51 protein-coding genes and 5 pseudogenes (1 of these 56 only partly in view) are annotated in these 55,665 nt (G+C 70.6%); 18 read left to right on the top strand and 38 right to left on the bottom strand.

Translation table 11 applies throughout. The features are described from left to right. A protein-coding gene (locus tag AC07DS_RS00280; protein ID WP_479141220.1) for a phosphotransferase crosses the window boundary here: on the bottom strand, positions 1–589 show its 5' portion. 413 nt of this gene lie to the left of the window's left edge; 589 of the gene's 1,002 nt are visible here — the first part of the coding sequence; the start codon lies at positions 587–589; its stop codon lies beyond the left edge, outside the window. Between the two features lie 174 nt (positions 590–763). On the opposite strand from AC07DS_RS00280, the gene AC07DS_RS00275 reads away from it, so the two are divergent. After that, on the top strand, positions 764–2,011 hold the full coding sequence (locus AC07DS_RS00275; RefSeq protein WP_479141219.1) for a cation:proton antiporter: 1,248 nt from the start codon (positions 764–766) through the stop codon (positions 2,009–2,011). 55 nt (positions 2,012–2,066) lie between these two features. On the opposite strand, the gene AC07DS_RS00270 is transcribed toward AC07DS_RS00275, so the two are convergent. The 4 genes from AC07DS_RS00270 to AC07DS_RS00255 form a co-directional block, all read right to left on the bottom strand. Next, entirely contained in the window at positions 2,067–3,884 is a 1,818-nt protein-coding gene (locus AC07DS_RS00270) for a phospholipase C (RefSeq protein WP_479141217.1), read from the bottom strand. Positions 3,885–4,060: 176 nt separating this feature from the next. After that, positions 4,061–5,266: an iron uptake transporter deferrochelatase/peroxidase subunit gene (efeB, locus tag AC07DS_RS00265; protein ID WP_479141215.1), complete on the bottom strand. Its 1,206-nt coding sequence runs from the start codon at positions 5,264–5,266 to the stop codon at positions 4,061–4,063. Continuing rightward, on the bottom strand, positions 5,263–6,459 hold the full coding sequence (locus tag AC07DS_RS00260) for an EfeM/EfeO family lipoprotein (RefSeq protein WP_479141213.1): 1,197 nt from the start codon (positions 6,457–6,459) through the stop codon (positions 5,263–5,265). The genes efeB and AC07DS_RS00260 overlap by 4 nt, the downstream gene beginning before the upstream one ends. A gap of 177 nt (positions 6,460–6,636) precedes the next feature. Beyond that, on the bottom strand, positions 6,637–7,932 hold the full coding sequence (locus AC07DS_RS00255) for a ThuA domain-containing protein (protein WP_479141211.1): 1,296 nt from the start codon (positions 7,930–7,932) through the stop codon (positions 6,637–6,639). A 249-nt stretch (positions 7,933–8,181) separates the two neighbouring features. Between AC07DS_RS00255 and AC07DS_RS00250 the strand changes: the two genes are divergently transcribed. Then, the gene (locus tag AC07DS_RS00250; RefSeq protein ID WP_479141209.1) at positions 8,182–8,982 is read left to right on the top strand and encodes an alpha/beta hydrolase; all 801 of its coding nucleotides are present in this window, start codon (positions 8,182–8,184) and stop codon (positions 8,980–8,982) included. A gap of 23 nt (positions 8,983–9,005) precedes the next feature. Here the strand turns inward: AC07DS_RS00250 and AC07DS_RS00245 are convergent, their stop codons facing one another. After that, entirely contained in the window at positions 9,006–9,764 is a 759-nt protein-coding gene (locus AC07DS_RS00245) for a polysaccharide deacetylase family protein (RefSeq protein ID WP_479141208.1), read from the bottom strand. A 282-nt stretch (positions 9,765–10,046) separates the two neighbouring features. Between AC07DS_RS00245 and AC07DS_RS00240 the strand changes: the two genes are divergently transcribed. Further along, positions 10,047–11,273 carry a glycoside hydrolase family protein gene (locus AC07DS_RS00240; protein ID WP_479141206.1) on the top strand — a complete coding sequence of 409 codons (1,227 nt, stop codon included), beginning with the start codon at positions 10,047–10,049 and terminating at the stop codon, positions 11,271–11,273. A 37-nt stretch (positions 11,274–11,310) separates the two neighbouring features. Then, positions 11,311–12,276 carry a prolyl aminopeptidase gene (gene pip / locus AC07DS_RS00235; RefSeq protein WP_479141204.1) on the top strand — a complete coding sequence of 322 codons (966 nt, stop codon included), beginning with the start codon at positions 11,311–11,313 and terminating at the stop codon, positions 12,274–12,276. Positions 12,277–12,329: 53 nt separating this feature from the next. Here the strand turns inward: pip and AC07DS_RS00230 are convergent, their stop codons facing one another. The 4 genes from AC07DS_RS00230 to AC07DS_RS00215 form a co-directional block, all read right to left on the bottom strand. Further along, positions 12,330–12,719: a RidA family protein gene (locus AC07DS_RS00230; protein WP_145884300.1), complete on the bottom strand. Its 390-nt coding sequence runs from the start codon at positions 12,717–12,719 to the stop codon at positions 12,330–12,332. A gap of 121 nt (positions 12,720–12,840) precedes the next feature. Beyond that, positions 12,841–14,127 (bottom strand): MFS transporter, encoded by a 1,287-nt coding sequence (locus tag AC07DS_RS00225; protein WP_479141202.1) that lies wholly within the window; start codon positions 14,125–14,127, stop codon positions 12,841–12,843. Next, the gene (locus AC07DS_RS00220) at positions 14,124–14,663 is read right to left on the bottom strand and encodes an ArsR/SmtB family transcription factor (protein ID WP_479141200.1); all 540 of its coding nucleotides are present in this window, start codon (positions 14,661–14,663) and stop codon (positions 14,124–14,126) included. The genes AC07DS_RS00225 and AC07DS_RS00220 overlap by 4 nt, the downstream gene beginning before the upstream one ends. Positions 14,664–14,816: 153 nt before the next feature. Then, entirely contained in the window at positions 14,817–15,587 is a 771-nt protein-coding gene (locus AC07DS_RS00215; protein ID WP_145884332.1) for an isoprenyl transferase, read from the bottom strand. A gap of 120 nt (positions 15,588–15,707) precedes the next feature. Here AC07DS_RS00215 and AC07DS_RS00210 point away from each other — a divergent pair, with 120 nt between their 5' ends. Further along, positions 15,708–16,676: a TAXI family TRAP transporter solute-binding subunit gene (locus AC07DS_RS00210; RefSeq protein WP_479141198.1), complete on the top strand. Its 969-nt coding sequence runs from the start codon at positions 15,708–15,710 to the stop codon at positions 16,674–16,676. On the opposite strand, the gene AC07DS_RS00205 is transcribed toward AC07DS_RS00210, so the two are convergent. From AC07DS_RS00205 to AC07DS_RS00170, 8 genes are all read right to left on the bottom strand, one after another. After that, positions 16,667–18,049: a sensor histidine kinase gene (locus AC07DS_RS00205; RefSeq protein ID WP_479141196.1), complete on the bottom strand. Its 1,383-nt coding sequence runs from the start codon at positions 18,047–18,049 to the stop codon at positions 16,667–16,669. The two genes, AC07DS_RS00210 and AC07DS_RS00205, sit on opposite strands and share 10 nt — an antisense overlap. After that, positions 18,046–18,741 (bottom strand): response regulator transcription factor, encoded by a 696-nt coding sequence (locus AC07DS_RS00200; protein ID WP_479141195.1) that lies wholly within the window; start codon positions 18,739–18,741, stop codon positions 18,046–18,048. The genes AC07DS_RS00205 and AC07DS_RS00200 overlap by 4 nt, the downstream gene beginning before the upstream one ends. Positions 18,742–18,811: 70 nt before the next feature. Then, complete coding sequence (locus AC07DS_RS00195; protein ID WP_479141194.1) at positions 18,812–20,182, bottom strand: MFS transporter; 1,371 nt, start codon at positions 20,180–20,182, stop codon at positions 18,812–18,814. 174 nt (positions 20,183–20,356) lie between these two features. Then, positions 20,357–20,611: an LmrA/YxaF family transcription factor gene (locus AC07DS_RS00190; protein WP_479141192.1), complete on the bottom strand. Its 255-nt coding sequence runs from the start codon at positions 20,609–20,611 to the stop codon at positions 20,357–20,359. A 193-nt stretch (positions 20,612–20,804) separates the two neighbouring features. Further along, the gene (locus tag AC07DS_RS00185; RefSeq protein ID WP_479142111.1) at positions 20,805–21,554 is read right to left on the bottom strand and encodes a GNAT family N-acetyltransferase; all 750 of its coding nucleotides are present in this window, start codon (positions 21,552–21,554) and stop codon (positions 20,805–20,807) included. Positions 21,555–21,850: 296 nt separating this feature from the next. Further along, positions 21,851–23,134: an FAD-dependent oxidoreductase gene (locus AC07DS_RS00180; protein WP_479141191.1), complete on the bottom strand. Its 1,284-nt coding sequence runs from the start codon at positions 23,132–23,134 to the stop codon at positions 21,851–21,853. A 218-nt stretch (positions 23,135–23,352) separates the two neighbouring features. Then, on the bottom strand, positions 23,353–24,279 hold the full coding sequence (locus AC07DS_RS00175; RefSeq protein WP_479141189.1) for a hypothetical protein: 927 nt from the start codon (positions 24,277–24,279) through the stop codon (positions 23,353–23,355). 105 nt (positions 24,280–24,384) lie between these two features. Next, positions 24,385–24,810 carry a hypothetical protein gene (locus AC07DS_RS00170; RefSeq protein WP_479141187.1) on the bottom strand — a complete coding sequence of 142 codons (426 nt, stop codon included), beginning with the start codon at positions 24,808–24,810 and terminating at the stop codon, positions 24,385–24,387. A 267-nt stretch (positions 24,811–25,077) separates the two neighbouring features. Here AC07DS_RS00170 and rox point away from each other — a divergent pair, with 267 nt between their 5' ends. After that, entirely contained in the window at positions 25,078–26,508 is a 1,431-nt protein-coding gene (rox, locus tag AC07DS_RS00165; protein ID WP_479141185.1) for a rifampin monooxygenase, read from the top strand. A 20-nt stretch (positions 26,509–26,528) separates the two neighbouring features. Here the strand turns inward: rox and AC07DS_RS00160 are convergent, their stop codons facing one another. The 5 genes from AC07DS_RS00160 to AC07DS_RS00140 form a co-directional block, all read right to left on the bottom strand. Further along, positions 26,529–27,677 carry a permease gene (locus AC07DS_RS00160; RefSeq protein ID WP_479141183.1) on the bottom strand — a complete coding sequence of 383 codons (1,149 nt, stop codon included), beginning with the start codon at positions 27,675–27,677 and terminating at the stop codon, positions 26,529–26,531. A gap of 57 nt (positions 27,678–27,734) precedes the next feature. Beyond that, positions 27,735–28,994, bottom strand: coding sequence for an MFS transporter (locus AC07DS_RS00155; protein WP_479141182.1), 1,260 nt, complete (start codon positions 28,992–28,994; stop codon positions 27,735–27,737). Continuing rightward, on the bottom strand, positions 28,991–30,073 hold the full coding sequence (locus AC07DS_RS00150; protein WP_479141181.1) for a PLP-dependent cysteine synthase family protein: 1,083 nt from the start codon (positions 30,071–30,073) through the stop codon (positions 28,991–28,993). The genes AC07DS_RS00155 and AC07DS_RS00150 overlap by 4 nt, the downstream gene beginning before the upstream one ends. Positions 30,074–30,189: 116 nt before the next feature. Beyond that, a complete protein-coding gene (locus AC07DS_RS00145; RefSeq protein WP_479141179.1) occupies positions 30,190–30,627 on the bottom strand; it encodes a hypothetical protein in 438 nt (145 codons plus the stop codon). 27 nt (positions 30,628–30,654) lie between these two features. After that, positions 30,655–31,908 carry a hypothetical protein gene (locus tag AC07DS_RS00140; RefSeq protein ID WP_479141178.1) on the bottom strand — a complete coding sequence of 418 codons (1,254 nt, stop codon included), beginning with the start codon at positions 31,906–31,908 and terminating at the stop codon, positions 30,655–30,657. Positions 31,909–32,364: 456 nt separating this feature from the next. On the opposite strand from AC07DS_RS00140, the gene AC07DS_RS00135 reads away from it, so the two are divergent. After that, entirely contained in the window at positions 32,365–33,645 is a 1,281-nt protein-coding gene (locus AC07DS_RS00135) for an MFS transporter (RefSeq protein ID WP_479142109.1), read from the top strand. Between the two features lie 156 nt (positions 33,646–33,801). On the opposite strand, the gene AC07DS_RS00130 is transcribed toward AC07DS_RS00135, so the two are convergent. The 3 genes from AC07DS_RS00130 to AC07DS_RS00120 form a co-directional block, all read right to left on the bottom strand. After that, positions 33,802–34,725, bottom strand: coding sequence for an RNA polymerase sigma-70 factor (locus tag AC07DS_RS00130; RefSeq protein ID WP_479141176.1), 924 nt, complete (start codon positions 34,723–34,725; stop codon positions 33,802–33,804). Further along, positions 34,722–35,660, bottom strand: a complete 939-nt coding sequence (locus tag AC07DS_RS00125; protein ID WP_479141175.1) for an NAD-dependent epimerase/dehydratase family protein — start codon at positions 35,658–35,660, stop codon at positions 34,722–34,724. Before AC07DS_RS00125 ends, AC07DS_RS00130 begins: the two co-directional genes overlap by 4 nt. Before the next feature lie 143 nt (positions 35,661–35,803). Continuing rightward, on the bottom strand, positions 35,804–36,382 hold the full coding sequence (locus AC07DS_RS00120; protein WP_479141174.1) for a TetR/AcrR family transcriptional regulator: 579 nt from the start codon (positions 36,380–36,382) through the stop codon (positions 35,804–35,806). 92 nt (positions 36,383–36,474) lie between these two features. Here AC07DS_RS00120 and AC07DS_RS00115 point away from each other — a divergent pair, with 92 nt between their 5' ends. From AC07DS_RS00115 to galE, 3 genes are all read left to right on the top strand, one after another. Then, on the top strand, positions 36,475–36,921 hold the full coding sequence (locus AC07DS_RS00115; protein WP_479141172.1) for an anthrone oxygenase family protein: 447 nt from the start codon (positions 36,475–36,477) through the stop codon (positions 36,919–36,921). Positions 36,922–36,992: 71 nt separating this feature from the next. Continuing rightward, the gene (locus tag AC07DS_RS00110) at positions 36,993–37,451 is read left to right on the top strand and encodes a DUF4267 domain-containing protein (RefSeq protein WP_479141171.1); all 459 of its coding nucleotides are present in this window, start codon (positions 36,993–36,995) and stop codon (positions 37,449–37,451) included. Positions 37,452–37,615: 164 nt separating this feature from the next. After that, positions 37,616–38,611: a UDP-glucose 4-epimerase GalE gene (gene galE / locus AC07DS_RS00105; protein ID WP_479141170.1), complete on the top strand. Its 996-nt coding sequence runs from the start codon at positions 37,616–37,618 to the stop codon at positions 38,609–38,611. A 136-nt stretch (positions 38,612–38,747) separates the two neighbouring features. Here galE and AC07DS_RS00100 read toward each other — a convergent pair whose 3' ends face one another. The 3 genes and pseudogenes from AC07DS_RS00100 to AC07DS_RS00090 all read right to left on the bottom strand — a co-directional run bounded on the left by AC07DS_RS00100 (position 38,748) and on the right by AC07DS_RS00090 (position 41,623). Continuing rightward, the gene (locus AC07DS_RS00100) at positions 38,748–39,542 is read right to left on the bottom strand and encodes a YqjF family protein (protein ID WP_479141169.1); all 795 of its coding nucleotides are present in this window, start codon (positions 39,540–39,542) and stop codon (positions 38,748–38,750) included. A 91-nt stretch (positions 39,543–39,633) separates the two neighbouring features. Continuing rightward, a pseudogene (locus AC07DS_RS00095) lies at positions 39,634–39,981 on the bottom strand (leucine zipper domain-containing protein); the annotation flags it as partial. A 190-nt stretch (positions 39,982–40,171) separates the two neighbouring features. Further along, positions 40,172–41,623: an amidase gene (locus AC07DS_RS00090; RefSeq protein WP_479141168.1), complete on the bottom strand. Its 1,452-nt coding sequence runs from the start codon at positions 41,621–41,623 to the stop codon at positions 40,172–40,174. 342 nt (positions 41,624–41,965) lie between these two features. Between AC07DS_RS00090 and AC07DS_RS00085 the strand changes: the two genes are divergently transcribed. Beyond that, positions 41,966–42,880, top strand: a complete 915-nt coding sequence (locus AC07DS_RS00085) for an NADP-dependent oxidoreductase (protein ID WP_479141167.1) — start codon at positions 41,966–41,968, stop codon at positions 42,878–42,880. Positions 42,881–43,012: 132 nt separating this feature from the next. Here the strand turns inward: AC07DS_RS00085 and AC07DS_RS00080 are convergent, their stop codons facing one another. Beyond that, on the bottom strand, positions 43,013–43,426 hold the full coding sequence (locus AC07DS_RS00080) for a hypothetical protein (protein WP_479141166.1): 414 nt from the start codon (positions 43,424–43,426) through the stop codon (positions 43,013–43,015). A gap of 337 nt (positions 43,427–43,763) precedes the next feature. On the opposite strand from AC07DS_RS00080, the gene AC07DS_RS00075 reads away from it, so the two are divergent. The 3 genes from AC07DS_RS00075 to AC07DS_RS00065 are packed head-to-tail and all read left to right on the top strand — an operon-like array spanning position 43,764 to position 45,803. Then, on the top strand, positions 43,764–44,639 hold the full coding sequence (locus AC07DS_RS00075; protein WP_479141165.1) for an acyl-CoA thioester hydrolase/BAAT C-terminal domain-containing protein: 876 nt from the start codon (positions 43,764–43,766) through the stop codon (positions 44,637–44,639). Positions 44,640–44,691: 52 nt separating this feature from the next. Next, complete coding sequence (locus AC07DS_RS00070) at positions 44,692–45,468, top strand: DUF6000 family protein (protein WP_479141164.1); 777 nt, start codon at positions 44,692–44,694, stop codon at positions 45,466–45,468. A gap of 59 nt (positions 45,469–45,527) precedes the next feature. Then, positions 45,528–45,803, top strand: coding sequence for a hypothetical protein (locus tag AC07DS_RS00065; protein WP_479141163.1), 276 nt, complete (start codon positions 45,528–45,530; stop codon positions 45,801–45,803). A 261-nt stretch (positions 45,804–46,064) separates the two neighbouring features. Here AC07DS_RS00065 and AC07DS_RS00060 read toward each other — a convergent pair whose 3' ends face one another. The 4 genes from AC07DS_RS00060 to AC07DS_RS00045 form a co-directional block, all read right to left on the bottom strand. Next, positions 46,065–46,493 (bottom strand): hypothetical protein, encoded by a 429-nt coding sequence (locus AC07DS_RS00060; RefSeq protein WP_479141162.1) that lies wholly within the window; start codon positions 46,491–46,493, stop codon positions 46,065–46,067. Positions 46,494–46,775: 282 nt separating this feature from the next. Next, positions 46,776–47,219, bottom strand: a complete 444-nt coding sequence (locus AC07DS_RS00055; RefSeq protein ID WP_479141161.1) for a PaaI family thioesterase — start codon at positions 47,217–47,219, stop codon at positions 46,776–46,778. A gap of 493 nt (positions 47,220–47,712) precedes the next feature. Further along, positions 47,713–48,384 (bottom strand): enoyl-CoA hydratase-related protein, encoded by a 672-nt coding sequence (locus AC07DS_RS00050; RefSeq protein ID WP_479141160.1) that lies wholly within the window; start codon positions 48,382–48,384, stop codon positions 47,713–47,715. A gap of 47 nt (positions 48,385–48,431) precedes the next feature. Continuing rightward, entirely contained in the window at positions 48,432–49,043 is a 612-nt protein-coding gene (locus AC07DS_RS00045) for a TetR/AcrR family transcriptional regulator (RefSeq protein WP_479141159.1), read from the bottom strand. A 548-nt stretch (positions 49,044–49,591) separates the two neighbouring features. On the opposite strand from AC07DS_RS00045, the gene AC07DS_RS00040 reads away from it, so the two are divergent. Together AC07DS_RS00040 and AC07DS_RS00035 are read left to right on the top strand one after the other, a co-directional pair. Then, the gene (locus AC07DS_RS00040; RefSeq protein WP_479141158.1) at positions 49,592–50,395 is read left to right on the top strand and encodes a DUF6461 domain-containing protein; all 804 of its coding nucleotides are present in this window, start codon (positions 49,592–49,594) and stop codon (positions 50,393–50,395) included. 695 nt (positions 50,396–51,090) lie between these two features. Next, a complete protein-coding gene (locus AC07DS_RS00035) occupies positions 51,091–51,525 on the top strand; it encodes a VOC family protein (RefSeq protein WP_331264562.1) in 435 nt (144 codons plus the stop codon). 103 nt (positions 51,526–51,628) lie between these two features. Here the strand turns inward: AC07DS_RS00035 and AC07DS_RS00030 are convergent. Both AC07DS_RS00030 and AC07DS_RS00025 read right to left on the bottom strand, forming a co-directional pair. Continuing rightward, positions 51,629–52,242, bottom strand: a pseudogene (locus tag AC07DS_RS00030) (transposase family protein); the annotation flags it as partial. Positions 52,243–52,352: 110 nt separating this feature from the next. Next, positions 52,353–52,439, bottom strand: a pseudogene (locus AC07DS_RS00025) (IS5/IS1182 family transposase); the annotation flags it as partial. Between the two features lie 261 nt (positions 52,440–52,700). On the opposite strand from AC07DS_RS00025, the gene AC07DS_RS00020 reads away from it, so the two are divergent. Both AC07DS_RS00020 and AC07DS_RS00015 read left to right on the top strand, forming a co-directional pair. After that, positions 52,701–53,441, top strand: a complete 741-nt coding sequence (locus AC07DS_RS00020; protein ID WP_479141157.1) for a class I SAM-dependent methyltransferase — start codon at positions 52,701–52,703, stop codon at positions 53,439–53,441. A gap of 103 nt (positions 53,442–53,544) precedes the next feature. Next, positions 53,545–53,886, top strand: a pseudogene (locus AC07DS_RS00015) (transposase); the annotation flags it as partial. A gap of 11 nt (positions 53,887–53,897) precedes the next feature. On the opposite strand, the pseudogene AC07DS_RS00010 reads toward AC07DS_RS00015, so the two are convergent. Both AC07DS_RS00010 and AC07DS_RS00005 read right to left on the bottom strand, forming a co-directional pair. Further along, positions 53,898–54,851 (bottom strand): annotated as a pseudogene (locus AC07DS_RS00010) (IS5 family transposase). Between the two features lie 63 nt (positions 54,852–54,914). Continuing rightward, complete coding sequence (locus AC07DS_RS00005) at positions 54,915–55,412, bottom strand: hypothetical protein (protein ID WP_479141156.1); 498 nt, start codon at positions 55,410–55,412, stop codon at positions 54,915–54,917. Positions 55,413–55,665: the final 253 nt, after the last annotated feature.

The following is a 55,665-nucleotide window of genomic DNA, read 5'->3' as shown; positions in this document are numbered from 1 at the left end:
CGAGCCGGGGCCGCAGCGTGTCGAGCCGTGCTCGTTCGTCCGGCCGCAGTGCCGTGTTCTCGGCGAGCAACCTGTCGAAGATCTCGGGCAGTTCCGACGTGCGGGCGCTCGGGACGCCCAGCCGTTCGATCTCGCGCGCGTGCGGGACCAGGGCATGCTGCATGCTCGCGTACTGGCGGAGAAGGTCCTCCCAGGCGCGCGGCTCCACGCTCTCCCGCTCGAGGACGTCCCGGAAGAGGGCGCCCCCGTCCGGCAACAGGGACCAGCCGCGGTCGGCGTCGACCGCGAGCGGCTCCAGGACGTGCTCCGGCACCCAGCGGGCCAGCGCGGCGGTCAGCGCGCCCTCGAAGCCGCTGGCCTGCGGATTCGCCTTGAACCACACGGCCGCACGCCCGGCCACCGGCACCCGCACCAGGACGGACCACGGCCGCAGCCGCACCTGCAGCCGGCCGGTCACCCGCAGCCCGTGTGCCACGAGCCCGGCCTCCACCCAGCCGAGGGCCGCGGTCCGCCAGGACTCCTGCTCCCAGGGAGTCACCGCGTCCGCGTACCGGCCCCGGTCCACGGTCGGCGACGCAAGATCGTACATCGGGCCATCTCAGCATCCCGTCCCGCGGTCGACCAGCGCTTTTCGCCCTGCGTACAGTGCGCCGGGCCGTGACTTCCAATAGCCCGACCGCACAACACGCCTGATTTACAGGCCATTTGTATGCTCGCGAACACATGTCTGGGGACTCCGGACTCCGGATGAGAGGCACGCCTGATGAGCCGTCTCGTAGCCACCGTTCTCGGGGACGTGGCCCTCGTCATCCTCGTGTCCTGGGCGTTCGGGGGCCTGACCCGGCGTCTCGGGCAGCCGGCGGTGATCGGCCAGATCCTCGCCGGGATCGCCCTCGGTCCGACCCTGATGGGCCGGTTGCCCGGGGACCCGTCCGCGCGGCTGTTCCCCGCCGACGCGCGGCCGTTCCTGTCGGTACTGGCCCAGATCGCCGTTGTCCTGTTCCTGTTCGTCGTCGGCTACGAGATCGACTTCCGCACCTTCCGGGCGGGACGCACCGCGGTGAGCGTCGCGGTGGCGGCACTGCTGACCCCGATGGCGCTCGCCCTGGGGGCCGTGGAACTGTGCGGCGGACTGTTCGCCGCCGTGGATCCCCGGCACGCGGACAACCACGCGTTCGCGCTGTTCATGGCGGTGGGGCTCTCGATCACCGCGCTGCCGGTGCTGGCGGCCGTCGTGCGGGAGCGCGGGGCCGCCGGCACTCCCGCCGGAACCGTGGCGATCGCGGCGGCCGGCTTCATGGACGTGGCGGCCTGGCTCGTGCTTGCGGCGGTGCTCAGCGACTCGGGGCAGGCCACCCGCTGGTCCTGGCCGGTCTCCCTGGCACTGCTTGCCGCCTTCGTCGCGTTCGTCCTCGGTGTGGTCCGGCCCGCGCTGCGCTGGTGGCTGAACCGGCCGGCCACGCTGCTGAGCAGTCCCGTTCCGGTGGCCCTGGTCTTCGCCCTGGGCAGCGCGTGGGCCACCGAGTCACTCGGCCTGCACGCCGTCTTCGGCGGGTTCCTCGCCGGGCTGGCCATGCCGCGCCGCGACGGTGCCCCGGGCGCCGACGTGCTGCGGCCGATGGAGCAGACCTCCGGAATGCTGCTGCCGCTGTTCTTCGTGTCCACCGGGCTGTCGGTCGACATCGGCACGCTGGGCGCGGACGGCTTCGGCCTGCTGGGGGTGCTCCTGGTGGTGGCGATCGCCGGCAAGGTCGTACCGGCCTACGGTGCGGCCCGGGTGCACGGCATGGACACCCGGCAGTCGGCCCTGGTCGCCGTCATGGTGAACACCCGAGGGCTCACCGAGCTGATCGTGCTGGACGTGGGCAGGACAGCGGGGCTCATCGGCCAGGACCTGTACGCGGTCCTCGTCCTCATGGCGCTGGTGACCACCCTCATGACCGGTCCGCTGCTGCAGCTGATCGGGAGAGCGGACAGAGTGCGCGCCCCCCGGCCGTCGGTCAGGGCCTGAACCGGGTGCGCCCCCGGCCGACGGCCGGGGGCGCACCCGTGGGGAGTGGTGGTGGTCAGGCCTGCTGCCTGCGGCGCAACGTGAGGTACGTGCCGGTGACGCCGGCGGCCAGCAGGGCGCCCACACCGAGGCCGACCGGGAGGGCCGGGATCCCCGAAGTGCTGGTGGTGGCGGCGGTGTTCTGCATCGCCGGGCCGGGCGTGATGCTCGTGGTCACCGGGGCGACGTGCTTGACGGGTCCGACGGACTTCACCGAGCCGTCCGAGTTCAGCAGCACCTGCTTGTTGTTCGGGTGCCGGAAGTCGAACATGCCCGCCAGGGAACCGGCCGTCGCGTCGAAGGAGTGGTCACCGACGCGGCCCGTGTGCCAGTTGTCCTCGATGAACCGGGTGACGGACGCCTGGTCCGTCAGCGTGTGGTCGACCTTGTCGACCTTGCTGTACGGCGAGATCACGAGCAGCGGCTGGCGGGTGCCCGGACCACAGCGGTCGGCATAACCGCCGGACGCCTTGGGGCCGTTCTGGCAGGCCGGGCCGTCGGTGGCCTTGCCGTTGGAGCCGAGCGAGGTGTCCTTCGAGCCGTTGCGCGGGGCGGCGTACGCGTGGTCGTACCAGCCGTCGGAGTCGTCGTAGGCGACGACGACCGCGGTCGACTTCCACTGCGGCGAGCTCTGGATCGCGTTGATCTGCTTGACGAGGAAGTGCTGCTCGTCGAGCGGGTCGGAGTAGCCGGCGTGGCCGTCCTGGTACTCACCGGCCTTCACGAAGCTGACGGCCGGGAGCTTGCCGGCCTTGACCGCGGCGGTGAAGTCGGTCAGGTCGTAGTTGTGGTTGGCCTGCCCGTTGTGGCCGATCTCCGAGACGCTCTTCGGCGGCAGGTGGTGCGGGTTTGCCGTCGACTTGTAGTACGCGAACGGGTTGTGGTGCGGGCTGTAGTCGGCGACGGCCGCACCGCCCGTGTTGGTGTGCGTGGTGTCGCACTTGGCGTACGACCCGGACGTCCCGTTCCACGCGGTCGAGGGCCGGAAGCCGCCCTGGAACCAGCCCCAGGACACCTTCTTCGCGTTGAGCCGGTCACCGATGTTGGCGCCCAGCATGGCCGCCAGCGCGTTGGTGCTGGTGTGGTCCTTGCCGGAGCAGTCGTCGAAGGCCGGGTCGGGGTCGTTGATCACCGTGCCCACGCCCTTCGCGTCGGGCGACTTGACGGTGTACGGGTCGGGCGTCGCCGTCCGCTTGCCGGTGGCCGGGTCGACGGAGACCACACCGTGCGTCTGACCGGAGACCAGGTTGAGCGCACCGGGCGTGGAGGGACCGTAGACCGAGCTGAAGGAGCGGTCGGACAGGGAGTAGTGCTGGGCGTAGTTCCACAGCGCGGTGACGGTGTTGCCGTCGTAGTAGTCCATGACGAGGCCGGGCTCGCCGAACAGGCCCCCGCTGCACTTGTCGACCTCGGTGTTCTGCACGTACTGGTCGGCCTTGCCGCCGTTCGCCGCGTACTGCTCGGCCCCGTAGGAGTGGTTCTGGTCGCAGGTCATCGCCTGGGCGGGGGAGAGCCGCTTAGGCGTGTACTGGTTGGGGTTCGTCTTCAGCAGTCCGGCGTGGGCCAGGGTGTCGATGTTCCTGGGCGTGTTCCTCGACGCCTTGAACTTCGTGCCGTCCGTGTTGGCGGCCTTCGGGTACGTGGCGAAGTAGTGGTCGAAGGAGATGTTCTCGTCGAAGATCACGACGACGTGCTTGATGGGCGTCGCGGTAGAGGAGTGCCCGGCGGGCGCCGCCGCCCAGCCGGGCGCGTTGCTGCCGAGCACCGTGAGCGCCGCCGCTCCGGCGAGCGCCGTGATGCTCCGCGTCGCCGCTCGTCTTCCTCTGCTGGCCATGGTGGTTCACCCTCCGGGCGAGAACGTCTGTGCGTCGTACGAGCACGGATGCTGCGCGAGCGGCGGGGCGCCTCGGCGGAGGGGCGGTGGCGCGGGAGTGAACACCGGGTCAGGGATGCTGGGGCAAACCTTGACGGTGAATTGACCAGCCTGTCCGCCGAGTTGTCCGGACAGGCTCAGCCCAGCAGGGCGCGCCCGTACCAGTCCGACGCGTCCCGCACGCCGGGCAGCGCGAAGAAGTAGCCGCCGCCGAACGGGGAGATGTAGTCGGTGAGCGGCTCGCCCGCCAGCCGGTGCTGCACGGTCTCGAACTGCCGTACCGGATCCTGCTGGTAGCAGGTGAACAGCAGGCCCATGTCGAGGTTGCCGTTGCCGTCCATGCCCCGGTCGTAGTTGTAGGCGCGGCGCAGGATGCGCTGGTGGGCGGTGGCGGCGGTGCGGGGGTTGGCGAGGCGTATGTGGGCGTCCAGCGGGATGACGTCGCCCTTGGGATCGTCGGCGTACTTCGGTGTGTCGTGCTCGTGGTCGCCGTCCAGCGGCGCGCCGGACGAGCGGGCCCGGCCGAACATCCGCTCCTGCTCGCTCAGCGAGACCCGGTCCCAGAACTCCACCAGCATCCGGATCAGCCGGACGACCTGATAGCTGCCGCCCACCGCCCAGTCCGGCTCGCCCATGCCCTCGCCCACCCACACCAGGCGGTCCATCTCACCGGTGCTGTGCGCGTCCGGGTTGGCGGTGCCGTCCTTGAACCCCAGCAGATTGCGCGGGGTGCCGGAGGGCCGGGGCGGACTGGAGAAGCCGTCCAGGCGCCAGCGGACCTGCATGCCGCCCCGGGTGTGCCGGGCGATGTCGCGCAGGGCGTGCACAGCGGTGTCGGGGTCGTCGGCGTGCAGCTGGAGGCTGAGGTCGCCGTGACACCACTCGGACCGCAGGTCGTCGTCCGGGAAGGCGGGCATGGCGGTCAGCCGCCGGGGCCGCAGCGCGGCCAGCCCGAACCGGTCGTCGAAGAGCGAGGCGCCCACGCCGATGGTCAGGCCCAGCGCGCCGGAGGGCAGCCGGTCGCCCAGGATGCCCGAGTCCGCGGGCGGCCCGGTGATGCCCACCGGGGACGGGGTCCCGCCCGAGGTCAGGAACCGGGCCCGGTCGGTGAGGGTGCGCAGCAGGTCGGTCAGGTCCGCGCGGTGTTCCGCGGTCACGTCGAGCGACACGAACACGCTGGTCCGGCGCGAGGGCGCGAGCACGGATGCCTGGTGGGCGCCGTGGAAGGGGACGACGGCCGCCGTGGGCGCGGCGGCACCGGTGGCGAGCCCGGCTCCCGCGAGGGCCGCACCGCGCAGGAAGCCGCGCCTGCCCACTCCGCCGTGCCGGTCTCTTCCGCTCACGCCGTCCTCCGGGGATCGCACAGGGTCGCCACCGACGCGAGCCGCTCGACCAGGTCACCGAAGACCGAGTCGACGCGCTCCCGCCCGGCGCGGGGCAGGGCCGCCGGCGCGGGCCGGCGGCCGCCGTGCCGGAATCCGTCGAGCAGGTGCTGCGCCAGGTCCAGGTCCCGGTCGAGGCCGGGCAGGTCGGCGTACCGGGTGGTGAGCAGGGGACGCAGCCGGGACAGCACCTCGCGGGTGCCGTCGAGGTTGGCACGGGCGGTGTCGAGGTTGCTGCCGCTGCCGTAGTCGGTCCGGCCGGTCAGCTCGAACTGCACGGTGTTCTCCAGGATCTCGTGCGCGCGCAGACCGAGCTGGGACGGATCCATGCGGGTCTGCGACCAGCTGTCGCGCAGCCGGTTCACCGCCTTGACCAGCGCCGCGGCCGGGGCGCGCAGGCGGCCCGCGGACTGTCCGTGCCACAGCCCGTACTCGACGCGGTGGAACCCGGTGAAGCCCCGGTCGGCCACCCCGGCGGGCAGCCCCGCGTCCGTGCCGTCGATCTGCCCGTCCGCGTCCCCGAAGGCGTCGTACGCCGCCCCCAGCCGCTCGTACTGCAGATGGGCCGGCAGCCAGGCCGACCGGGCGCCGGCGAGATCGCCGCGGTCGATGTCCCGGCCCAGCTTCGCCGTCAGCCGCACCAGCTCGTCCAGACCGCCGCCGACCCACTTCTGGTAGGCGAGTGCGGGCGGGATCAGATCGTGCTCGGTGACCGGGGCCGCCCCTGGGCCGCGCCGCCCCGACGTGACGCGGATGATGGGCCCGGTGACGGCGTCGGCGTCGTCGGGCACGCACTTGAAGGCGTACGTGCCCTTGCCCAGCCGGACGGTCAACTGCCGTGTCGTCCCCGGGCCGATGCCCTCCACCGCGCCGTACACCACCTGACTGCCGGGGTCCTCGAGATAGACCTCGGCGGCACCGTCGGAGGCGTTGTGCAGGTCGAAGGTCTGCACCCCGGACGCGGGCCGGGTCCAGCCGCGACCGCAGCGGCTCGGCGAGACCTCGATCGTGACGGACCGCGCGGCCCGTGCGGGGCGCCCGCCCACGAGGGAGAGCGCCAGCAGGGTTCCTCCCACGGCCAGGGCGAAGGCGAGGACCAGTACGCCAGCCGTTCGGAGAGCGACCGGCCGCGAGCCGAGGCGGGGCAACGGCATGGCGAGCCTTTCCGGAACGACGTACGCAGACGTCCACGCGGCCGAGCGCAATGGCTGTGCGAACACCGGCGGGACGGCCTCATGTTAGGCAGCCCTTCGCACCCGAACAGCCGTCCCGACGATTCATTGACCAGGAATTCCCTCCGGGTTCACCGGCGGTCGTCCGGCCCCGCAGGGTCAGGGCTGCTCCGTGAGCCGGAAGCTCTGGGCGGGGGAGCCGTCGCAGGTGCGCTGGGTCAGCTGGACACTGTCCGTGGCCGTGGACGTGGCGCTGAGACACCGGCCGCTGTGCCGGGCCACGAAGTGATAGCTGCCGTCGGCCTGTTGGACCGGGCTCCACTGCTGGTTGCGGCCGCCTCCGTAGGACCACAGCTGGAGCGGGGCGCCGTCGGCGGTGGACCGGTCGGTGACGTCGACGACCTGCTGGGGGTTGCCACGGCTGGTGATGCGCACATATCCGCTGTCGGTGGACCGGAACTGGTACTGCTGGGCGGCGGTCCCGTTGCAGGTGTACTGCTGGATCGCCGTGCCGTCGGCGGTGGCCGCGCCCCGGGCGTCCACGCAGGTGCCGTTGCCGGCGTTGCGCAGCGTGTACCAGGCGGTCTCGGAGATCGGGCCGGCCGGCGGCCGGCCGTCCGCAGCCCCGCCCAGCCACTTGAGGCCGTCGAGGACGAACCGGTTCTGCGTCTCGCTCGCGAAGGTCGAGGACAGCGGCGTGTCGGTGGCGTAGTCCATCGCGTTGTGGCCGAAGTTCGCGTACAGCATCCGGTACTTGGTGTTCGTCCACAGGATCGGGTAGTAGCCGCTGTACCAGGTCTGGTCGGGATCGGTGCCCAGCGGGAAGCTGCTGGGGTCTATGGAGGCCAGAATCCTGATGTCGGGGTTCTGGCGCAGGTCGTTGGACCAGCTGTACCACTCGCTCACCGACGAGGTGAACGTGGCCGGCAGGTTCTGCGTCGCGGGATGGGTACGGTCCTCCACGCGCAGCACGGCCGTGGTCGGGCCCCAGGTGTTGGACCTGAAGTTGCCCGATCCCAGGAACTGGTTGTGGTACCAGGACCAGCCCGAGGCGTTCGTCGTGAACGCCGAGACGTGGAAGCCCATCCAGGCACCGCCGGAGCGCATGTAGTGCTCGAACCCGGTCCGTTGGGCCGCCGTCTGCGGCAGGTCGTCGAGGAAGAGGACCACCTGGTAGGCGTTCACCCCGCCGTTGGCCAGCAGATCCCAGTTGCTGCTGGCGGTGTAGGTGAACCCGTTGGCCGCAGCCTGTTCGGGGAACCATTCGTTCGCTTCTTTGACGAAGCTGATGTGCGCCGCGTCCCAGGTGCCGTTGTACAGGGCCAGCACCTTGAAGGGCGCCGCCGCGGTCCGGTCCGCGGCCCGCGCGGGCGCACCGGCCATGCCGAGCAGCACGGCCAGCAGGAGAAGCAGTCGTAGGGGAAGAGAGCACGACGACGTTCTGACACCGAGCATGTGCCGCTCCTGTCGTGTGGGGGTTGCTGCAACGTAAAGGTCTGAACCAAGGTCGTCAAGAGGTGAAGTAACCGAGGAATCGGACGCGTTGGAGCATGCACTGCTTGAACCGTCCGACCGGGGGATGGTCGGGAAGTCGCATCCTCCGGCCCGGCAGGCGCCGCGTCGGCCTGCCGGGCCTGCGATCGGGGCTCAGTGGTGCTGTACGCTCATGCCTCGAATCGAGGTGTACCGAAAAGAGGTATGTGCGTGTCCCGAGTCCAGGCCTCCCCTGTCCCGCTGGTCTACGGCGAACACCCGGACCACGCCGCCGATCTGTTCCTGCCTGCCGAAGGGGTGGGACCGGGCGTGCCGTTGGTGCTGTTCTTCCACGGCGGCTTCTGGCGTGCCGAGCACGATCGGCAGCATGTCGCGGGATTCGCCCGGGCCCTGGTGGCGCAGAGCGGCTGTGCGGTGGTCAGTGTCGAGTACCGCCGGGTCGGTGGTGGAGGGGGCTGGCCGGTCACGTTGACCGACACGGCGCAGGCCGTCGACCGGCTGCCCCGCCTCGCCGCGCAGGCCGCGCCCGGTCGTGTCGACCCCGCGCGCGTGGTCTACGCCGGGCACTCGGCCGGCGGCCACCTCGCCCTGTGGGCCGCGCTCCGGCATCGGCTCCCCGACGGCGCACCCGGCCGGACCGAAACTCCGCCCGCGGTGCTCGGGGTGCTCGCCCTCGCCCCCACCGCGGACCTGGCGTGGGCCGATGAACTGGGCAGCGGCCGGGGCGCCGTCGCCGCCTTTCTCGGTGGTGCGAGGGAGAAGGTCCCGGACCGGTACGCCGCCGCCGACCCGGCAGCCCTGGGCGTCCCCGCAGGTCGTACGGTCGTGGTCCACGGCACCCGCGACGAGGCGCTGCCCGTCGCCATGGCCCGCAGGTACGCGGCACGGGTGGCCGCCACGCTCCACGAGCTGCCCGGGGCCGGTCACTTCGACGTGATCGACCCCGGCGCGGCGGCCTGGCCCGTCGTGACCGAGGGGCTGTGGACCGTCGTCGCCGGGGTCGAGGTCTGAAGCAGGGTGCGGCCGCGCCCTGTTCAGCGAACGGGGAATCCGAAGGAGTACCCCTGCTGCTTCAGCCAGGGCAGCAGGGTGCTGAGCGCGGCCACGGTCTGCGAGCGGTCGCCGCCGGCGTCGTGGAAGAGCAGGGTCGGGCCATTGTGCAACTCGCCCTTGACGGTGTTGATGATGGCGTCGGTGCCGGGCCGCTCGAAGTCCTTGGAGTCGACGTTCCAGCCCAGCGGCCGCATCCCGTGCGAGGCCGCGAGGTGCCGGCTGTACGGGGTGAACGCGCCGCCCGGGGCCCGGTAGTACATCGGCCGTACGCCCCCGGAGGCCTTCGTGATCTGGCTCTCGGCGTCCAGGATCTGCTGCGACTGGTAGGCCTGGGACTTCTTGTCCATGGTGGTGTCGTGCGACACCGTGTGGTCGCACAGCCGGTGCCCGGCCTCCACCACCTTCTTGACCATGTCGGGGTGCGCCTCGGCCTGGGTGCCGACCATGCAGAACGTCGCCTTCACGCCGTTGTCCTTGAGCACCTGCAGCACCTGCGGGGTCCACTGCGGGTCCGGGCCGTCGTCGATGGTGATGTTGACCGCGTGGTCGCCGCCGTCGGAGGCGTGGACGATGGTGGCGGACACGGGCACCGCCTTCTTGGCGGCGGGGTGCGCCGCCTGGTGCCCACTGGGCTGGCCGGCCTGCGCGGTCCATACCGACGTGGCGGCGGCGACCGCCGTCACTCCGAGCGCCGCCGCGACCACCCGGCCGTACCATCCCCGCCCGCCATGCCGTGCCATGTCCGCCCCGATCCTCGCCGTGTTGGTGGGTCCCCCCATGCACCTGTCAGGACGGCATAAGTGGGCCGCGGGATCCGTCTGTTACGGATCACGGACAATTCCGGGGTACTTCCGGGACAGGTGCCGGAGCGGCCTCGCCGAAACCCCCCTCCCGTGGGCCGAATTCCATCTCCCTCTGTTCATCCACCTGAACATCGCTCATGTGGGTGTACATGGCCGGGCGGGCTGTGCAAGGCTCGGTCAACTTCCCTTCCACTGTGCCGAGTTGGAGGACGCGAGTCGATGGAGATCTCCCGACGTTCCGTACTGACCACGGCCGCCGGCGCCGCTGCCCTGTACGCGGTGCCGACGACAGCGGCCCGGGCGGCCGAGCAGACCCCCGCGGCGGACGTCCGTACGCTCAGGGCCGCCGCCGACTACGCGATCGGGAAACTCCGCACCGTCGCCCCGGGGGTGACGGCCTTTCCGGTCGGCACGAAGGCGGAGAAGTGGGTGTACTCGCAGAACGGCGACTGGGTCGGCGGCTTCTGGCCCGGCACGCTCTGGATGGCCTGGCTGTACAGCGGCGACGACACCTTCCGTACCCTGGCACTCGACTCCGCGAAGAAGCTCGCTCCCCGTCAGACCGACACCACCACCCACGACCTCGGCTTCCTCTTCTACCCCTCCTGGGTCACCGCATGGCGCCTGACCGGCGACGACACCTGGCGGACCGGCGCCATGCGGGCGGCCGACTCGCTGATCCGGCGCTACAACCCGGCCGGCCGCTTCATCCGGGCCTGGGGCGCCTTGAACGATCCGAACAACGCGGGCCGCGTCATCATGGACACGATGATGAACCTCGACCTGCTGGCCTTCGCGAGCGAACAGACGGGCGACGGGAAGTACCTCGGCATCGCCACGGAACACGCGAAGACCGCCCAGCGGGTGTTCCCGCGCCCGGACGGCTCGACCCCCCACGTGTACGACTTCGACCCCGCCACCGGCGCGCCGATCGGCCCCGGCACCGTGCAGGGCTACAGCCCCGCGTCCTGCTGGGCGCGGGGGCAGGCCTGGGGCATCTACGGGTTCACCACGATCCACCGCCGCACCGGTGACCGGCAGTTCCTGACGACCGCACGCCGGCTCGCCGACTACGCGCTGGGCGCCCTCACCCCCGACCACGTCCCCGTGTGGGACTTCCGGGCACCCCAGCAGCCGTACGACGTCAAGGACGCCTCCGCCGGCGCGATCACGGCCTGCGGACTGCTGGACCTGTCCGCGGCGACGGGCAGGCCCGAGTACCGGGAAGCCGCACTACGGCTGCTGACCGCGCTGGCGAAGACCTGTCTGACCAGGAACTCGACGCGCGCCGAGGCCGTCGTCGCCCGCTGCACCCGCAACCGCCCGGCCGAGGACGGGATCGAGATCTCCCTCCCGTACGCCGACTACTACCTTCTCGAAGGCATCCTGCGCGTCCTGCAGCCCCAGGACGTCGACCGGGCGATCGACCTGTCCGGCTCGAAATGAGGGCGACCGGGAGCCGATGCGAGGTTACGGTGCCCTGATGCCCCTCTATCCGGAGATCGAGCCGTACGCACACGGCATGCTCGACGTCGGCGACCACAACCTCGTGTACTGGGAGACCTGCGGCAACCCCGAGGGCAAGCCGGCGGTCGTGCTGCACGGCGGTCCGGGATCCGGGTGCGGCCCCTACCCCCGGCGCCTGTTCGACCCGGCCGCCTACCGGATCGTCCTGCTCGACCAGCGCGGCAGCGGCCGCTCGACACCGCACGCGAGCGACCACGAGACCGACATGAGCGTCAACACGACCGCGCACGTCATGGCCGACCTGGAGCTGCTGCGGCGGCACCTCGGCATCGAGCGCTGGCTGGTGTGGGGCGTGTCGTGGGGCTCGGTGCTCGCCCTGCGGTACGCGCAGACGCATCCGGAATCCGTCTCCGAGCTGGTGCTGACCGCAGTCGCGACAGGCTCCGGCGCCGAGGTTGAGCTGCTCACCAGGGGACTCGGCAGGATCTTCCCGGAGGCCTACGACCGGTTCCTGGCCCAACTGCCGCCCGCCGAGCGCGACGGCAACCTCGCCGCGGCCTACAACCGGCTGCTGGAGTCCCCCGACCTCGCGGTACGCGAGCGGGCGGCGCGGGCCTGGACCGACTGGGAGACGGCGATCATCCCCGCACCACCGCGCTCCGTCGCCCGCTTCGAGGACCCCGCGTACCGCATGGGCTTCGCCCGCACCGTCACCCACTACTGGGGCAACGACCACTTCCTGAGCGAGGGGGAGGGCGACGGCGAGGGCGTGGTCCTGCGCGACGCCCAGCTCCTCGCGGGCATCCCCGGCACCCTCGTGCAGGGGTCGCTCGATTTCGGCAACCTGCTCGGCATCGTCTGGCGCCTCCACCGGTCCTGGCCCGGCAGCGAGTTGGTCACCGTGGGCGACGCCGGCCACACCACCGGGGCACCCGGTGTGGCGCAGGCACTGGTGGCGGCGACGGACAAGTACCGGAAGTGAGGGCGAGGCAGAGGCTGGCCACGCACTCGAACACGCCTCGATCCAAGGGCCCGTCAGGTGAGCGGCCGCCGCGCGTACACCTCGATCTCGATCTTCATGCGAGGGTCGGCGAGACCGCAGACGAGCATCGTCGCGGCCGGGCGGACCTCGCCGAAGCAGCGGCGCAGGACCGGCCAGCAGGGCTCGAAGTCCTCGCGGTCGGGCAGCAGGTAACGCACCCGTACGACGTCCGCGAAGCCGCAGCCCGCCTCGGCCAGCGCGGCACCGATGTTGCGGAGGCACTGCTCGGCCTGTTCCACCACGTCGTCGGAGATGGTCATGGTGGCGTAGTCGAACCCGGTCGTCCCGGACACATGGACCCAGTCGCCGTCCACCACGGCACGGGCATACCCGATCTGCTCCTCGAAGGCCGAACCGCTGAGGATCGCACGTCGCTCTGTCATGCGCCGAACGCTAGGTGACCTGCATCGATACGTCTAATGCCGGGCAGGGCATGACCTGTGTCTCGGCGTACGACGCGACCCGAACTTCCCCTCGCGGGCTGGTCGACGACCTCGCGGAGCCCTAGACGGCACCCTCCTGAACGGGATCCCGGGATGCCCGGCGATCTGGATCACCGGCCGGGGCTGCGGTACGCAACGCCGCCTCGACCCGGCGGTTGCTGGTCATGGTCGACGTGACGGCGGTCATGGCGAGGAGGAGGCCGGCGGCGGTGTAGAGCGGGGTGCGTACGTCGTAGGTGGTGGCCAGCCAGCCGCCGAGGAAGGCGCCGAACGGGGCGGCGCACATGGCGAGCATGCGGGAGGTGGAGGCGACCCGGCCCATCAGGTGGGCGGGGACGATCGCCTGCCGCAGGGAGGGGCCGAGCACCATCGTGGCGCCCATGCCCGCGCCGCAGACGGCGAGCGCGAGGCCGGCGACGTACGGGTTCGGGGCGCCGGCAAGGCCCAGGATGGCGAGTCCCTCGACCGCTGCCGTGCAGGTCAGTGCGGTGCCGGTGCCGAGCCGTCGGCCGAGGAAGGAGGCGATGCCCGCGCCGAGCAGACCGCCGGTGGCCTCCGCGGTGAGCAGCAGGCCGAAGCCGAAGGTGTCGATGCCGAGACGATCGTGCGCGAAGAGGGCGAGTACGGTCTCCACAGCGAGGAAGGCGATGTTCCCGACCGCCGGACGCAGCGCGAGCCCGAGCAGCAACTGATCCCGGAACACGTACGAGGCGCCGGCCCGCGCCTGCCTCAGTAGCGACTCACGGGCCTGCGGAACGGGCCGGGGTGCGGCAGGCAGCGACCGTACGAGCAGTGCGGAGAGCGCGAACGACACCGCGTCGGCGAGCAGTGGAAACGCCCGCCCGAGCGCGAGCAGGGCGCTGCCCGCAGGTGGCCCCGCGAAGCCGGACGCGGCGGTCTGGGTGCCGCGCAGGCGGGAGTTGGCGCGCTCCAGGAGCGCGGGGTCGCGGCCGAGCAGGTCCGGCAGATAGGCCGTGGCGGCCGTGTCGAAGAGGAGTCCGCCGAGGCCTAGCAGGAAGGCGACGGCCGCGAGCAGTGGAATGCTCAGCACGTCGAGTGCGGCCGCTGCCGCCGGTATCGCGAGCAGCACCGCACGCGCCGCGTCCGTGACCCACATCGTGCGCCGACGGTCCCAGCGGTCCACCAACGCACCGCCGAGCACCCCGAACAGCAGCCACGGCAGCGTTCCGGTCGCCGTCACGACGGCGAGCGCCATCGGATCCCGCGTCAGCGTCAACGCGAGCAGCGGCAGCGCGGCATGAGTCACCCCGTCACCGAGCGAGGAGATCGTCTGCGCAGTCCACAGCCGTCCGAACCCGGTCGTCAACTTCCGGACGTCCGAGGTCACTTGGCGTCCCCTTCGGCCTGCTCGTGCGAAGCCGGGTGGAACAGTGCGAAGACGAGTGACGCGTCCGGCAGCGACGGATCGGACAGCTCCCGGTACTCGTCCGCCAGCGCCTGCAGTCGCGCCCCCAGCTCCGCGAACTGCTCCTCGGTGAGCCGCAGATGCGCCATCCGCACGTGCCGCTCGCCATCTGCGGGCGCTGCCTCCAGGTCCGCCACCGCATGCCGCATCAGCACATCCGGCCCTCCCTCGCCCGGATCCGGCAGCACGATCGCCCGCGCGGCCATGGCGTAGTACCGCTCGGTGACCCCACGGACCTTCCTGGTGCGTACCACCTTCACCAGGCCGGCCCGTTCGAGCAGCCGTACGTGGTAGCTGGAACTCCCCTTCGCGAGGCCCAACCGTTCGGCGATCTGCGTGATCGTCGAGGGCTCGAAGCGGAGCACGGCCATGATCCGGTGACGCGTGAGATTGGAAACGGCGCGCAGCTGCTCGTCAGTGGTGACGTGGAACGTCTCGGGAAGATCATCGCTAGGCATGCCCCCAATGGTCAACGTTTCTTGACCATTGGGCAAGGGGTTATTCGTTCAGACTTCCGGAATCGGCTATTCAGCAGGTGAGGCCCAAGTTCCTGAACAAGGTCGCCGAACTGCGCGAGCGCGGCGTCGGCTTCACCTCGCGCAACGCGGCCGTCAGCGGCCGTAACGGCGCTCCCGGGCCGCGTACGACCGCAGGGCGCGCAGCAGGTCGATCTCGCGGAACGCCGGCCACAGGACGTCGACGAAGTGCACCTCGGCGTAGGCGGACTGCCACAGCAGGAAGCCGGAGAGCCGCTGTTCGCCGGAGGTGCGGATGATGAAGTCGGTGTCGTGCCCGGCCGGCGAGTACAGGTTGTCGGTGATGTGCTCCAGATCGAAGTCGGCGGCCAGCTCCGTGGGGTCGCCGCCCGCACTGATGTGCTTGTCGAAGGCCGCCTTCACGGCGTCGACGATCTCCCGGCGGCCGCCGTAGCCGACGGCGACGTCGACCTTCAGCCCGCCCCGGCCCTGGGTGAGGGCGGCGGCCTCCTTGAGGACCCGGGCGGTGTTCCCGGGCAGCAGGTCGAGCGCGCCGATGATCTCGATCTCCCAGGGCTCCCCGGGGGCGCAGATGCGCCGGACGGTCTCCTCGATTATGTCGAGCAGGGGACCGAGTTCGTCGGCCGGCCGGTGGAGGTTGTCGTCCGACAGCATCCACAGCGTGACGTGCTTGATGCCGGCGTCGGTGCACCAGTGCAGGAAGTCCGTGACCTTGGCACCGCCGACGCGGTAACCCTCCCGGACGTCCTGATGTCCCGCACCCCTGGCCCAGCGCCGGTTCCCGTCCAGCATGATCGCCACGTGCCGCGGCCGGGGCAGGCCTTCCAGCTTGCGGTTCAGGCGCCGTACATAGATCGCTTCCAACGCCGAACGCAAGGCCTTCATCGCCACGCCGATGTCCCTTCTCCTACCCGTGTTTGAGGGCGCAAGGATAGTGCCACCCTCCGTGCAGGGGCCACGCGGGAGTGGAGCCTTCCGCCCGCGCGAAGAGGCTACGCTGCGGGCGTGACCGGTCGACCGATGAGCCGCCGCGGCCTGTTGGAGGCCATGGCCCTCGGCGCCCCGGCCCTCGCCCTGGCCGCCTGTGCCGGGGACGGCGGACCCGACTGGCGGCTCAGACTCGCGACGGGAGCGCCCGGCGGGCCGTACAACGCCTTCGGCAAGGCGCTGGCCGCCGAGGCCGCCCGGACCGTCCCCCGGCTGCACATCAGCCCGCTCAGCACCTCGGCCAGCGTGGACAACCTGCGCAGGCTCGGCGCCGGATCGGCGGACCTGGGCCTGGCGATGGCGGACGCCGCCGAGGACGCCGTCCAGGGACGGGAGCCGTTCTCGGACCGGGCCGCCGTTACGGCTCTCGCCCGCGTCTACGTCAACTACACGCACCTGGTCGTACCGGCCGACGGACCCGTGCGGTCCGTGGGGGATCTCGCGGGCCGGTCGGTCGCCACCGGCGCGGCGGGCTCCGGCGGACAGGTACTGGCGAACCGGCTGCTGCGGGTGACGGGTCTGACCGGCAAGCGGTCGGTACGGCAACGGCAGCTGGGCCTCGCCGCCTCGGTGCAGGCGCTGCGCACGGGCACGGTCGACGCGCTGGTCTGGGCCGGGGGAGTGCCGACCCCCGCCCTGTCGGCGCTGGCCGGCGAACGCCCTTTGCGCTTCCTGCCGCTGGAGGAACAGGCCGCCGACCTGCGCGACACGTACGGCCCCGTCTACACGGCGGTCACCCTCCCGGCCGGCGTCTACGGGCTCACCGAACCGGTCGGCACCGTCGGCGTGGGCAACTATCTGCTGGCCCGCTCCCAGGTGCCGCAGCAGGCGGTGCGCGCGGTGCTCCAGGTGGTGTTCGACCGCTGGCGCGTGCTGCTGCGGGAGGTCACGGCGGGCGCCCGGCTCGAACCCAGGTTCGCTGTCGCCACGGGGGACGTACCTCTGCACCCCGGCGCGGTGGCCTACTACCGCTCGGTCTACGGCTGACCCGGCACCGGACCCGGCAGACGAAGCTCCACCGCCAGGCCGTGGGGACCGTTGCCGGCCGTGGTGAGGTGACCCCCGCTGAGGCGGGCGATCTCGTCGGCGATGGCCAGGCCCAGACCGCTGCCGGGCACGTTCTGATGCTCGGGCGCCCGGGTGAAACGCCGGACGAGCAGGGGGAGCTGATCGTCCGGCACTCCCGGGCCGTCGTCGGCGACGCGCACCACGACCTCCCCGTCCGCGAGCGCGGCCGTCACCGTGACCCGCCCGCCGCACGGGACGAACTTGACCGCGTTGTCGAGGACCGCGTCCAGGATCCGGCCGACGGCGTCCGGCACGGCCGGCGCCCGCAGCCCGTCCCGTACGGCGGCGGCGCTCAGCTTCAGCCCGGAGGCCTCGAACACCGGCTGCCACGCGGCCACCCGCTCACGCACCCCGCGGGACACGTCCTGCTCGGTCCGCTCCGCCGCCCCCGACTCCACCCGCGCCAGCGCGAGCAGGCCGTCGAGCAGTTCCTCCAGGCGCTCCGCCTCGTCGAGGGCGCGCGCGTGCTCCTTTCGGCCGGGGCCGGGCGCGAGGTGCGGCTCGACGTTCTCCAGCTGGAGCACCAGCGTGGCCAGCGGGTTGCGCAGTTGGTGCGAGGCGTCGGCGACGAAGGCGCGCTGACGGCCGAGGGAGTCGGCGACCGCCTCGGCCATGCCGTTGAAGTGCAGACGCAGGCTGCGCAGCTCGGGCGGTCCCGTGTCGGATACGGCCCGGGTCTCCAGGCTGCCGCACGCCAGTGCGGCGACGGCCCGGTCGAGGTCACGGACCGGGCGCATCAGCCAGCGGGTGATGCCGGCCGCGACCAGGGCCGCGGCAGCGAACGCGAGGAGCGCCCCGCAGGCGACGATCGCCCAGCGCACGGTCACGTCCCGGCGGGCCGCGGTGGTCGGGACGGCCAGCAGGACGGCGCCGCTGACCCGTTCGTCCCGGCCGACCGGCTCGGCGAGCACCACCCGGTCCGGCCCCCACGGCCGTACGGTCGGCAGCCGCTCGGTGGACCGCCCGGTCAGCGCCCGGCCCAGGGCGTCGTCCGCGGCGGACCGGGAGACCCTGGCCCCCGCCTGCGCGAGAGTCCGCCCCGCGGAGTCCACCACGGTCACCGAGGCGCCGTACAGCTCGGCGTACCGGCTGATCTCGGTGGACAGCTCGGCACGGTCGGCGGCCGTCCGCACCCGGTCGGCCAGGTCGGCGAACCGCACCGCGTCGGCGCGCCGCTGGAGCAGCAGATGCTCCGTACGCCCGCTCGCGTACGAGCCGGCCAGCGGAACCGACAGCAGCAGGGTCGCGGCCCCGATGAGCACCATCAGCACGGCCAGCAGCCTGCGCCTCATGGCCGGCGGCCGTCCTGGCCGTCGGTCCCGAGCTGGTATCCGAAGCCCCGCACCGTACGCACCACTTCGGCGCGGCCCGTCTTCGCGCGGATGCCCGCCACGTGAACGTCCAGGGACCGGGACGCGGCGAGGAAGGCGTCGCCCCAGATCCGGTCCAGGATCTCCTCGCGGGAGTGCACCTCGTCCGGCCGGGCGGCGAGGAAGGCGAGGACGTCGAACTCGCGCCGGGTGAGCCGTACTTCCGCGCCGCCGGCCGTGACCGTACGGCCCGCGATGTCGATCTCCACATCGCCGGTGCGTACGGGACCTCCGCCACCGTCCGTGCCGCGGGCCGACGCCGACCCGGTACGGCGGCGCACGGTGTCGATCCGGGCCATCAGCTCGTTCATCCGGAACGGCTTGACCACGTAGTCGTCCGCTCCGGCCCGCAGCCCCTGCACGATGTCGCGTTCCTCGCAGCGGGCCGTCACCACGATCAGCGGCGCGTCGCACACCGTGCGCAGCCGCCGCAGCAGCTCGAGACCGTCGAGATCGGGCAGACCGAGGTCGAGCAGCACGAACTCGGCCGCGTGGACGTACCGCAGCGCGTCCAGGGCCCGGCCGGCCCTGCGCACCGTGTGCCCGCGCTGGGCGAGGGCCGTGGTCAGAGCCTGGGCCATACGGTCGTCGTCCTCGACGAGCAGCGCGTCCATGTGAAGTCCTCGTGCCGTGGTGACCTGGGCTGCAGCTTACGGAAGCCGCACGGCCCGGGTCACCGTCGCGTCAGCCGGCGGCCTTCGCGGGAGCGCGGTCGCGACCGGCGTCCGCCTCGGACTCGGCGCGGCTGAGCGCCGCGTTGCGGGTGTCCGGCATCAGCACGTAGGTCACCAGCGACACGAGCGCGCACCCCGACACGTACCAGAAGAACACCTTCTCGTGACCGCTGTCCTTGAACCACAGGGCCACGTACTCCGCCGTCCCGCCGAACAGCGCGTTGGCGACGGCGTACGGCAGCGCCACCCCGAGGGCGCGCACCCGGGTGGGGAACAGCTCCGCCTTCACGGCCGCGTTGATCGAGGTGTACCCGGTGACGACGACCAGCGCCAGCAGGGACAGCCCCAGCGCCGGCCAGTACGAGGACGCCGAGCCCAGGGCGGTCATGATGGGGTACGTGCCCACCGTGCAGCCGACCGCGAAGGTGATCAGCAGCGGCCGGCGGCCGATCCGGTCGGAGAGCATCCCGGCGAAGGGCTGGAGCAGCGCGAAGACGGCGAGCGCGGTGAAACTCACCAGGGTGGCCGTGGACTTGGCCATGCCCGCGCTGCCGATCAGGTACTTGGTGAGATACGTGGTGTACGTGTAGTACGCCACCGTCCCGCCCAGGGTGAGCGCCATGACCAGCCCGGCCTCGCGGCGGTGTTGCCACAGCGCGCGGAGGGTGCCGCGCGCGGTGTCCGTGGGGCCGTCCGCCCCGGACTCCTCGGTGAACGCGTCGGTCTCGGTCAGCCGCCGTCGCAGCCAGAACACCACCCCGGCGAAGAGCGCGCCGATGACGAAGGGGATCCGCCAGCCCCAGCTCTCCAGCTGGTCCGTGGTCAGGGTGTGCTGCATCGTGATGAGGATGGCGAGGCCGAGGAGCTGGCCGCACGTCATCGACACGTACTGGAAGGAGGAGCCGAGCCCGCGCCGGTCGCGGGCGGACGCCTCGGTCAGATAGGTGGCGCTGGCGGCGTACTCGCCACCGATGCTCAGGCCCTGCAGCAGCCGGGCCACCAGCAGCACCACGGCGCCGAAGTAGCCGGCCCGGCCGTAGGTGGGCGCGACGGCGATGAGCAGGGCGGCCACCGACATCATGGTGACGGTGAGGGTGAGCGCGCTCTTGCGGCCGTGCCGGTCTGCCGCCCGCCCGAGGATCCACCCCCCGACCGGACGCATCAGGAAGCCGACGGCGAAGATGCCCGCCGTGTTGAGCAGCTTGGTGGTCTGGTTGTCGCCGGGGAAGAACGAGTCGGCGAAGTAGATCGCGAAGCTGGCGTAGACGAACCAGTCGTACCACTCGACGAGGTTGCCAAGAGACCCGCCGACGAGGGCGAGACGGCGGTTGCCGGGGGAGGCCGACGGTGGCTTTCCGGGCAGGGCGGCAGACGATGACATGGCGGCTCCAGGTGGGGAAATCCGGTGGGATCGGGGAGCGGGAGAGTGCCCCCGGAACCTGAGTGCGCCCGAGCATGCGGGCTGCCGCCGCACCCGGACAAGGTCCGCCGCCCAGATCTAACATGCCGCTAAGAAAGCGGCTGTGAGCACCCCGGGAAGGCGGCCGCGGGCTCGTCACCCGCCCGCCGATGCCGCCCGGACGATCGCCGCTGCCGCCTTGGCCGCCGCGAGGACCGGCGCGGTGCTGCGCGCGGCACGGCCGAGCATGAAGGCACCTTCCAGCAGCGCGATGACCGAGCTCGCCGTCTCCCGGGCGGCGGATTCGGGGATGCCTCCTTCGGTGTCGTACGCGGCGAGACGGTCGACCCAGCTGTCGAAGACCTCCGAAGTGGCCTGGCGCAGCGGCTCGTTGCTCCCGGCGCCCGCCATTGCGACGCTCCCGCCACCGGCCGCCGCCTCGCCGAACTGCTGCCCGACACGCGCTATGTGGAGATCCCCGACGCCCGAACCCTGGTCCAGCCGGACTATCCGGCCGCCCTCGGCGCGGAGATCCGCCGCTTCGTCAAGGAGCATCCGCTGCCCGGCGGGGGCTGAGTACGGCTCGGCCCCCGCCGGGCGCGGGTCACCCTTCGAGCGTCACGTAGAGGCGGGTGCCCCGGGGCCGGAATCCGACCCGCTCATAGACGCGGCGCGACCCGTCGCCCGAGTACTCGAGCCAGACGGACGACGCCCCGCCCGCGAACGTGGTCCCCGCCAGGGCCGCCGTGATCGCGGCGGCGATGCCCCGGCCGCGGTACGCGGACCGGGTGCCCACACCCGCCACCTCGGCCGTGCCGTGGGCGGGTGCCGAGCAGACGGCCGCACCGGCGCAGCCGCCGTCGGCGGCACGGACGAACCGCACGGCCCCGCCGCTCTCCTGGGTGCGCCGCAGCCGGGCCGCGCCCTCCGGAGAAGCGGGGAACTCGCCGTCGAACGCCTCGGAGAGGGCGGTGTCGATCGCCGTGTAGTCCTCGTCGGTGTCCGGTGCCACCACCTCGAGGTTCCCGGTCGGCACCGCCAGCGTGGCGGGGGTGCAGACCATGTATTCATGGACCGCCTCCGTCGCGAAACCGGCCCGGCGCAGGGCAGGTTCGACGGCCGGGGCGGTGTCCGGGGCGAACTCCAGGCGGGGCTTGAGACCACGCTCGCGGAACGCCCCGATCAGGTCGCTGACGTCCCGGTCGGTCGGCTCGGCGCCGGGGAGCGGGGTCGCGTAGTTGACGTACGGGCTGGTCGTCGTGGGATCGATTCCCACGACGAAGCCTCCGACTTCGACCGTCGCCGGACGGCGCAGCAGGTTGGCGACGGCGAAATTCTGGACATCGGTGTGCACGATGAAGATGACCTCACGTTGGATGGCAGCCACGAGGGCTGCGGGTCCGGCCTGTCGGCCAGGAAAAGGGGATGTACGTGGGGCCGCCGTGAGGAGACGCGAGGGCACCGATGGCCGCTGCCGCGGAAGCGGGCGGGATCAGTGCCGACGGCGGCCGCTGGGGGACGCCGCGATCAATGGCTTCAGTCCTTCGTCGTGCATGAGCGAATGCAGATCAACTCCCCGAACACTGCCACACTCCGAGCGAGCGCGGCAAGCAGATAAGACGCCGGGTGCCCGACCCGACCGGTCGTGCTTCAGCGTGTCGTCGTCAGCCGCGCCGCGTGCCGGGCGATGCGGGCGGCCGCGAACTCCGTGCCGGCCACGAAACGCATCATCGGACCGAACATCGGCGCGGCGAGCGATCCGGTGAAGTACAGGCCCGGCACCGAGGATTCGAACGTCCCTGTCAGGGCGGGGGCCTTCGATCCCGGCACGCATGCCACCGCGCCGCGTACGGCGGGTGACAGGAAGGGTATGACGTCCAGGTCGAGGCGATAGCCGGTGGCTGCCAGCACATGGTCGACGGCGAGCGTGACGGTCCGGCCGTCCGGCTCCGCGAGTTCCAGATGTGCGACGGAGCCGCCCGCCGTGGCGCGAGTGACGCGGCACGACGTGCGCACCGGCACGACACCCTCGACCCTGTCCCGCAGCCACCAGCCTCCCGACGGGCCCAGCGCACGCCGGAACAACAGCAGCCGGGCCTGCGAAGGGAGCAGTCGTACCCCGCCCGGAGCCTTGCAGACCGCGGCCAGGACCCAGCCCGTGCCCAGCGGCGAGGCGGGCTTTGCCACCCGCTGGGTCCAGGGCCGGGCCAGATCCGGTGTCATGCCCCACAGCACGCGCTGCTCCCGGACCAACACCTGCACCTCCGCACCGGCCTCGTGCAGCAGCGCGGCGCTCTCCAGCGCGGACTGGCCGCCGCCGACGACGGCGACGCGCTGACCGGCGTACCGCGACAGGTCTGTGTGGTGGCTGGTGTGCGACACCAGGGCTCCGGTGCCGGGGCCTTCGGGGGCCAGGCGCCGCAACTCGTCCGGGACGTGGGCGAGCCCGTTCAGACCGGTGGCCACGACGACGACCGCGGCGGTGAGTTCCCGGCCGTCGTCCAGCCGAACGCTGAACCCGGAGCCGGTCGCCGCCCTGTCGACGGCCACGACGCGCGCGGGGTCGACGTCACCGACGTACCGCTTCTGGAACCATTGCCCGTAGCGCACAAACACCTCGCACGGGATGGGCGTCAGCTCGGTCAGCTCCGGTTCGCCGTGCAGCCGCCGGAAGTCCGCGAGCCGCCCTCCGGGTCCGGGCGCGGACAGGTCCGTGGCCGCCGGTGTGGATTTCAGGAACATGCCGGTCGCCATCGCGTGGCGCCAACTGCCCATCACGTCGCCGAAGACGCGCACGGGTACGCCGACGGCCCGCAGGTGCGCGGCGACCGAGAGTCCGTACGGCCCGGCGCCGACCACGACGACCGGTGGCCCCGCCCTCCCCGCCGACGCCTGGGCATGGGTGTGGTGCTGTTCCGGAAGCGACTGCGTCACGCATCCCCCTGGTGGTCGACCCGCCCCCACTCCGACGCCCAGTCTTACCCAAGCACCGGCATAGCGATGCGATATGGGGCATACATTGCTGAAATGTGGTCGAACCGTTGGCAGTTGACGATCCGCGACCGCGACCGCGACCGCGACGCGCCGCACAGGCAAAGGCCGGCCCGCCGGCACCCCCGAGGGAGGCGCCGGCGGGCGACGTGCCATGAGGGTCAGCCCACGCGCAGCGTGAGGGCGGCCGTGCGGAGCTTGCCCCCGGTGCGGAACTGCAGGAAGAGCCGCCAGTTGCCTGCGGTGGGCAGTTCGGCGTGGAAGGACAGGGCCGGGCCACCGTGGTCGCCGTCGACCTTGGTGGTGGGGTGGAGGTGGGCGAACGCGGCGTCGCCCTCGTGGAAGGCGGTCAGGTGGGCGTAGGTGTCCAGGTAGGGCTGGAGGTCGGTGACGGGCTTGCCGTCCTTGGTGATCCGTACGGTCAGCGGATGCGCCATGCCGGCCATGGGCTCGCCTGCCACGGTGACCGTGTAGCCGTCGACCGTCGTGCTCCCGGTCGCGGCGGGCAGCCGGGTCCGGGCGGCCGGGCCCGGGACCGTCGCCGTCCGGCTCAGCACGAAGTCCTTGCCCTTGCCGCTCCCGCTGTCCGGCGTGAAGGAGGCGAACATGCGCCATGCGCCGGACGCGAGGGAGGAGAGGCCGGCCGTCCAGGTTCCGTCCGGGGTCATCGTCGGGTGGATGTGCTGGAACCCGGTCAGGTCGGAGCGGATGGCGTAGAAGTGCATCCGCTTGGTCTGGTCGCGGGCGAAGCCCGTCACCGGCTTGCCGTCCGGGCCGGTGACCGTGAAGCGGTACGGGGTCTGCTTCCCGGCGGTCAGGGTGGTGTCGGAGCTGGTGAGGCGGTAGCCGTCCTCGGCGGCGGCCAGGCCGTTGCCGTCGGCCCCGTGCTCCATGCCGGGCATGCCGTTCATCGATGAGCCGGCTCCGGATGCGGAGGTCGCGGCCGGCTTGGCGCTGTGGTGCATGCCGGGCATGGCGGAGTCGTCGGAGGACCCGCAGGCGGCCAGCGTCAGGGCGAGGGCGGCTGCGGTGCCGGCGGTCGCGAGGGCACGGCGGCGACGGACGGTGGAACGGGTGGAAGCGAACATCGCTGGGGTGTCTTTCCGGGTGGCGCACCACGCCGGGTGGCGCGCGGGGCGATCAGGACGCTGCGGCCGGGCAGCCCGGAAAGGGACTGGTCCGGCACGGTCCTGTCACGTCCGCGCGACGCACATCTGAAGGAGGAGGCCACGTCCGCCCGGTGGCCCGCGCCGCCCGGTCCCGCCGGGACGCCATGCGCGGTGCACGGCCCAGGCCGCCAGTGCGGCGAGTGCGAAGAGGGCGGTGAAGGGCGCCACGGGCAGCGGGATGCGCTGCTCGGCGGGAGTGGCGACGCACAGCTTCCCGTGCGCGGCCATGCCGTCCGGGGCCCGCAGTGTGCCGGACCGGGTCCGTGCCGGCTCCGCCGATGCCGTCCCGGACTCGTGGCCGCCGTGCATGACGACGGCCGGACCCGTCCGTCCGTGACAGCCGTCGACGGCCGCGGCGGGGGAGCCGTGCATGAGGAACAGACCGAGCAGGATCGCGCACGACGTCAGCAGCCGGGTGATGCCCGGCCTGCGGGTGCGTGCGCCGCCCATGATGACCTGTCCTCCCTCCAGCCGTCGCGGACCACCGGGACGTGGTCGGCGCTACGACGATACCTGGTGGGGGTACCCGAGAAGAAAACGGCCGGACGGAAAAGGCCGGAAGACATGAAGAGGCGACTGCATGAAGAAAGGCAAGGAGCTCGACCACTCCTTGCCACTCTCAACGTATAGCGCACCGGGGGGCTTGCGGCAAGGCCCCCGTCGTGCCGCAGAATCACCGGCCGAAGCCACAACCTGCGGAAATACATGGGGGCAGTGATGATCGACGTGATCGTCGTCGTCGGCGGAGGACCGACCGGCCTGATGCTGGCCGGCGAGCTGCGGCTGCACGGCGTGCGCGTGGTCGTGCTGGACAAGCTGACCGAGCCGACCGAGCAGTCCCGCGGGCAGGGCCTGCACGCGCGCAGCGTCGAGCTGATGGACCAGCGCGGCCTGCTGGACCGGTTCCTCGCCGTCAGCGAGAAGTTCCAGGTCGGCGGCCTCTTCGGCGGCATCGCCAAGCCGTGGCCGGACCGGTTGGACACGGCTCACCCGTACGGTGTCGCCACCCCGCAGCCGGTCACCGAGCGGCTCCTCGAGGAGCGTGCCCTCGAACTCGGCACCGAGATCCGGCGCGGCTGCGAAGTGGTCGGGCTCAGCCAGGACGGGGACGGGGTGGCGGTCGAGCTGGCGGACGGTACGCAGCTGCGCTCTCGCTACCTCGTCGGGTGCGACGGCGGCCGCAGCACGGTGCGCAAGAGGCTCGGCGTCGGATTCCCGGGCGAGCCCGCCAAGGTCGAGACGCTGCTGGGTGAGATGGAGGTGACCGAGGACCCGGCGACGATCGCGGCCGTGGTCGAGGAGGTCCGCAGGACTCAGCTGCGATTCGGTCTCAGCCCCAGCGGGGACCGGGTGTACCGCGTCGTCGTGCCGGCCGACGGCGTGGCCGAGGACCGTGCGACCGCGCCGACCCTCGAGGAGTTCAAGCAGCAGCTGCGTGCCTTCGCGGGCACCGACTTCGGCGTGCACTCGCCGCGCTGGCTGTCCCGGTTCGGCGATGCCACCCGGCAGGCCGAGCGCTACCGGGTCGGCCGGGTGCTGCTGGCCGGCGACGCGGCGCACATCCACCCGCCGACCGGCGGGCAGGGCCTCAACCTCGGCATCCAGGACGCGTTCAACCTCGGCTGGAAACTGGCCGCCGCGGTCGAGGGCTGGGCGCCGGAGGGGCTGCTGGACAGCTACCACGCCGAACGGCACCCGGTGGGCGCCGCCGTGCTGGACAACACCCGTGCGCAGATCACCCTGTTGGGGACCGATCCGGGTGCGGCCGCGCTACGGCAGCTGTTCTCGAAGCTGATGGACTTCGAGGAGGTGAACCGGTACGTGACCGGGCTCATCACCGCGGTCGAGGTCCGTTACGACTTCGGCGAGGGGCATGAACTGCTCGGCCGGCGGATGCGGGACGTGGGACTGAAGCGGGGGCGCCTCTACGAGCTGATGCGCGACGGCCGCGGACTGCTGCTCGACCAGACCGGCCGGCTCTCGGTGGCGGGCTGGGCGGACCGGGTCGACCACGTCGTGGACGTCAGCGAGGAACTGGACGTGCCCGCGGTGCTGCTGCGGCCGGACGGCCACGTGGCGTGGGCGGGCGAGGACCAGCAGGAACTGCTCGGCCGGCTCCCCGAGTGGTTCGGGGCTGCCACCGGCTGAACACGCATCCCCCGCACAGGTCACGCGACTTCCGCGTGCTCCGGTGAGCCGCCCATCATCCGGAGCATCGCGGGGCCGCCGGTACGCAGGAAACGGACGACGAAGACCGCGGCGAGCAGCAGGAACGCGATGTTCAACCAGGTCGTGTAGTCCCAGCTGACGCCTTCCGCGGGGAGCTCCGCATCGGCCTGGTCGGGGATCAGGCCGAGCCCGCCGAAGACGAACTCCACGACGTAACCGGCGACCGCCATCGCCACATAGAACGTGCCGAGGAGGAAGACGGCCGTCCGTGCCCCGTAGTACTTCCGGTAGATGTTCAGGATGGGCAGGATCACCAGGTCCGCGAAGATGAAGGCGATCACGCCGCCGAAGCTGATGCCGCCCTTCCACAGCACCACGGCCAGCGGCACGTTCCCGATCGAGCAGACGAACGCCGCGATCGCCACCAGCGGTCCGATGAGCGGCCCGATCGCCTTCGCCACGGCCGGGTCGTCCGCGACGAAGAACGTGCGCCAGAACTCGTCCGGCACCCACGCGGCGATCGCCCCGGCGATGAGCAGGCCCGCCACCAGGTCCCGCAGGATCGCCGCCCACTCCATGACGAAGATGTGCGACACGGAGGTGAACCCCTCGCGGGAGAACAGCCGCCGGGCGAAGCCGCCCTCGCCCTGCACGGACATGTCCATCGCCGCATGCCCCTCCATGGACCCCGCCAGCCCGCGGGCAGCCTGCTCACGTGCCTCGCGGAGCAGGCGCTCGCGCAGCAGGAGACGGAAGAGGACGGCGAGTACGACGATCATCACCGGCCCCCCGACGAACTCCGCGGCGGTGAACTGCCAGCCCATCAGCAGCGCCAGGATCACCCCCAGTTCCACCACCAGGTTGGTCGAGGCGATCTCGAACGCCATCGCCGCGGTGAAGTTCGCGCCCTTGCTGAACAGCGAGCGGGCCAGCGCGACAGCCGCGTACGAACAGGAGGACGAGGCCACGCCGAGACCCGCCGCCCGGGTGAGCGTACGGGGCCGGTCGTCCCCGAGCAGCCGTACGATCGTCGCCCGGCGCACCACCGCCTGGACCACGGCCGACAGGGCGAAACCCAGGATCAGTGCCCAGGTGATCGCCCAGGTCATCGAGCCGGCAATGGCCAGCGCGTGGCCGATCGCATGCATGTGTGCACCTTTCGTGGCGGCGGCCTGTCTCGGTCGAGTCTGCATCGGGGTGTGGTGTCACGCATGCTGTGCCGGCAGCGGCCGCGGCAGGCTTCGCGCCAGGTGTCCGGCACGGGCGAGGCCGCTGACGGCGGCGGCACAGGCCAGCCCGGTGCCGGTCAGGGCCGCCCAGGTGAGCCAGAACGCGTCGTGCCGCGCGGCGAAGTCCAGCATCGCGCCCGTGACGAGGTTGCCGACGGTGATGCCCAGACCGGAGACGGTGCTGTAGAGGCCGTAGTGCGTGGCGACCAGACGGCCTCCGGACAGGGCGACGACCGTGTCCATCTCGAAGGGATACGTCACCGCCGCTCCCGCCGAGAGCAGCACCACCGCCACGAACAGCGCGGCGGGCACCCCGACCGACGAGTCGTGCGGGGTGAGCCCCAGCGGGAGGAAGGCCAGCCCCATCGCGACCAGCCCCCGCACCAGCGCCTCGGCGGGCTCCCACCGCTCCTTCGCCCAGCCGGTCAGCCGCAGCTGTCCCACGACCGCCACCGCGGCCGAGACCACGAAGAGACCGCTGGTCAGCGTCGTGCCGTGCGAGCCGAGAGCGTGGGCCGCGGTCAGCGGAAGGGCCAGGTAGATCTGGAAGGTCAGCACGTTCGAGCCGATCATCGCCGTGGCGAAGAGGAGGAACGGCCGGTTGGCGACGACCGTGCGCCACTGCGTCAGCACCTGGTCCCGCCCGGCGCCGCCCGGCTCGACGCGGCGGGCGGGCAGGGCCCGCCACTGCAGCAGGGTGAGTGCGCAGAACACGGCCGCGGCCACCGCGCACACCAGGCTGAAGTCCGCCGCCAGCAGCGCGAGTCCGATCACCGGCCCGAGCAGCATGCCCGCCTGGTAGTAGACGTTGAACGTCGCGAAGGCGTCGACGCGGCGCTCACCCGCCTCGACGGCGAGACAGGCACGCACGGCCGGATTGAACAGGGCGCCGGCGAAGCCCGTCGCCGCGGAGGCGGCGACCAGGGCGGGCAGACTGTCGACCCAGCCGAGCAGGCCGAAGCCCAGGGTGCGCAGGAGACACCCGGTCATGATCGGCGCCTTGTAGCCGAAGCGGTCGGCGAGGGTACCGCCGATCAGGAACATGCCCTGCTGGGAGAAGTTGCGCACGCCGAGCACCAGACCGACCGCCCAGGCGGCCAGGCCCAGTCGGCCGGAGAGATGGGCGGCCAGGTACGGCATGAGCATGTAGAAGGCCAGGTTGATGCCGAACTGGTTGGCCATCAGCAGCCGTACGGCGGGTGGGAAGGAGCGGGTCTGCCGCCACAGCTGCCTCATCGGGCGACCCCGGCCGGCCGCGGGGCGTCGCCGGTGGCGAGCGGGTCGACCACCCGGGTGCAGCGGGTCCAGCGGGTGACGGCCCGTACGCCGGGATGGGCGATCTCCTCGGGATCGTCGGCGGGAGGACGGCCGATCAGGTCGTGCGCACGGCAGTAGGCGTCGTCGTAGACCGTGCCGACGTAGCGCTGCGGGCCGTCGGGGAAGACGGCGACGATGCGCTCGCCGGCCGGCCGGGCGCGGGCCAGCCAGCGTGCGACGAGGGCGACGGCGCCGACGCTCCAGCCGCCGGTCGCGTAGTGGTCGCGGGCCAGCCGGCGGGCGGCCCACACCGCTTCCGGGGCGGCGACCCAGTGGACCTCGTCGAAGAGGCCGTAGGCGACGTTGCGCGGATGGATGCTGCTGCCCAGGCCGCGCATCAGGCGTGGCGCTGCCGGCTGCCCGAAGATCGTCGAGCCGGTCGCGTCGACGCCGACGACACGCAGCCCGGGGGAGTGCCGGCGCAGCACGGAGGCGATGCCGGCCGAGTGCCCGCCGGTGCCGACGGAGACCACGAGGACGTCGACGCGCCCCAGCCGGCCGGCCAGTTCACGGGCCATCGGCGCGTAGGCGGCGACGTTGTCGGGGTTGTTGTACTGGTCCGGGCACCACGCGCCGGGGTGCGCGGCCAGCAGTTCGGCGACACGTTGCCGCCGGGCCTGCTGCCAGCCGCCGATGGGGTGCGGGGCCCCGACCACCTCGACCTCGGCGCCGTGCGCGGTGAGGAGGCCGGTCATCAGGGGCTCCGTGCCGGTGTCCGTGACCACCGTGACGGGATGTCCGAAGGTGGCGCCGGCCAGGGCCAGGCCGAGGCCGAGGGTGCCTGAGGTGGACTCCACGATCCGTGCGCCGGGCCGCAGTTCTCCGCGCCCGCGGGCCGCGTGCACCATGTACAGGGCGGCGCGGTCCTTGATGCCGCCGGGGTTGTGTCCTTCGAGCTTGGCCCAGAAACCGCGTCCGGCGGCGGTGAAGGGCTCGCCGATCCACAGGACCGGGGTGTCCCCGACGAGTCCGGGGAGACTGCTGGTGGGGTCGTTCATGGCGTGCTTCTCCTGCGGCCGGGCCGCGTGCGGCCACCGGCCGTGGGTAGGGGGAGGACGGTGATCGGCGGCCACGCCCGCACCAGCGGGGGGAGTCGGGCGTGGCCGAGGGACGATCAGGTCCGCCACACGCCCAGGCGAGCCGGCGAGGGTCCCACGGAGAAGTCGGCCGTCCCGGCGGCCGCAGGCTGCATGGACGGCACCCGGCACGCCGAACGGGAGGCGGCCGTGGTGACCGGCGGCGCCTCGTGGAGCGTCTGCAGGGCCCGGGCCGCGTCCCGCGGTGCCTGGATCGTCGGCTCGTCCCCGCCGCAGCAGTGCGATTCGTGGTCGTGGTCCGGGTCCGCCGCCCGGCAGGCGGGATCCGCCGCGAGGGCATCGGCCCGAGCGAGGGCGACGCGGACGGCCGGGACGGTGTCCGACCGCGCCGAGGCCGGCGACGCGGGTCCGTGGGCGCAGGCCAGCAGGTGCATCAGGGCGGCCAGGAGCATCGCGACAGCCGCCACGGCGTGCAACGCCGAGCAGCTGCTGGAGTGATCCGGGCAAACCCTCACGGCGCAAAGAGTAATCGCAACATCACCCTAAGTTGTCTCCATGTGGGGTGTTTCGACTCTCCGGCGCGGCACTTCCCCGGCGTCCGCCTCCGACGGCCGCGGCGGTCGGCTCTGTGCCCGTCGGCCCCTGCGTCTGCCCCGGGGTGAGCGCTGGGGCCACCACAGGACGTACGCGGCGGAGCCGACCGCGAAGGCGAGGCGGATGAAGCCCCGTGCCGAGTCGGAGGGAACCAGCAGGGCGCTGCCGTACAGGGAGATGAGGGCGACCCAGCTGACCCAGGGGACCAGACGGCGCTGGCCGATCGAGTCCCAGATCAGGGTGCCGAGAAGGACCGAGGCGTTGTAGTACGTGTACACGCTCGGGTCCAGGACGATCCGGGCGTCGGCGGCGAGCAGCACGACCGCCGTCCAGCGGTGCCGGCGGACGGCCAGCGCGCCGAGGGCGATCCCCAGGGCCATCTGGGCGGGGCGGTCCCACCAGGGGGTGGCGGCAGCCTGCACGCCGAACCAGCGCAGGGACGACGCCGGCTGGTTGGGAATGGCGAAGCGGGCCGCGGCCAGGGTCTCCATGTGGGTGAGATAGAAGGGCAGCCAGGCCGCGGCCACCAGACCGACCGCCCAGGCGGCGGAGCGCAGCCGCGCGGGGCGGGGCAGCGCCAGGAGGAGGGGCAGGAAGCCGACCGCCCAGGGTTTGGAGTCGACCGCCAGCGCCAGCAGGACACCGACCCAGGTCGCGTTGCCGCGGACCAGCGCCCGTACGGCCAGCGTGGTGAAGAACAGCGCCAGGACGTCGTCGAGATGTGCGAAACGCACCGAGACCTCCACCCACATCGGGATGAAGGCCGCCCCGGCGACCAGTACCCGCTGCTGGAGGCGCTTGTGGTTGAGCCCGGCGCCGCGGTAGTGGTCGGCGGCGGCACGGCCGACCAGCACCAGGATGTACAGGCCCAGGCCCGACATGAAGGCATCGGCGAGCTTCTCGCCCACCTCGATCCGGAACGGTTCGAACAGCGCGGCGACCAGGAAGCTGACCGGGCCGATCTGCAGCTCGGGATGGTTGGCGTACAGCGCGAGGCCACCGCCCGGGATCTGACGGAACAGCAGTTGCTGACCGGTTCTCAGATAGTGCCAGGACACGGCTCCATGGCGCTCGGCCACGAGGAACCAGACGGCCGTCCACAGGGTCAGCAGCGCGTTGTGCCACCGCAACGGGGAGCGCCCGATCCGGCCGATGCGCGCTCCGCCCCTGGGTACGGCTCCCGCCGTCTCCCGGTTCCGCAACTTCCGTCCTTCCCCTCCGCCCGCCTCCGGCGGGACGGCCGAGGACCCGGGCACCGTACGGCGTCACTCCTCCAGAGGGGGCCCGGACAGGGCGGGTTCCGTACGTCGCCGCTTTCTCACGGTGCCTTACCAGGCGCTTACTCGGCCCTCCCTGGCCTTCCCCGGCCTTCCCGGGGCTTTCCCCTGGCCCCTCTCGACCGTCGCCTCGGCCATTACCTCGGCCGTCCCCGGTGCCCCGTCTGCTGGGCTCGTCGGAAATCCCCGGAAATCCGGCCTCCGACGTCGGATTTCCGCGCCCCGGCGGGTACTGGCTGGCCCCGGCCGGTGGCGGTGCGGAAGGTGTCCGGAGTCAGCCAACCCCAGTGCCCAGTGCCTTCGGCGCTGCAAGGGAGTACTTCCGTGAATGCCACGACCAGGGCGACCGCGCCACAGGAACGGCGGGCCGTCACACTCGTGATGGCCTGCGTAGGCGTCTTCGTCGCCTACCTGCCGGTGACCACTGTCTCGGCGAGCCTGCCGGCCATCCAGCGGGCGCTCGACACCTCGACCTCCCAGCTGTCCTGGGTCACCGACGCGTTCGTCCTGCCCATGGCCGCCGTCATCCTGACCGCCGGCGTCTTCGGTGACGTCCATGGCCGCAAGAAGGTCTACCAGGCGGGCCTCGCCCTCAGCAGCCTGGGCGCCCTCGTTGCGCTGTGCGCCCGGTCCGTCCAGGTCGTGTGGGCGGGCCAGCTGCTGGCGGGGCTGGGGTCGGCCGCGCTGCTGCCCACCACCCTCGCTCTGATCAGCCATGCCGTCCCGGACCCGCGCGAGCGCGGCAAGTACATCGGTCTGTGGGCCACGGCTCTCACCGGGGCCCTGGCCCTGGGCCCGATCATCGCCGGCACCATCCTCGACCACTTCGCCTGGCGCTGGATCTACTTCCTCGCCATGGTCGACGAGGCCAGACTCGGCCGTACGATCTGGATCGTCCGGCTGGGCTGTACCCCGGACGCGGCGGAACAGCTCGCGACCGCTCTGGCCCGCCGCTCCGACACCGCCTACATCGACCTCATCGCCGGGGGCACCGAGGTGCTGTGCTCGATGCGGCCCCGCAGCGAGAGGGACCGCGACGAACTCCTCTTCGACCGTCTGCGACGCACTCCGCGGGTCACCTCCGTCAGCGCTCACTGCCTGCTGCACACCTTCTACGGGGGACCGCTCGGCTGGCTCGACAAGATCCAGGCGCTCGACCCCGAGCAGGTGGAAGCGCTGCGCCCGCCCCGGGCCGAACCCCGCTCCGGGATCGTCTCCCTCGACGCGGACGACGAGGCCCTGCTGGCCCTGCTCGCGCGCGACGGGCGGGCCACGTTCAGCGAACTCGGGTCCGCCACCGGTCAGTCGGAGTCGGCGGTCAGTAGACGCGTCGAACGCCTGATCTCGTCGGGGGTGCTCTACTTCGACATTCAGCACGACACCGCGCCGCTGGGCCAGGGCGTCGGTGCGATGCTGTGGCTCACGGTGGCGCCCGCGGCTCTCGGCGAGGTCGGACGGGCGCTCGCAGAGCATCGTGAGGTCCGCTTCGCCGCGGCCGTCACCGGGCAGGCCAACGTCGTCGCTTCCGTCCTCAGCTCCGACACCGGTGAGCTGTACCGGTACCTGAGCGAGAAGATCGGCGCGCTCGCCGGAGTGCAGACCGTCGAGACGGTGCTGAGCCTGCGTGAGATCAAGCAGCTCACCTACGAGCCGACCCGCTGAGGCGACAGACCGAGGTCCGACCCCGACGCGACGTCTGGCGGTCGAGGCGGTGCGGGAACTCATGACCTCGCGCCGAGGCACAGGCGGGACTCGCCGTCACCCGGCCGGGACTCGCCGTCACCGGGCCGGGCGTCGGCGAGTCCGTCGACATCTGCGTCAGTCCGCGGACCGGCGGGCCCGGTTCGCCTCGCGGGCGATCGCCCAGGCGTCCGCCACCGGACCCATGTGCGCGAGCTTGTCGGGGTTGACCACGGACCGGATGGTCTGGATCTGGCCGTCGAGGACGTCCAGCGTCCAGGTGTTGAGGATCTTGCCGTCCGCGTCGCGGAAGATCGCACCCGGCTGGCCGTTCACCTCGTGCGGTTCGAAGGTCACGCCGATCCGGATGAGCGCGGTCACGAACGAGGTGAGCAGCCGGGCCACGTTCTCGGCGCCGAAGATGCCCCGGCCCCACTGCGGTGCCTTGCCGCCGCTGTCGCCGACCATCGCCACGTCGGCGGAGAGCAGCTCCCGCAGCGCGTCGACGTCCCCTTCGCGGAAGGCCTCGAAGAACCGCTCGGCGAGTTCCTCGCGCTCGTGGCGGTCGGCTTCGAAGCGGGGCCGGCCCGCGTCCATGTGCCGCCGGGCCCGCACCGCGAGCTGGCGGCACGCCGCCTCCGACCTGCCCACCGCCGAGGCGATCTCCGGGAAGCCGAAGGCGAACACCTCCCGCAGGACGAACACCGCGCGTTCCAGCGGGCTGAGCCGTTCGAGCAGCAGCAGGGCCGCCATCGACAGCGAGTCGGACAGTTCCGCCGAGCGCTCCGGGTCCTGGTAGGGGTCGGTGAGCAGAGGTTCGGGGAACCAGGGACCGACGTACTCCTCGCGCCGGACCCGGGCCGAGCGCAGCACGTCGATCGAGATCCGGCTCACCACGGCGGAGAGATAGGCCTTGGCCGACGTGGGTTGCACGGGGGAGGACTCGTAGCGCAGCCAGGTCTCCTGGACGGCGTCCTCGGCCTCGCTCACGCTGCCCAGGATCCGGTAGGCGATCGAGAACAGCAGCGGCCGCAGTTGTTCGAATTCCTCGACCCGGGTCACGCGAGTCCCTCCTTGAATCCCTGTCGCCACGACGGATAGCGCAGCTGCCAGCCGAGTTCGCGCTTGGCCTTGGCGTTGGAGAAGCCGCGCCCCTCGGTCATCATCGTCACCACCACCTGCCCGGCCAGCAGCCGGGCCAGCCACTTGGGGACCCGCATCGGCCGCTTGGCTCCCGCGCACTCCGCCAGATAGGGCAGCCACGCGCTCTCCGGGGCAGGTTCGTCGTCGACGATGTTGAACACCCCCTTCACCCGCTGCTCCACGGCCAGAACGGTGGCGCTCGCCGCGTCGTCGAGATGCACCCACGACGCGTACCCGGTGCCGTCACCGACCAGTGGGAACTGCCGCTTGCGCACGAGCACGAGCTGGTCGTCGGTGGCGCCCGGCCCGTAGAACCCGCCGTATCGCAGCACCGCGCCGCCGAACCTGCCGACCGCGTCCTCGACATGACGGACCGCCGCCATCGCCGGGTACGCGGGCGTTCCCTCGTGCATGTCCAGCGGGTCCTCCTCGGACTTCACCCAGCCGCCCTCGCGGATGCCGTTCCAGTTGGCGTAGCCCTGTGCGACGAAGTGCGGCACCCCGGTCGCCTCGGCCGCGGCCAGCAGGTGATCCGTCCCCTCGGTGCGCAGCCGGATGGTGGGGACGGCCCACCGGTCGAAGTGCTTGAGGTCGGGCTTTCCGGCGTGGGCGAGACTGATCCCGGTCATCTGGTGCACGATCACGTCCGGCTGAGCCTTGGCCACCGCTTCACCGACCGAGTCCGCGTTCAGCCCGTCCATCACGGCGCCTTCCGCGCCGAGCTGTTCGATCAGGCCCAGCTTGGCCCTGTTCGTCGTCGTGGCCGTCACCTGATGCCCCCGCGCGACCAGTTGTGGCACCAGCCGCTGTCCCAGAACCCCGGACCCGCCCGCCACGAACACCCGCATGACCATCACCTTCCATATGCCGGAGCCTGTCTCCGAGAGCTGAGACGAGACAGCCCGGCAGGCTGTGACATGGGTGACGCCGTGCGGCAGAACAGCCGGGACGCCCGTGATGCCGACGGAACCGGCGCGGCGACCTCGAACACCGTGTGTCAGAGCACGGCGAGTCGGTCCACCAGGAGTTGCACCCTCTGCTCGGCGTACTCCGGCGGCAGCCGTCCCGCCCGGGCCAGGGTCGCGATGCCGTGCAAGCACGCCCAGAACACCTCGGTGAACAACCCCGGGTCGACGCCTTCCCCGGCGACCTCGCCGAGGCTCTCCATCAGCGCGGCGAAGGCGTCTTTCAGCGGCTCCGGGGTGTCCTCCTGCGCGTACACCAGGCCGCCGTCGAGCTGGAACAAGGCGTCATAGACCGCCGAGTTGCGCGCGGCGAAGTCGAGATAGGCGCGCGCGAGGGCGACGACCCGGGCGCGCGGGCCGTCCGCGGCGGAGGTCGCGGCCCGCACCGCCGCGGCCATCTCGGCGGCTCCCTCCAGGGCGACGGCGCCGATGATCTCCCGCTTGCCGCGGAAGTGGCTGTAGAGGACGGGCTGGCTGTACTCGATGCGCTCCGCCAGCCGGCGCGTGGTGACCGCGTCCCAGCCCTGCTGCTCGGCGAGTTCACGGGCCGTGGCCACGATGAGGCGCTCGCGGACCGCCCGTTCGCGTGCCTTGCGTTCATGTACCGACATAGCTCGAATCCTAGCATCGCTAGACATGCAAGCGGCAGTAGTACTAGCGTTGCCCATAACAGCTAGCGGCGCTAGATCCTGGGAGGGGCAACATGCTCAGCGCACTCGAGGTCATCACCACCGTGGTCGTCGGCCTGATGGTGGGAGTGGAGTTCTCCGTCGCCTTCGTGATGAACCCGATCTTCAACGCACTCCCCGAGGACAGCAACCAGCTGGCCCACTCCCACGGGGGCCGGATGCTCGGCGCCGTGATGCCGTTCTGGTACATCGGCTCACTCGTCCTCGCGGGCATCTGGGCCGTCGCCGGATGGCACCACCACGGCACCGGCCTCGTCGTCACCGCCGCCGCGCTGCTGATCGTCAGCGTGATCATGTCGATCCTGCTGCTCGTCCCGATCAACAACCGGAACAAGAACTGGACCCCCGACAACCGGCCCGACGACTGGAAGGAGCAGATGAACCGCTGGGACCGCTACCACTACGTCCGCGTCGCCGTCATCATCGCCGCCTTCGTCCTGCTGGTCGCCGCCCTCGTCTGATCAGTCCCCACTCGACTCAGCAAGCTCCAGGAAGCTCACCGAGCCGGCGAAGACTCGAAAGGAGAAGAGCAATGTCGCTGAAGAAGATCAACACCGTTCTGGCCGCCGCCTTCATACTCTTCCTCCTCTGGTTCGGCAGGGAGTTCATCCTGAGTCCGGAGACGACGGCACCGGGCTTCGGCCTGCCGAGCCGGCCGTCCGGCGACGGCGGCGGCTTCCTGATCGTCAAGGGAATCCGCGACGTCGTCCTGGCCCTGGTCCTGGGCATCCTGCTGGTGACGGGCCACCGCCGGGCGCTGGGCTGGGCGCTGCTGGTGGAGGCCCTCGCCGCGTACGGTGACATGGCCACCGTGCTGGGCCACCACGGCTCCGTGGCCACCGCGCTGGGCGTCCACGGCCTGACCGCGACCCTGATGGTGGTCAACGGCCTGCTGACAATGCACGAGACCCGCAAGGCCGCGGCCGTTCCGGCAACGCCCGCCCCGCAGCCCCCTGACGCCACCTTGGCGCGTGTCGGTATGCGCCTGTGAGCGCCCACCGGGAAAGGTGCTGTTTCCCTGCCTCGTAGCAGGCGCCGTCGGTGTGAGCCGGTCCTGACCAGGGCAGTCGACCTGTCGCCCCCTCCACCGGGTTCCTCGGCTAGCCTTGCCGCCGGTCGCCAACTGGGGCTGCAATGAGGCCGGGAGAGAACATCGTGTTGAAGATCCTAATCGCCGGGGGAGCCGGTTACATCGGCAGCACGGTCGCCTCGGCCTGCCTGGACGCAGGCATCACCCCCGTGATCCTCGACAGCCTGGTTCGGGGCCGCCGTGAGTTCACCGAGGGCCGGACCTTCTACGAGGGCGACATCGCGGACGGGGCGCTGGTCGACCGGATCTTCTCGGAGCACCCGGAGATCTCCGCTGTGGTGCACTGCGCGGCGCTGATTGTGGTACCCGAGTCCGTCGCTGACCCGATCGGCTATTACGAGGCGAACGTGGCAAAGAGCCTGGCCTTCGTCAGTCACCTGCACCGCAACGGCTGTGACCGCATCATCTTCAGCAGTTCAGCCTCTATCTATCAGGCCGAGGACGGATCGCCCGTCGACGAGGACTCGCCGCTGGCGCCGCAGAGCCCCTACGCGCGGACCAAGGCCGTGTGCGAGGAGATGTTCGCCGACATCGCCGTGGCGGGACCTCGCGTGTTGTCTCTGCGCTACTTCAACCCGGTCGGGGCCGACCCTCAGCTGCGTACCGGGCTCCAGCTCAAGCGGCCCAGTCATGCCCTGGGTGTGCTCATCCAGGCACACGAGGAAGGCCGTCCGTTCCCAGTGACGGGGACGGACTACCCGACACGCGATGGCTCGGGCATCCGGGACTACGTGCACGTCTGGGATCTCGCCGCGGCCCACATCGCGGCGATCGAGCGTTTTGACTCCATCCTGGTGGGGCCGAAGCGCTCGATCGCGATCAACCTGGGTACCGGCTCGGGAACCACCGTGCGGGAGCTGTGCGCCGCGTTCAACGACGTAGTCAGCACGCCCCTGGTAGCCATCGACACCGATCGGCGGCCCGGTGACGTCGCCGGCAGCTACACGAAGAGCGACCGGGCGGCCGAGCTGCTGGGGTGGACGCCGAAGCTGTCCCTGGAGGACGGCATCCGGTCCGCCCTGGACTGGATGCCGGTGCGCGACGAACTGTTGAAGGACTGAGGGCTGACACAGAGGGCGTGCGGTGGCGGTTGGGCTGCTGCTTCTCCGGTGAACGGTCCGGTGGGGCGGCTCTGGGGCGACCGCCCCGGCTGCCACACCCCCCCTGCACGGCCGCCCCGCCACATGAGGTGAGGACTCAGGTGGCGGGGCGGTGGGCTCGGGGGGTGGGTGAGGCGGCCGGCACGCGGGGCGGGCGTGTGAACCGGACGGGGACCCCTGGGGAGTAGAGCACGCTTGTGGGTGCTCCTATGGGGGCGGGCAAGCCTGCGTTGGTGACGAGGGTCTGGTCGCAGTGCAGTAGTTCGGCGCGGTGGAGTGGCCAGCGAGGGTGAGCGTTGGGGAGGTACGAGAGGCGGCCGAGGAAGGTGCTGTGCATGCCCCAGCGGGCGGTGAGGAAGTGCTCGAGTTCGGTCGGTTCCTCGACCCGTTCGCTGACCCGTATCGCAAGGCTGCTGCGCGAGTTGCGAGGGCCGGGCCAGCGCCGGCTGCTGGTGTAGGTGATGGTCGTTCCCTGCTGGTGGATCCTCATCCGCGACCAGACGTAGGGCAGGCGGACGACGCTTCGTCCGATGGCGACGGGGATCAGGCGAGAAGCGTCCAGCGAGCGGAAGACGACGCCGCGTCGTCCGTGGGTGTCTACGGAGTACAGGCGCACGTTGGTCTCGGGGAAGGTGCCGAGGTAGGGGATGCCGGGGAGGCGGAACCATCCGACGCGGTGCATCCGGAAGGCGACGAGTCCGACGTAGGTGATGCCGTGCAGCGTGTCCGGACGGGTGCCGACCGGCAAGAGCGGGGCGACGTCTGCCGGGTCGGCGGGCCAGTGGAGGAAGGCGAGGTCGAGCCAGGACTGGGTGAGGAGAGGGCGGTCCGCGGTATGAGGCGGGTCGACGGTTATCGGTTCGGGTTCCACGCTGAGCGATGGCTGCGGCATCGGGCCAGTATCCCGAATCGCCCTGCCCAACAGCCCGCGACTGCGCCCCATTCTGGCGGGTCGCGGTTGTTCGTTTCTCACTGTTCGGCTTCAGAGATCCGGGTGTGCGAGCGACGGCCGAGACGATCGTCTGCGGCTTGCGATTCGATTCACCGTCGGGGTCGATGAACCGGTGGCGGTTCAGGCCAGGCTTCTCGAGCATCCGGGACACGATCTTCTCGACGACTTCCGGTGGCGCGGTGGTCGGCGGATGGCGAGGTGCTGAGGACCGGTCAAGCAAGCCGACCTCGCCGTGTCTGCGCCATCGATTGACCCACATCGATGCGCATGCCCGGGAGCTTCCCATGTCTTCGGCGACGTGCGCGATCGGCCGTGTACGACATCGTTCGACCAGACGTCGGCGGCCTTCGACGGACAGTGGTGCGTTGCAGTGGAGCACGCATGTGGCTTTCTGGAACGGCTCTGGCGCGACGTTGAGACGCCGCGCCAGAGGAGACGGTCGGTGGTGCAGGCGAAATGGGTGCCGCCGTCGACGGGGAGCACTGTCCTGGTGATGCATCCGTTGCGCTGCAGATGCCGGCCGCGACGGCCGCCGTACCGCGTCCTCGACGGGTACCCGGTACGAAGCGTTACTTCGGTGCCTGGAAGCCGCCGATCTGTTGTTCGAGCAGGTCGGCCAGCCTCAGTGTGGTGCGGTCCTCGAACATTGGACCGATGAGCTGCACTCCCACCGGCAGGCCCTCGGAGGGCCGGCCCGCGGGTATCGCGGTGGCGGGCAGGCCGGGCATGGTGGCCAGGCCGGCCCAGACGAGCTGGTCCAAGTACGGGTACTCGACGCCGTCGATGTCGATCCGGCGCTCCAACAGATCGGGGTTGTGGTCGTGCGGGAACGCGGGAGTCGGCGTGATCGGGCACACCACGGCGTCGAACTCGGCGAAGAGCTGCCGCCAGCCGTGACGGTGGAGCTCGCGATGGTTGTTCGCCCGGGTCCAGTCGCGGTGGCTGAACACCATCCCGCGCAGCCGCGCCGCGTCGAGACTCTGGTCGTCCGCGCTCAGTCCGGCTGCGCGGGTACGCAGCTGCTCGTACGCGTCGACGGGAAGACGCGCAGCGGAGCCCGAGAACAGCAACTGCGTGTAGAGCGTCGCGGCTTCGGCCAAGTCGGGCAGCAACGGACTGTGCCGTTCGACGTGGGCGCCGCCGTCGACAAGTGCGTCGGCCACCCGGTTCACGCCGGCCCGCACAGCGGACCCGGTCGGAATGAACGGATGCTCGTCGAGGACCAGGACCCGGAAGTCGCTCAGCCGCTGGTGGCGTGCGGGCGGCAGGGCCAAGTCGTGCGCCACGCCGAGCGTCAGCGGGTCCGGCCCGGCCATGACGTCGAGCAGGAGCGTGAGGTCGCGGGCGGTGCGCGCCATCGGGCCGACCACGGCGAGGTCGAGGTCGACCGGCAATGCCGGCATGGTCGGCGGGACCATACCGCGGTTCGCCACCAGCCCGAGTGTCGGCTTGTGCGCGTAGACACCGCAGAAATGCGCGGGGGTACGCAGCGAACCGCCGATGTCGGAGCCGATGGACAACGCGCCGAATCCAGCCGCCAGAGCCGCCGCTGACCCGCCGGATGATCCGCCCGGCGTACGATCGTGATCCCACGGGTTGTTGGTGGTGCCGTAGATCTCGTTGAAGCTCTGCACATCTTGCAGACCCAATGGCACATTGGTCTTGCCGAGCACTACCGCGCCGGCAGCTTTGAGCCGCGACACCTGCACCGCATCCTCGGCCGGCACAAAGTCCCGGTACTGCGGCACGCCCCAGGTCGTCGGCAGCCCGGCCATGTTGTAAGACTCCTTGACCGTCACCGGAATACCCAGAAGCGGCCGGTCCTCGCCCCGGTCGAATGCCTGGTCGGCATGACGCGCAGCCGCCCGGGCGCGATCGAAGTCAGACACACAGATCGCGTTGATCACTCCCTCATCCCGCTCGATCCCAGCGATCGCCGCCTCAGTCAATTCCACCGAGGACACCTCACCAGCGCGCAATGAGGCCGCCAACTCTCCGGCCGACCGAAAATTCCAATCCATGAATCCGACGCTAACGGACCGTCACAGAGGCCATAAAATTCCGCTTCCCGCAACGGAAAAGTCCGCGAAGACTCGCCTGGCGGGGGTCACGGCGTAGTGCCAGTCCACCCTCAGCGTCGCGATGGCACCACAGCCGCCGCTGCCAGTGGGACGATCCGGGGTGGCGAGAGCCGTCAACAACGTCCGGACCTGCAACAATCAGCGGCCTGGGCTCGACACCAATGCGGCTGGGACCACAAGCGAACTCTGCTGGGGATCCCGAGATCGACACCGGTGCCTGCTGTGGGTTTCCGGCCCGCACCTCCCGGTCGGCCGGACCGAGTGAGAGGACGAGGATCTGCTGTGAAGGCGTGCGGAGTATCCGGGGCCGAAAAGGAAGTCGCCCTGCTGGAGTTGCCCGAACCGTCACCTCCCGGCCCCGGTCAGATCCTGGTGGCGGTTGAGGCGGCCGGGGTCGGCCCGTGGGACGAACTGCTGAACGGCGCCGGCTGGGACGTGGGACTGCGCCCCCCGGCGGCGCTGGGAGTGGAGGGCGCGGGCAAGGTGCTGGCCGTCGGCGCGGGTGTCACCGGGTTTGCCGTAGGCGACCGGGTTCTCGCACACGAGGCCCCGCTGCCGGGGGGAAGCGGCTTCTGGGCCGAACGCGTTCTGATCAACGCGGATCACACGGCAGCCTGCCCACCCGGGCTGGACGCCGTGCACGCGGCGGCGTTGCCGGTCAACGGACTCACCGCGTTGCAGGCCCTGGAGAAGCTGGACCTCGGCCGAGGACAGCGGCTCCTGATCACCAACGGAGGAGGGGCCACCGGAGCCCTGGCCATCCAACTCGCCGCGGCCAAAGGCATCGAGGTGACCGCGACCGCGTCTGCTGCCGCCGCGGAGCGCCTGCTCGGTCTGGGAGCGTGGGAGGTCGTCGACTACCACGCCCCGAACTGGCCGGCCAAGGTACGCGGCGGGTTCGACGCCGCCCTCACCATCGCCACCGGCACGGCGGACGCCGCGCTGCCTTTGGTCCGGGACGGCGGCCGACTGTGCTCCCTGACCTCGGACGCGCCTCCGGAGGAACGAGGCATCACGAGTTGGGACCTCTACCTCGAGCCCAACGCCACGCAACTTGTCCAGCTGGCGGGGCAGGCCGCCGCGGGAACCTTGAAACTCGCACCGGAACCCATGCCGCTGAGCGAGGGACCGGCTGCGTTCGCCCGGGTGGTTACCGGACGGGCCGGCGGTAAGAAGATCGTGCTCACCCGAGCATGACTCGACCGGGAATGGTGTTCGAAGGTCTCCTCCCGACGACCGTCGCCGTTGCTTGTCGCGGTGGGCTGTCCGAGCTCGGAGGGTGTGGCGGGTCGGGTGACGATCCGGACCGAGCCCACCGTGATGCCGACCTCATGCCGAAACTCGGCTTGGGTAGTTGCCCGAAGATTCGTTGCGCAGCCTCCAGATCTCTTTCCACTGCCGGGCGTGGTGGGCCGCCAACAGCGGGTCGCGCGCGTCGGTCCGCTGCACCGCGAGGCTGACCCCGCATCTGCTGCACAGCAGGTGGATCCAGTGGGTGCCGTCGTGCCAGACGCTGGTGTTGTCCCGGTCTCCGCATACTCGGCACGTCAGCGCAGAAGCTTCCTCGGGCGGGACTGATGAACGGAGCACCCGCTCGACCACCACGGGCAGCGGCTCGTCGGGATGGGTTGTCGGCTCGGGACAGTATGCGATGTTTCCCCACCCCCGCTGCCGGCCTCGCCACGCGGCGGTGGCGGCGTCGACGATGCGGCCGTCGTCCAGGACCACCGGGGTGTACAGCATCCGCACCAGCTGTGCGAAGCGCTGTGCGGTGTTCGGCGTTCAGCTCCAGGGCGGTGGCGAACTCATCGCCACCGAGGCGGCCGGCGGATGCGCGCGGCCCCGCCCAGTCGGCGAGCCGGGTGGCGGTCGCGGTGATTGACGGCGTCGCCGGCCGGGTGGCCCATCGTGTCGTTCACGGTCTTGAAGTGGTTTTCCCGGACTGACTCAGGTGGCGTGCGGGGCGTCATGATGGAGACCTCCATGTGAGTGGAGACGGGGTGTGACGTTGCTTTGGTAGGTGGATCGCACCCCGCGTCTGGGCAGGGGCTTTTGAGAGTTGTGACGACAGGGGGAGCACGTGGACATAACTGAGCGCGAGCTGGCCGATCCTTGGGAAGGCGTTCTGACCGCCCCAGCTCGCGGCAGTGACGTCGGCGTTCTGGTCCTGGCAGGCTCCAGCGGGCGCATCGAACGTGAGCGAGCGCGCATCCTTGCTCAGCAAGGCTTCACAGCCTTGGCGATCCGCTGGTTCGGGGGGCCCGGGCAGTCCCCAGGAATCTGCGAGGTTCCCCTGGAGACCTTCACCGCCGCCGTCGACTTCCTCCGACTGGGTGGAGCGCAAGGCATCGGAATCCTCGGCACCTCCAAGGGCGCTGAAGCCGCCTTGCTCACGGCGGTGCACGACCCGCGCGTAGATGTGGCCATTGCGCTGTCGCCCACCTCGCGGGTCTGGTGCAACGTCGGCCCAGGCCGCGACGGAGCGCACCACCCGTATCGCTCGTCCTGGACCTGGCAGGAGCGGCCCCTGCCTTTTGTCCCGATGGACGATTCCTGGACGCCCACGGAGCCGGACAGCGGCCCCGTCGCCATCCGCGGATGGTACGAACTGAGCGAGCGGACCTTTGCTCACTCGCTTCCGCCGGCGGAGATCCCCGTGGAAGCGGCCAGAGCCGATCTGCTCCTGGTCGCAGGCGGCGACGACGCGATGTGGCCGTCACTTCCCTTCGCCGAGCAGCTAGCTCAGCGTCGGCGCTCGGCCGGGGCGACCGTGCGTCTGATCGCCCGCGACGACGCCGGCCACCGACCACGCCTTCCTGGCGAGAGCCCGGCATCGGCGTCTCCGCATTTCAAGTACGGGGGCACACCTGAAGCTGACGTACTCCTGGGCAAGGCTGCGTGGCCCCACATCCTCGACGTGCTCGGAGGTGAAGGCGCACTGGTTCCTGCTGGTTGATCGCGATCCAGGCTGAAGGACAGATCTGTATCGTCGCTCAAGAGATCCCCACTTGATTCCTGATCTGCGGAATCCCGCGATCGGCGATCCGGGTGGTGCTCCGGTTCCGGATGCGATCCATGGCTGTGAGCTTGTTGCGGGCGGCTTCGAGGCTGATCCGGAGACCTTCTTCTTCGCCCAGCCAGCCGTTGAGCGTGGCTTCTGCGATGCCCTCGCTCCCTCAGCCGGGTCGGTTGAGGACCTGGTTCGACGATTCGTCACGCCCGGCCGGCGGTACCTTCGGCTGGGTGGAAGCTCACTGCGGTTGAGCGGGCCTGAGCGCGACCTGTTCGTGAGGGAGTTGGTTCAGGCTGCCGTGGAGATCACTCCCACTGAACTCGGCATCCTTTTCGAGGGTGGATGGCGCGAGCGCAGGACGGCCTCCTGGCTGGTTGCCGTGGCCGGCAGGACCGGGTTCCGCAGCCGCATCGGCGAACTCCTACTGGCCAGCGGAGGTCCCTACCGCGGGTCTCTCTGCATCGCTCTTGCCACCTTCGGTACCAGCGCGGACGCCGATCTGGTCTGCAGATACCTTGATCGCTACTTGCCTCAACGCGACCTCCGCTGGGATCAGACCGGGGTTCTCAGCACGCTGCTTCACCTCGATGCCGTCCTTGGCACTGAGCGAGCAGCTCCATACCTTGCCGCCGGTGGCTTGTGGCAGCAGTGGGCCGATGCCACGCCGAATACGGTGCGGGATCCGCAGGAGTACCGGCAGGTCGTTGAGCAGCTCTGTTCCTTCGCCGGCGAGTGCGCTGAACTCTTTGCCGGAATGGACACCGGGCGCTGATCCCTCCGGTCCGAGCGCTGGACGCCGACTGCTTCGGACCTCTCGGTAGAGTCTGGGCGATGACGGAAAACCAGGGCCGCCGGCCAAAGTTCGACCAGGATGGTGGCATCGAGGACGTGACACTCCTCATCCTGGAATGGCTGGGTGAGCAGGGCGTAAACGCCATGATCAGGGTGGACGCCGAGCGGGTGGCCGACAACGCGTCGGCGTGGACGTTCGCCGCCAGTGGGGGTCCCCTGGAGCATGGCATGCGTGCTGACGGGAGGACCGTGCAGCAATGCATGTCCACAGCCCTGTCCCAGCTGCGTGAGGCTGGGCTGTCGGTTCCGTTCTGATCTTCGCCTTCGCTTGCCAGTTGTGCCAGAAGGCGGCCCTAGCGGCGGGCCACTCCATCTGCCGGCCGGGCCGCAGCCCGCGCGCTCCCCAGCTGTCCGGCTCCTTGCCGGGGATCTCAAGTCCGGCCGTGTGCACGGCGAGTGCGGCGTCGTACACCTAGTCCCGCCGTAGGACCGGCCCGGGACCAAGCTCCAGGGCTGTTCGGCCGGCAGGGGCGTCATGTTCTTTCGGCAGGCGACCCTGCTGGTGGCGGCGGTCGCTCAGTCCGCCCGCGGCCCGGGCGGCCGAACCCACGTCGCGAACCGCTGACCAGGGGCTGCGTCGTCCCGCCAGTACCGCAGAACGGATTCCTGCACGACTTCGACCCGTTCCGCGGAGATGAGACAGGAGACGGGTTCCAGCCCGCCCGCGTCCGCCTCGAACGCGACGAGAACGGGAGGTTCTTCACCGATCTGACGAGTGACTCGCGCGAACTCCTCGTCCGTCGGCGCGCGGAACACCGGGTCGTGGAACTGCGCCGGGCAGCTGACGAGCATCGGATCGCCGAAGACCAGCTCCAAGTCATGGTGATAGGCGAGGTCATGCCCGGACGCCAACCGAAGCTCAGCAGCGTTCCAGGCGATGACGTCCCAGTCCCACCACGCCCCCTCAGGAAGGTGGATACCGAGGTATTGGCGTTCTGCGTCCATGCTCGGCCCCCGGTTCGAACAGACTGCCAGGCTACACACGCGAGGCAGGGCAGCGAACTTGACTCCATACGCGCCTGCGGTGTCTCGTGCGCGCGGCGCAGGGCCGCGGTCGGGAAGTCGGCGACGCCGCTGAAGACATGCACGCCGCACCGGACCGGGTTGGTGCCAGCGGCTCGGGCAGCGCGCTGTCATCGTCCACGCGCTGCCCCCGTAGCCTCGGCCGCCGACGGTCGAGGCGGCACGTGACCTTCATGGCAGGTGAGGCCGACCTCGGCGAGCGACCTAAAGGATCATGCAGGTGGTGGTGGCGTGGGCGATCAGTTTGCCCTGGTCGTCGAGCACCTTTCCTTCGGCGGTCGCGGTGCGGCGGCCGGCGTGGATGACGATGCCCTCGGCGGTGAGGGTCTGGCCGTCGGTGCGGGCGGCGCGGATGTAGTTGACCTTGAGTTCGAGGGTGGTGTAGCCGGTGCCGGCGGGGAGGGTGGTGTGGACGGCGCAGCCCATGGCGGAGTCGAGGAGGGTGGCGGCGATGCCGCCGTGGACGGTGCCGAGGGGGTTGGCGAAGTCGGGGCGGGTGTCGAGGGAGATGACGATGCGGCCGTGGGCAACCTCGTCGAAGCGCATGCCGAGCAGGCGGCCGATGGAGGGGATGCCAGTAGGGCGTTCGGTCTGCACCCAGCGCATCAGTTCCAGGCCGGTCATGGCGGTGGGGTCGATGGTGGTCACGCGTCGGTCTCCTTGCATGGTGCCGCCGCCTCGAGGGCGGGGTGTTCATCAGGCGGGGCGGGGCGGGGCTGGATGCGGGCGGGAACGTGCCTGTGCCAGGGGGTTCCGGCGATGGGGTCGCGCCAGGTGAGGTCAGTGAGGGTGTTCAGAGCGACGCCGGTGCGTACGGTGCCGCCGTCCTGGGGGGCAGGTCGAGGCCGAAGCCGTTGGGCAGGGCCGCGTGCCCCGGCTACAGGCGGTCGTCGCTCTCCGCCACCGCCTCAGCGGGGCATCGCGACATGGTGATCTGGGCGAGGGCGCCGTCGGACAGGCCCAGCGGCCTCGGCGTCGTGCGGGCTGACGGGCAGGGCGCACTGTTGGTCGCGCTTGCGCCAGGTGTTGTCGCGGAAGATGGTGTGTGCGGTGAACGCCCTGATGCGGTGGGCAACTGGGGCAGCCCGCCCCCGGGGAAAGGCGCCCGGGGCGCGGCTTGGTGCGGTCGGTGAGGTGCTGGTCAGCCGAGCGGGTTGGTGGTGTCGCGCAGGGTGGCCAGGGCCGGTGCGTACATGCGGGCCTTGATGGTGCCGAGGGTGTCACCGGCCTTGTTCACCTGTGCCTGGGCGATCTCGATCGCGGTGGAGCGCACGGCTTCCTCGGTGACAGCCTGGTCGACGATGCCGGTGGCCGCGGCGTCGGCGCCGCCGTAGCGGCGGGCGGTGAGCATCGCCTCGTGCGCGGTCTGCGGCGCCAGCCGGGAGAGGATGAGGGTGGCCATGCCAGGGGTGAAGGGGATGTTGATGTCCGCTTCGGGCAGGCACCAGTAGCCGCGGTCGGCGCGCATGACGCGGAAGTCGTGAGCGAGGGAGAACATCGCGCCGGCGGCGAAGGTGTGGCCCTGCAGCGCGGCCACCGTGATGATCGGCAGCGACAGCATCCGCGCGAACAGCTCATGGACGGTGACGACGTAGTCGTGGTACTGGTCGGCGTGGGCGGTCAGCCAGTCCAGATCGAGCCCGTTGGAGTAGAACTTGCCGGTGGCGGCGGTGACCAGGGCGCGAGGGCCGTCCGCCTTCTCCACCTCGTCGAGCGCGGCGCCGACGGCGGTGAGCCAGTCGGGGTGGAAGCGGTTCTCACCGTCTCCCAGGTCGAGGACGAAGACGTTGTCCTGACGGTCGAGCGAGGGCATGGCGACTCCTTCGAGCTATGCAGGTGATGCGGCTGGGCGGCTGCGGACTACGGCCGGGGACCGGATTCGGCACCGGGGCGGTCGCGCAGGGCGTAGAGGAGCAGGTCGTGGATCTCGGCGGCGACTGCCTCGATCGGGGCGGTGCTCTGTTCGGCCCGGCACATGATCACCGCGCCTTCCACCGCGGCGATCATGAAGGCACCGAGCCGGCGGCTGCGTTCCTCGGTCAGGCCGTGCCGGACGAAGAGGGCCGCGAGGGCCTCCTGCCAGCGGGCGAAGATGGCGGCGGCCGAGCGGGCAAGCTGGGGCGCATCGTCGTTGGTTTCCACGGCCACCGCCACGATCGGGCAGCCGGCCCGGAAGCCGCTCTCCACGAGCCGGTCACGCCACAGCAGGAAAAACGCGTCGACGGCCGCCACCGGATCATCCGCCTGCATGGCGGCGTCGATCAGCCCCGAGAGGAAGTCCCCCGCCAGTGCCAACGCCTCCTCGATGAGCTGCGCCCGCCCGCCGGGGAAGTGGTGATACACCGAGCCCCGAGGAGCTCCGCTGTGGGCGAGCACCCGGTCGATGCTGGTCGCGCTCGCGCCGTATTCACGCAGGAGAGCTGCGGTACTGAGGATCATCCGCTCACGGCTTTCACTCCTGCGCGGGCTCATCTGCTCACCACCTTCCCCACGGCCGTACGGCCCACCAAACGGTCTACCTGTCAGTAACTTAAGGTGTATGCCATAGAACATGCAAGAGGAGCTGTGGGCGGTCGTCGAATCCGTACCGACGGCGCCGCTCGGCCGAAAGGCACGCCAGCTGTGGCGGTGCCCCTGGGCACGCTCGGCTCAGCACGCTGCCGGTCAGGTGCGGGCCGGAGTGGACTTGCCCGCGCCGGTGCGCCGATCAGCACGATCAGCCCGTTCTCGGGCAGGTCCTGGTACGGCATCGAGGTCATGTGTCAGTCGTCACCTTGCGGGTGAGGGGAGCGGGCAGCCCAGGTAAGGCGCTGCCCGGCATTGTCGGTGGTCGGTGCGGAGGCCTCGTGCAGGGGACAGGAGGCGGCGCCGTCGCGGGCGGGCTCGATCTGCTCAGAGGCGCGTGAGCGCTGGTTTGAGCGGTGTCCACCGGGTGCAACCGACACGAGCGGGTACGAGCTGTGGCAGTACCGAATCGGCTTCACGGGCCCGTGTCAGTGGTGGCAGGCAGACTGTGCTGCATGACTTCGGTAACCGCACATGACTACGCCTGGATACGTTCGTCCTCGTGGTTCCGCTACGCGCTCGATACCGGATACACCCTGGCCCTGGTGCGGGGCGTCACGCCGGCGGACGTGCATCGGGTGATGGCGGCGGAGCCGCAGGGCACGTGTACAGGGGTGGACGCCTTCATCGATCGGCAGAACGAACTACTTGATGAGACGGACTACTGGGAAGAGGCCTTCATCTCGGGTGCGTTCACCGTGCCGGGCACCGACGAAGACTGGACGCTGGTCCTGCACTTCGACAGCGGCGTAGGAATGCAGCCACGTTTTCTGGAGGCCCTGTCGGCAGGCGGGCGCGCAGTGACGCACTCCAGCAACGGGGGCAAACCCATCCACCTCTTCCATTGGTACGAGGACGGAGAGCTTCGGACCACCTTCGAGTCGGCGACGGTAAGGGACGGCAGCACCCCTGACGCCCTGAACACGGTGATGCGTGAGGTTGGTTTCGCCCTCTCCGAGGAAGAGACCGCATCTGAGACGCACGTCGACACCAAGGCTGCGGTCTTCGCCCTTGCTGAGCGGCTGACCGGTGTGCGGGTGACGGAGGAACTCGTTCGGGATGCCGAGTACCAGCTCGGTCTTGTGCCGGAAGAGCCCGCCGAGGAGTGGACCGGCATCGTCATCGACATCACCGACGCCAATGGGGAGCGCCTGTACAAGGAATTCACCCGTGAGGAGGTCGATGCTGCCGTGGAGCGCGCCCGCGCCAAAGCCAATGCGCCGACTATCTTCCTCGGGCCTGCGTCCCCCGCTCCCTGAACCCTTGCATGGGCGGGGCTGTCTTCGCCGCACGAGTGACAACGGCGGAGTGGCCGGGGGCGCGCCCGTTGCACAGGACCGTCCCATCGGCGAGCCGAGCGGACGGCCGCCTGCGCCTTCCACATCGACCGCACTCGGTGTGCTGGGTCTTGCCTTGGCAAGTGCCGTACAACTGGGTGCCCCCGCGCCGGAAAGCGATCCGCATCAGCCGCCCGCACTCGGCGCGGGGCGCCTTCGCGTGGGCGTAGCAGCCGCTGCAGGCCTTGTCTCCCAGCCGCGGGTGGGGTGCGTGCATGACCACTGTGGCCGGGTGGCACACAACCTGCAGCGCAGGATCGCGACCGGGCCGTCGTTGTCACCGGGGCTCAGGTTCAGGCCCATGTCGCGTAACTGGCGCCGGGTGACCAAGCCTTCGGGGACAACAGCACTGCAGTCGGACTCGGAAGTCAGTGGTTTCGAAGAATCTGAAGGCTGCCTAAGGGCTGTCCCAAAACCGATCTTGGCATGAAGGTGGTTGGTCAGGACTGGATCCTGGGGACCACTGGGGTGCTCCGCCGCCACGGTCGCGTCGTTCTCGTGGACTGTCCGGTTTAATCCCTTGGTGTCCAAGGCGGCCCAGGACGCGACGGATGACGGGCGGATCCGCCTGAGGAAATGAGCGGCAGGGTCCCCCAGATACGCGGTACGGTGCGCTGATGTCAGCGATCAAGAAGTTCCAAGTCACCTTTGACTGCGCAGAACCCGAGCGCCTCGCTCGCTTCTGGTGCGAGGTGTTGGGGTACGTCACACCGCCGCCACCGGAGGGGTTCACCACCTGGGACGATTTCAACCGCACCCTGCCCCCTGAGAAGCAGGGTTCATGGTTCGCCTGCAGTGATCCCTCAGGTGTGGGCCCGCGCCTTTACTTCCAGCGCGTCCCCGAAGGCAAGATCGTCAAGAACCGGGTGCATCTCGACGTCCGGGTTGGCACCGGGCTCGTGGGGGACGAGCGCCTCGCCACGCTCGAAGCCGAGTGCGCACGACTGGTCGCGCTCGGCGCCACCCACGTGCAAACGCTGTATGCCGATGAGGAAAACGAGTCGTGCATCCCAATGTTGGACATCGAGGGCAACGAATTCTGTATCGACTGAGGATTCTTCGAGCCGGGGAGGCAGGGAGCCGCCTCCCATGGGCCTCTCTGGTCGTGTATGGGGCGGGAGTTACCCTGTGAGGGCGAGGTTGTGCAGCCGGGCGATGCTCCTCTTTCCAAGCCGGCGGTTCGGTCTGGCCGCGTTCACGGCGGTGCGTGATGAGCAGGCCGGTGCCCCGATAGCCGCCGTCCGCGATGACTTGGCCCGGCCGACGGCGGCCTTCGCACCGGAAAGTTCCCACGCCTTGCAGTCGTTGCGGTTGCCCGTGCCCGGTCGGCCGACGGCGACGACGAGCCGGGTATCGGCGTCGATGACGACCTGGTGGTTGGTCGAGTACCAGTAGTTCTTCGACTGCTCGGCAACCGTATGATCCCGCGTGGGCACTAGGGTGCCGTCGACGATCAGCACGGTGTCCTTACGGAACCGCTGACGGGGCTGAGGCGCAAGCGACGGTCCGATGTGGCCGATGATGCGGCTGGCGGCCGACTTCGACACCCCGAACAGCGGGGCGAGCTGCCGCAGCGTCAAGTTCGTACGCCAGTAAGCCGCTACGAGCAGGATCCGGTCCTCCAGAGTCAGGCTCCGCGGTCGACCCTTGCGCACCAGGTCCGTACTTTCGCTCCGTATTGCAGTGACCAACTTGCCGAACTGCCGCGGGTTCAGCCCGCTGAACAGGGCGATCCAGGATGGTCCCGACGACGTGATCAGACCGGGCATGGCGAGATCACGACACCAGGATCAGCCGTTACGGGACAGCTCTCAAAGGGTGTTGCACAAAGCTGCGTTCGGGCACGCCAGACCTTGTGAACGCGGGTGTCTGCTCCCGACGCCAAGGCGTGGTTGTGCATGTGGGCGACGGCCTGGACCGCGTGGTGGAGGCCCTCGCCGCGCTGCCGACAGCCGCGGAGGACCTTGTGACGACTCCATGGCGACAGCCTATGAAGCGGAAGGCGGGGCGTGTCCCGAACGGGAGCGCGGTTGTCTCACAGGAGCCGCGCGACCGCTGCCCTGATTACCCGCCGAACCCTGACGTGGGGAACAGATGCAGTTGGAGGAGATCGCGGCTAGGGCTCGTCCGGCGGATCATGGGCCGAGCCAGGGCCGGACCAAGGCGAGGGCCGACCAGTGCCCTAATCGTGTTGACCGCCCCGGGCAGGCAGTGCTGGAGTCGGCACGTGGACAGCATCCCCGCCAACCGGCGGTTCTGGAACCAGATCAGCAGCGCCTACCAGCACGAGCACGACCCGCAGATCGGCGCCACACCCCGGCTGTGGGGCATGTACTCCATCCCCGACGCGCACCTGCACGCCCTGGGCGATGTCACCGGCAAGCGCGTCCTCGAACTCGGCTGCGGCGCCGGCCAGTGGTCCAGGGCGCTGGCCGCCGAGGGCGCCACTGTGGTCGGGCTCGACCTGTCCGAAGCCCAACTCGCCGCAGCAGCCCGCGCGATGGGAGCGGCCCGCTACCCGCTGGTGCAAGGCGCCGCCGAACAACTCCCCTTCGCTGCCGAGTGCTTCGACCTGGTGTTCTGCGACTTCGGTGGGCTCAGCTGGGCACCCCCGCACCTGGCCGTCCCGCAGGCCGCACGCGTCTTGGGCCGAGGCGGGCGCCTGGTGTTCAACGTCGCCAGCCCATGGTTCGAAGCTTGCTACGACGAAGCCGCCGGCCGCGTGACCACGACACTGCAGCAGGACTACTTCGGGCTGAACACCATCGCCGAAGACGACGGCGCGACCAGCTATCAGCTCACCTACGGCGACTGGGTCAAGGTCCTGCGCGGCGCGGGTCTCATCATCGACGACCTCATCGAGCCGCGGCCCGAACTCGGAACACCCAACGGCTACAACGAAACCGACCCACCCGACTGGGCACACCGCTGGCCGGCGGAACTGCTCTGGGTGACCCACAAACCGTAAGTTCCGCCGCGCCGAGACGTGAAGGCATCCCCTCGCCGGGCGGGCCTAGTAGGGCTTTGTTCGGTGCCTTGTCGGGTCGGTGGCCTGGTGCTTCCCTGCGGGTATGAGGGCGGATGAACTCTCTGCGTGTCGTGGCCGGTTGGAGGAGTTCGCCGGGGAGGTGTTCACGCCGCTGGTGCGTACGGACCAGCGGGTGAAGGGTGGGCTGTATCTGCGTGGCCTGCTGCTGGACGGGCCTCGGAAGTCGATGCAGCCGATGGCTGGACGCCTCGGCGTGGATCACTAGCAGCTGCAGCAGTTCATGACGACCTCGACCTGGCCGGTGGGAGAGGTCCGGGCACGGCTGGCCCGCCGGGCAGTGGCCGTGGTGCGTCCACAGGTCTGGGTGATGGACGACACCGGCTTCCCCAAAGACGGCGTGTCCTCGCCGGGGGTGGCCCGGAGAGGAATCCAGCATTAGGCCGTTTCTGATGGCTCTTGGACGATGTCTCGGAGCCAGATGGTGATCGCTGCGACGGCCAGGGTGCCGTTGAAGATGTAGTCGCGCTTGTCGTACCGGCTGGCCACTGCCTGGTACTGCTTCCACTTGCTGACGCACCGTTCGACGGCGCTGCGGCGGTACTGGGCCTTGTCGAAGGCTGGCGGACGTCCTCCGGCCCGGCCCTTGCGCCTGCGCTTGGCCTGCTGGTCATCGGGCTGGGCGATGGTCGCCTTGATCCCCCGTCGTCGCAGGTAAGCGCGGTTGTCGCGGCTGGAGTACGCCTTATCACCGCGGACGCGATCAGGACGGCTGCGCGGTCGGCCTGGTCCGCGCCGCCGGATGTGCAAGCCCTCCAGCACGGGGACGAACATGGGGCTGTCGCCCCGTTGCCCCGGCGAGGTCTGCCAGGTCGGGGGGCGGGCCCGGTCGTCGGACAGCAGGTGGATTTTGCTGGTCAGTCCGCCCCGCGAGCGCCCCAGTGCCTCCCGCCCATCGGCTTCCACACGTGCACCGCCCCCTTTTGGGGGAAGTCGCGCGGCGGCCGACGGCGGGCACCGGCCGCGTGCTGATGTGCCCGGCAGGAGGTGGAGTCGATGTTCACCGCCCATTCCCGCCGGCGCTGCGCGGCCTCCGCCCCTACCGTCTTGGCCAGTGCCCCGTCGGGATCGGCGGCCTCGGCCTCGATCTGTAACTCGGCCAGGATCTGCCGCCATGTTCCGTCCGCCGACCAGCGGCGATGCCGTTCGTAGACGGTCTGCCAGGAGCCATACCGCTCAGGCAGGTCCGGCCAGGGCACCCCGGTTCGGGCCCGGAACAGCACCCCGTTGATCACCTGTCGGTGATCGGCCCACTGCCCGCCGGGCTTGCCAGGGCAGCAACGACTCGATCCTCTGCCACTGCGCGTCCGTGAGCTCATGTCGCCGCACCATGAGACGCGCCTGCCCAGCCCAAGCACTGATCCACCCACCCCGGCAAGAGCCATCAGAAACGGCCTAGGGCACCCAGAGCCACTTGGTGTAGTTGCCGTCGATCTGGTAGCAGCTGAGGTAGGTGTCACCGGAGGCGTAGTGTCCGATGTATCCGGGGACGGTACCGAGGGTAGTGGGCTTGTTCGCCTTGGGGATCGTGCTCATCCCCAGGTAGTAGGTCTTGTAGTTGTTGCAGCTCGTCGTGTCGACGTCCTTGGGGGAGTCGCCTTTTTCACTCTTGGGGACGGCCAGGCAGATGTCCGTGTCGTGGAGGCTCCCGTAGACCTCGTGCACCTGGCCCTGGACGACGCCCCACCACTGATTGTCGTCGTTCCGGTTGCACTTCACCATCGTGACGGCGTACGTGTAGCCGGAGCGGACGCCCCGCATGCACTTGCCCGTGGCCACGTTCTTGAGCTGGTACGCGGGGGCGTTGGCGGACGCAGGCGTGGTTCCCAGCACGATCTGGGTCGCCGCGGCAATGCCGGCGACCGCGAGCAGAGCGGTCGTTTTGCGCTTCATTCCGTTCCTCCATGTATTCGTGATGCTATGTCAGGCCCGCGATCCTCGGTTGACTGCGGCGCCCTGGCGGATGACATCCATCCTTGGGGCACGGTCCCGGGACGGGTGCCGCACGGCGACGGAATGGGCGAAACTTGCCTTCATGGCGCGCGCATCGACGGATTCCGTACTGAGCCTCATGGATCAGCGGCTGGTGGCCGCGCTGCAGTGCGACGGCCGCCTCACCGCGGAGCGGGCGGCCCACGTGCTGGGG

This window comes from Streptomyces sp. NPDC044064 (assembly GCF_056434245.1).
The sequence above is the reverse complement of the archived record's forward strand: the minus strand, read 5'-3'. Positions and strand labels throughout refer to the sequence as shown.

Bases quoted from the DNA above. Each gene is read 5' to 3' on its own strand.
- AC07DS_RS00275 (WP_479141219.1), top strand. From the start codon at position 764: ATGAGCCGTCTCGTAGCCACCGTTCTCGGGGACGTGGCCCTCGTCATC.
- AC07DS_RS00270 (WP_479141217.1), bottom strand. From the start codon at position 3,884: ATGGCCAGCAGAGGAAGACGAGCGGCGACGCGGAGCATCACGGCGCTC.
- AC07DS_RS00260 (WP_479141213.1), bottom strand. From the start codon at position 6,459: ATGCCGTTGCCCCGCCTCGGCTCGCGGCCGGTCGCTCTCCGAACGGCT.
- AC07DS_RS00255 (WP_479141211.1), bottom strand. From the start codon at position 7,932: ATGCTCGGTGTCAGAACGTCGTCGTGCTCTCTTCCCCTACGACTGCTT.
- AC07DS_RS00245 (WP_479141208.1), bottom strand. From the start codon at position 9,764: ATGGCACGGCATGGCGGGCGGGGATGGTACGGCCGGGTGGTCGCGGCG.
- AC07DS_RS00240 (WP_479141206.1), top strand. From the start codon at position 10,047: ATGGAGATCTCCCGACGTTCCGTACTGACCACGGCCGCCGGCGCCGCT.
- pip (WP_479141204.1), top strand. From the start codon at position 11,311: ATGCCCCTCTATCCGGAGATCGAGCCGTACGCACACGGCATGCTCGAC.
- AC07DS_RS00230 (WP_145884300.1), bottom strand. From the start codon at position 12,719: ATGACAGAGCGACGTGCGATCCTCAGCGGTTCGGCCTTCGAGGAGCAG.
- AC07DS_RS00220 (WP_479141200.1), bottom strand. From the start codon at position 14,663: ATGCCTAGCGATGATCTTCCCGAGACGTTCCACGTCACCACTGACGAG.
- AC07DS_RS00215 (WP_145884332.1), bottom strand. From the start codon at position 15,587: ATGAAGGCCTTGCGTTCGGCGTTGGAAGCGATCTATGTACGGCGCCTG.
- AC07DS_RS00205 (WP_479141196.1), bottom strand. From the start codon at position 18,049: ATGAGGCGCAGGCTGCTGGCCGTGCTGATGGTGCTCATCGGGGCCGCG.
- AC07DS_RS00200 (WP_479141195.1), bottom strand. From the start codon at position 18,741: ATGGACGCGCTGCTCGTCGAGGACGACGACCGTATGGCCCAGGCTCTG.
- AC07DS_RS00195 (WP_479141194.1), bottom strand. From the start codon at position 20,182: ATGTCATCGTCTGCCGCCCTGCCCGGAAAGCCACCGTCGGCCTCCCCC.
- AC07DS_RS00190 (WP_479141192.1), bottom strand. From the start codon at position 20,611: ATGGCGGGCGCCGGGAGCAACGAGCCGCTGCGCCAGGCCACTTCGGAG.
- AC07DS_RS00175 (WP_479141189.1), bottom strand. From the start codon at position 24,279: ATGTTCGCTTCCACCCGTTCCACCGTCCGTCGCCGCCGTGCCCTCGCG.
- AC07DS_RS00170 (WP_479141187.1), bottom strand. From the start codon at position 24,810: ATGGGCGGCGCACGCACCCGCAGGCCGGGCATCACCCGGCTGCTGACG.
- rox (WP_479141185.1), top strand. From the start codon at position 25,078: ATGATCGACGTGATCGTCGTCGTCGGCGGAGGACCGACCGGCCTGATG.
- AC07DS_RS00160 (WP_479141183.1), bottom strand. From the start codon at position 27,677: ATGCATGCGATCGGCCACGCGCTGGCCATTGCCGGCTCGATGACCTGG.
- AC07DS_RS00155 (WP_479141182.1), bottom strand. From the start codon at position 28,994: ATGAGGCAGCTGTGGCGGCAGACCCGCTCCTTCCCACCCGCCGTACGG.
- AC07DS_RS00150 (WP_479141181.1), bottom strand. From the start codon at position 30,073: ATGAACGACCCCACCAGCAGTCTCCCCGGACTCGTCGGGGACACCCCG.
- AC07DS_RS00135 (WP_479142109.1), top strand. From the start codon at position 32,365: ATGGCCTGCGTAGGCGTCTTCGTCGCCTACCTGCCGGTGACCACTGTC.
- AC07DS_RS00125 (WP_479141175.1), bottom strand. From the start codon at position 35,660: ATGGTCATGCGGGTGTTCGTGGCGGGCGGGTCCGGGGTTCTGGGACAG.
- AC07DS_RS00120 (WP_479141174.1), bottom strand. From the start codon at position 36,382: ATGTCGGTACATGAACGCAAGGCACGCGAACGGGCGGTCCGCGAGCGC.
- AC07DS_RS00115 (WP_479141172.1), top strand. From the start codon at position 36,475: ATGCTCAGCGCACTCGAGGTCATCACCACCGTGGTCGTCGGCCTGATG.
- AC07DS_RS00110 (WP_479141171.1), top strand. From the start codon at position 36,993: ATGTCGCTGAAGAAGATCAACACCGTTCTGGCCGCCGCCTTCATACTC.
- AC07DS_RS00100 (WP_479141169.1), bottom strand. From the start codon at position 39,542: ATGCCGCAGCCATCGCTCAGCGTGGAACCCGAACCGATAACCGTCGAC.
- AC07DS_RS00090 (WP_479141168.1), bottom strand. From the start codon at position 41,623: ATGGATTGGAATTTTCGGTCGGCCGGAGAGTTGGCGGCCTCATTGCGC.
- AC07DS_RS00080 (WP_479141166.1), bottom strand. From the start codon at position 43,426: ATGCTGTACACCCCGGTGGTCCTGGACGACGGCCGCATCGTCGACGCC.
- AC07DS_RS00065 (WP_479141163.1), top strand. From the start codon at position 45,528: ATGACGGAAAACCAGGGCCGCCGGCCAAAGTTCGACCAGGATGGTGGC.
- AC07DS_RS00060 (WP_479141162.1), bottom strand. From the start codon at position 46,493: ATGGACGCAGAACGCCAATACCTCGGTATCCACCTTCCTGAGGGGGCG.
- AC07DS_RS00050 (WP_479141160.1), bottom strand. From the start codon at position 48,384: ATGCCCTCGCTCGACCGTCAGGACAACGTCTTCGTCCTCGACCTGGGA.
- AC07DS_RS00045 (WP_479141159.1), bottom strand. From the start codon at position 49,043: ATGAGCCCGCGCAGGAGTGAAAGCCGTGAGCGGATGATCCTCAGTACC.
- AC07DS_RS00040 (WP_479141158.1), top strand. From the start codon at position 49,592: ATGACTTCGGTAACCGCACATGACTACGCCTGGATACGTTCGTCCTCG.
- AC07DS_RS00035 (WP_331264562.1), top strand. From the start codon at position 51,091: ATGTCAGCGATCAAGAAGTTCCAAGTCACCTTTGACTGCGCAGAACCC.
- AC07DS_RS00005 (WP_479141156.1), bottom strand. From the start codon at position 55,412: ATGAAGCGCAAAACGACCGCTCTGCTCGCGGTCGCCGGCATTGCCGCG.